The organism is Hymenobacter edaphi (assembly GCF_003258365.1).
Classification (GTDB): domain Bacteria; phylum Bacteroidota; class Bacteroidia; order Cytophagales; family Hymenobacteraceae; genus Solirubrum; species Solirubrum edaphi.
Genome location: NZ_QHKM01000012.1, coordinates 56,482 through 100,122 on the forward strand (window position 1 = coordinate 56,482; position 43,641 = coordinate 100,122).

The following is a 43,641-nucleotide window of genomic DNA, read 5'->3' on the forward strand; positions in this document are numbered from 1 at the left end:
ATTCCTGAATGGGCGCCAGGCGGTCGGCTACGGGTATGTTCATGGTCGTTGGGGGGCGTGGTTCTGGGTGCCGGGGCACAGCGTGTATTCAGGTTGTTATGTCGAGATGTGACGTGCTGAGGCCTGAGGATGAGGTTTTTATTGCGTGTCGTTCAGTAAGTCTCTCCCTTTCGGTACAGGCCCAGCACCCGCACGCTCTCCGCCACTTCGTTCAGCTCGGCCAGGGCGCGCTCGAAATCCTCGGGCGCGTCGAATTCCAGGTCGGCGTGGAAGAAGTACTCCCACATGGTGCCGGGCCGCGGAAACGACTGCAGCTTGCTGAGGTTGATGCCGTGGGCCGCCACCCGCGTGAGTACCTCGGCCAGCGCCCCGCGCCGGTGGGCGGTGTGGAAGTACAGCGAGGCCTTGCTGGCGCCCTCGGCCGGCGCGGCATCGGCGGCGCGCTGCACCACCAGAAAGCGCGTGTAGTTGTCGGCGGCGGAGTGAATGTCGGCGGCCACGATATCCAGCCCAAACAGCCGGGCGGCCAGCTCGCCGGCTACGGCGGCCACGCCCGTCAGGCCTTGCTCCCGGATGCGCTGGGCGCTCAGGGCCGTGTCCTCCGTCTCGACGAGGCGCCAGTGCGGGTGCTGGCCAAGGAAGCCGGTGCACTGCTGCAGGGCCATGGGGTGGGAGTGAACCTCGCGCAGGGCGGCCAGCGTCTGGCCGGGCAGGGCCATCAGGTGCTGGCGGATCTGCAGGTACACTTCGCCAGTGATGCGCAGCTCGGCTTGCTGCAGCAGGCGGTAGTTGGGCAGAATGCTCCCGGCAATGGAGTTTTCAATGGCCATCAGTCCGGCCCCGGCCTCGCCCTGCGCCACCTGCCGCAGCACCTCGGCGAAGGTGGCGCAGGGGCGCACGGCGCCGAGCTGGGGCCCGAAGTAGTGGCCGGCGGCAATCTGGTGGAAGCTGCCGGCGAAGCCCTGAATGGCAACGGAATGCGTCATGCGAACGGAAATAAAAAAGGGCCTCCGCGCTGCGGGGCCCTTGGGGTGCTGGTCGAGAAAACTGCCTCAGACTGCGCAATAGGGGCCCCGCTGCTGCCGGTAGAAGCAGTAATAGCAGCCAAAAAAGAAGCAGGCGGAGCGGAGCATGAGCGGGTTGAAGTCGGGCGAAAAAAAAGCGCCTCCGGGGCAGGAGGCGCTTGTAAAGTCAGGGTTGATGCTGCTACAAAGAGGCCTCGCTGCTACGCGTGAGCGTAGTAGAAGTAGTAGCTAAAAAAGTACTGGGCCTTGGAAGTCAGCATGGGGGTATTCGATGCGAATAAGCCAAAGATGGAGAAGCCCGGCGAGGAATGCAAGCTTTTTTTCGGGCCAATGGATTAACCGGCTGTCAATACCCGCAGCCCAGAGCCGCTACGGCAAGAACTGCAACGGCGCCTGTTTCCGGCCGGCCCACACACGCAGCGACCCGCCAGAAGCGGGCCGTTGCGGAGGTGAGTGAATGGTGAGTGAGCATGAGGCGGGCGGCGGGCTTACCCGCGCCCGGTGAGGCGGCGAGGCAAGGCGCGCAGCTGGCTCCACCAAGTGCGCGGCGAGTACCAAGGACCGGGGTAGCGTGTGATGACGACTTCGCCCATCCAAAGGGTCTCCATTTTCAGTTCGAGGTGCAACGGACGCCCGTCGTACTGGGACAGGCGACGGTACTGCGTCTGGTAGCCAATCGAGGCTATTACCAGCGTCGCCGAATCTGAAAGCGGCAACTGTCCCTCAAAGCGGCCGTCCAGGCCTGTGCTGACCCCGTATTTGGTACCCCGCAATAACACTGTCACCCCCGGCAGCCCCTCCCCACTAGCTTGGTCGATTACCCGGCCCGAAATACGGCCCGCTGCCCTGGCGGCCGGCCTTGACTCCTCTGGCGTAACTACTGGGGCGTCCGGAGTGGTTCCGGCTGGCGCCAAATTGGTGGCTGGCAGCTGCTGGGTGGCCGCCCGGCTCCCGCCCGCCGGTACCGGCCCGCCCGAATGACTGCCGCGCAGCTCCTGGCTGCGGGCGGCCGTGGGCAGCAGGCCCCCGAGCGCAGCGGCGGCCAGCACCCAGGCCCGCCAGCGCGGAGCAGCCGCCGGCGCATGCACCAGCGCCCGGTCAAGCTGCTCCGCCCGGAACCGACCGCACACCCTGCCGCCGGCGGCCTGCCGCAGCTGGGCCAGAATTTCGGCGTCGGTGCGCTGGGTGAAGTCGGTGACGGTGTGCTGGCAGGCGGCACAGTGGCGGCCCTGGGCGGTCGGCGTCATGGCCTCCCACGCCTCCCCGCAGGGCCGCGGAATCTGCACGTGTATCGTGGCACGAGTCATAAAACGAATGGAATGGTACGCGTTAGGGGTTTCGGGTTTTCCAGGCTTCAGAGCCGTGCGAACCGCAGGCCGACGTGGCACCGGGCCTTCTCACGTCAGGTATTGGCTGACGGTAGTCGAGCTGCGGTTCGCTTTGCTCTGAATGGTCTTGTTTCGGGTTTCCTCGGCTAGCGGCGGCCGTAGGCGCCGGGCGTGAGGCTGGCGGCGGTTTCCATCAGGCGGATGCACTCGGCGCGGTAGCCGTCGTCGTCCTTGCCGCGGGCGGTGCGGGCCAGCTCCACGGTATTCTGCCAGGTGGCCTCGCCGCGCCGCTCCGACTGGCGCAGCAGCAGGCTCATTTGAGCCACGGCCGCCGCCCAGCGCAGGTTGTTGGAGGCCCCGGCCAGCGCGGCGGGGGCGGCAGCGGGCAGCGCCCGGCTGAGCAGGCTGCTCGTCCGGCCCTGGGGCTGCTTGTAGCGCATTTTTACCGTCAATAACTCGGTGGCCGCGGCTCCGGCGGTTGTCGGCGGGGCGGGCTGGTACTTCAGCCCATCCACCACCGGCGGGGCACCCACGGGCACCACTTCGTACAGGGCCGTCACCTGCTGGCCGGCGCCCAGCTCGCCCGCGTCCTTCTGGTCGTTGTTGAAGTCTTCGTCGGCCAGCAGGCGGTTTTCGTAGCCGATGAGGCGGTAGGCCTGCACCTGGGCGGGGTTGAATTCCACCTGCAGCTTCACGTCCTTGGCCAGGGTGAACAAGGTGCCGCCGAACTGCTGCACCAGCACCCGCCGGGCCTCGCCGAGCTGGTCGATGTAGGCGTAGTTGCCGTTGCCCTTGTCGGCCAGGCGCTCCATCTTGCTGTCCTGCAGGTTGCCGGTGCCGAAGCCGAGCACCGACAAGAACACGCCCGATTCCCGCTCCTGCGTGATGAGGTGCTCCATGGCGTCGTCGGAGGATTCGCCCACGTTGAAGTCGCCGTCGGAGCACAGAATCACGCGGTTGTTGCCCTCCTTATTATAGTGCTGCCGGGCCGTGGCGTAAGCCAGGCGCAATCCTTCCCCGCCGGCCGTCGAGCCGCCGGCCTCCAGCCGGTCCAGCGCCGCCACGATGTCGCCCTTGCGGGTGCCGGGCGTGGGCGGCAGCACCACCCCGGCGGCCCCGGCATACACCACCAATGATACCTGGTCCTGCGGGCGCAGCTGCTGCACCAGCTGCTTCAGGCCGGCCTTCACCAGCGGCAGCTTGTCCTCGCTCTGCATCGAGCCCGACACGTCGATGAGGAACACCAGGTTGGCCGCCGGCAGATTTTCCACCGGCACGGTGCGCGCCTGCAGCCCGATGAGCACCAGCTGGTGGGCGGGAGCCCAGGGGCAGCGGGCCTGCTCCAGGTGCAGGGCGGCCGGGGCCTCGGCGGCGGGCTGGGGGTAGTCGTAGCGGAAGTAATTCACCAGCTCCTCGGTGCGCACCGCGTCGGCGGGCGGCAGCTGGGCCTGCTCGGTGAGGTAACGGCGCACGTTGGAGTAGCTGGCCGCGTCCACGTCGATACTGAAAGTGCTCAGCGGGGCCTTGCTCACCGGCTGAAACGGGTTTTCGGTCTGGTGGGCGTAAGCTTCGCCCTCGGTGCGGCGCCGGGCTTTTTCTTCCTTGCTGAAGTAGGCCGGGCCCGCAGCCCGTTTGGCTTTGCTCGGCGCCATAGAGCGGTTGCCCCGAACCCGGACGCCGGCCACGCGGCCCGCCAGCCCGTAACCCGTCACCACGCATTCACTCAGAGCCTTGGCGTCGGCAGACAGAGCTACGTTCAATGCCTGGCCGCCGCGGGCTGGTTGCTCCTGGGTGAGGTAGCCCACGCTGGAAAACTGCAGCGTGACTTTGCGCGCCCCCGGGGTGAGCAGCAGGCTGTAGCGGCCGTCGTGGCTGGTGCTGACGCCGTTCGTCGTGCCCTTCACGAGCACCGTCACGCCGGGAATGCCCTGGCCGCTGGCCCGGTCCGTCACCCGCCCGCGGACGGTGAGCGAATCCACGACGGCCGATTCGGGCCGCACGCCCAGGGGCGTTTGCGCCGTAGCCGAGTGAACGTAAGCGCTGCTGAGGGCGGCAGCGAGTAAGGAGCAACATAAAACGGTGCGCATCGAGCCAGGCAGTTAGAAGGTGATAGATGCCTGGTTGATGCGGGCCCCGGCGGGATTCCACAAGCGGGGGTAAAAAAGATGCGGCGCCGGGTAAATTTTACCCGGCGCCGCATCTTTTTTACCCGAGGCCGGGTGGATTTTACCCGACCGCGCATCTTATTTACCCGAGCTTGGGGGAATTTTACCCAACGTCGCGTCTTTTTTATCCGAGTTCGGGTGAGTTTTACCCGATGCCGCGTCTTCACTACCCGATGTCAGGTAAAAAAGACGCACCGGGGCGTGCCGGGAATCGGTAGTCGGGTAAATGCTACCCAACGCCGCCTCTTTTCACCCAGCTGCTGCTCCGACCTTGGTGATGGAGTTGGAAGGCTGCCTGCCCCGGCTCCGTATCTTTAGCATTCCGTTTCTGCGCCCGATGTTTTCCCTGTTTCGCCGCCCCAAGACGCCCGCCGCCGCCGCGCCGCCCACCGAGGCGGAGCTGCTGGCGCGCTACCGGGCCGACGGCGACGTGCAGGACCTCGGCCGGCTCTACGAGCCCTACTTCCACCTCGTCTACGGCGTGTGCCTGCGCTACCTGCGCGCCGAGGACGACGCCAAGGACGCGGTCATGCAGATTTTCGAGAAGCTCATCGTCGATTTGCGCCGCCACGAGGTGCAGAACCTGAGCAGCTGGCTGCACACCACCGCCCGCAACTACTGCCTGATGGAGCTGCGCCGCCGCAAATCAGCCCCCGATACCGTGGAATTTGGCCTGCCGGGCGCCCCGGGTGTGGAATCCGAAGCGGCCCTGCATCTGGTAAGCGACGATGACGACGACTTTCCCACCGAGGAGCACTTGCAGCAGCTGGAAGCGGCCCTGGCCCGCCTCCCGCCGGAGCAGCACCGCTGCCTCGAACTATTCTACCGCCAGCAGCTCTCGTACCAGGAAATTGCCGCCGCCACCGGCTACGACCTCAAACAGGTGAAAAGCTTCCTGCAAAACGGGAAGCGCAACCTCAAACTCTCCCTTGCCAGCCATGTCGCCCGCTGATCCGCACTTTCAGGCTCCCGCGCCCGCCGCCGCGCACCTCTCCGCAGCCCTGCTGCGGCAGTACGCGGCCGGTACCCTCGGTGCCGCCGAGCGCCGGCAGGTGGAGCACCATACGCTGAGCTGTGCCCTCTGCGCCGATGCCCTCGACGGCTACGCGCAGGCGGCGCCCGCGGCCGTCACGCCCGCCGCCCTGGCCGAACTGCAGCAGCGCCTGCACGCCCGTGTAGCTGCCGAGCCGGCCGCCACCCGCGGCGGAGCCTGGTGGCTGGCCGCCGCCGCCGCGGTGGCCCTGCTGCTGACCTTCGTCGGCCTGTGGCAGTGGCCGGCGTCTGCCCCGCCGGCGCCCGTGGCCGTTCGCCAGCGCACCGCCGCGCCCGCCGCCGAGCCGGCAATAGCCGCCGCTCCCGCCCCCATCACACCCGCCGCGCCCGTCCCGCCGGCCGTACAGCCCGAAACGGCGGCGCCTGCGGCCGCCCCGGCGGCCCCGCGGCGGCGGCAGGTTCGGCCGCGGCCGGCCCTGGCGGCCCGCCCGGTCGCCCCGAAAACGGCCCTCGGGCCGCGCAGTACGATGCCCCCCGTCGCCAGCGCCGCGGCCGATAGCAGCCAGCAGGCGGGCATGGTGGCCGCTGCCCCCGTCCCCCCGGCAGCCGCCCCAGCGCCGGCCGCCGAAGTGGCCGCAGATGCCCCGGCCAAATCCATCAGCATGGCCCGGATGGCTACCGCCGCCCCGACGGACACCGCTCCCGCATTTCGGGAGGAAGCGGGCAAGCGCAAGGCCGAACTGCCGCCCGCGCCCGCGCTGGCCCCGTTTCCGGTGGGCGGCTACCCCGCCCTGCGTACTTACCTGCGCCGCGAGCAGCAGCGCCCCGAAACCGGCATCGGAGGCCAACATCATTCCGACGGCATCGTCAAGCTCAAGTTCATGGTCGCGGCCGATGGCACGGTGCACGACATTCAGGTGGTGCGCGGCATCAACGCCGAGTACGACGAGGAAGCAATTCGTCTGATCTGCGAGGGCCCCGCCTGGCGCCCGGCCATCGTCAACGGCCGCCGCGCCGCCCAGGCCGTGCGCCTCGACGTGCCCTTCCACTAAGCCCAATCAAACGCGGCGGCCCGGCGTGGCAGCTCCCGCAGGAGCCCCGCGCCGGGCCGCCGTGTTCGTCGGGCCAGGGTGGACGGTGCTTGGAACGAGTGTTGTGCTGCTTTTCCGGGGCGTCATGCTCCGCATGACGTTCATGCTGCTTGCTGGCCACACGGTCTAAGCTGGCTTAGCCGCTGTAGCCGCCGCCGTTTTCGGGCGAGGTGGCGCTGCCGCTGGGGTGGGGCGCTTCCGCTGCGGCCGGACTGACGGCGTGGGTCGGCTCCCAGCGGTGCATCACCTCAAAGGAAATCTTGGCGGTGATGCGGTATTCCACGATTTTATTGTCGCGCACCCGGCAGCTCTGGTCCTTGATGTAGATGGATTTGATGCCCTGCACGGTGGTGCTGGCTTCGGTCAGGGCTCGTTGCAGGGCATCTTCAAAGCTCTTGTCAGACGAGGCCAGCACTTCGATGACTTTCTTGATGGTGCTCATGGGGACGGTCAGTTAGCGGTAGAACAATCAAGCGACGGGGCGCGGAGCCCCGTCGGGCCTATACGCAAAACCACCTGGCCGCGTCGTCGCTGCCTTGTAGCGCGGGCTTCAGCCCGCGTCCGCCCGGACGATACCGTTTTAGCGGACGCGGGCTGAAGCCCGCGCTACAAGTCTGGTTATGTACTTGTAAGTAATTGCTGATTACCAATACCTTCAATAATGATAAATGAGTTTACAAGTTGAATAACTTGCTTTAAGAATCATTTGGTAAACATATTTACATAGTATCATTAATGCGTTGTCGCGTCCGTTCTGGCGGCTCATAAACCTTGGCTTTTGTTGCCGGGCACCGCCCCTGCTTCGGCCCCGGGTGCTACCTTTGCCGCGCCTAATTCCCATCGTTTCACCGAGTCTGTTCGCCTGATGCAATTCCGCACCGAAAAAGACACCATGGGCACCGTGCAGGTCCCCGCCGACGCCTACTGGGGCGCCCAAACCCAACGCTCCATCGAGAACTTCCAGATTGCGCAGGACATCAACCGGATGCCCAAGGAAATCATCCGCGCCTTCGCTTACCTGAAGAAAGCCGCCGCGCTGACCAACCGCGACGCGGGCATCATGCCGGCCGAGAAGGCCGAGCTGATCGGCCGCGTGGCCGACGAAATCCTCGCCGGCCAGCTCGACGACCAGTTTCCGCTGGTGGTGTGGCAGACGGGCTCGGGCACGCAGTCGAACATGAACGTGAACGAGGTCATTGCCTACCGCGGCCACGTGCTGCAGGGCGGCAGCCTGCTCGACGAGAAAAAGGCCCTGGCCCCGAACGACGACGTGAACAAGTCGCAGTCGTCGAACGACACCTTTCCCACGGCCATGCACATCGCGGCCTACAAGATTCTGGTGGAAGTGACCATGCCCGGCATCGAGCAGCTGCGCGACACCTTGGCTGCCAAATCCAAGGAATTCATGCACGTGGTCAAAATCGGGCGCACGCACCTGATGGACGCCACCCCGCTGACGGTGGGGCAGGAGTTCAGCGGCTACGTGTCGCAGCTCGACCACGGCCTGCGCGCCATCAAGAACACCTTGGCCCACCTGTCGGAGCTGGCCCTGGGCGGCACCGCCGTGGGCACGGGCATCAACACGCCGGCCGGCTACTCGGAGAACGTGGCCAAGCACATTGCCGAGCTGACCGGCCTGCCCTTCGTCACGGCCGAAAACAAGTTTGAGGCCCTGGCCGCCCACGACGCCATCGTGGAAGCCCACGGCGCGCTCAAGACGGTGGCCGCCTCGCTGATGAAAATTGCCAACGACGTGCGCCTGCTGGCGTCGGGCCCGCGCGCCGGCATCGGCGAGCTGTTCATCCCCGACAACGAGCCCGGCTCCAGCATCATGCCCGGCAAGGTGAACCCGACGCAGTGCGAAGCCATGACGATGGTGGCCGCCCAGGTGATGGGCAACGACGTGGCCATCAACATCGGCGGCATGAACGGGCACTTCGAGCTGAACGTGTTCAAGCCCGTGATGATCTACAACTTCCTGCATTCGGCCCGCCTGATCGGCGACGTGTGCGTGTCGTTCAACGACAAGTGCGCCGTGGGCATCCGCCCCATCGAGGAAAACATTGCCAAGCACGTCAATTCGTCCTTGATGCTGGTGACGGCGCTGAACCCGCACATCGGCTACTACAAGGCCGCCGAAATTGCGCAGACGGCCCACCGCGAAGGCAGTACCCTGAAAGAAACCGCCCTGAAGCTGGGCTACCTCACCGAGGAACAGTTCAACGAATGGCTGCGCCCGGAGGACATGGTGGGCGAATTGCCCCGCTAAATAAAAATTAGTCCCGTGCGTTGGAACGCCGCAGCCTTCCCAGGTTGCGGCGTTTCTCTTATCCGGACAAACTATCCGCGGTATCTTCCCGTTTCGGGAATCGTTCTGCGTGCCTCATACCTTCATGCTTAAGCTTTACGAAACACATCATTTACGCATCAGCTACGAGCCGCGCCTGCGGCTGCTGGAGGTGCTCTGGCTAACCGACGTGGCCACGCCCGCCGAATTCCGGGAAGGCTACTGGCAGGCTCTGCTGCTGGCCGAGCGGCACCAGACGCGCGCCTGGCTGTCGGATTTCCGCTCCGTGCCCACGCCGCCGGAGGAGGAAGTACAGTGGCTGACCCAGCACTGGTATCCGCGCTACGTGCAGCTCAAGCTCGATAAAGTGGCCATTATCAAGCCCCTTAGCCCCGGCGCGCAGCAGGCCCTGGCCCGCATCGTGCAGCTGGCCAACGAGGCCGGCCACACCAACCGCCCCGACGCGCACTACTTCGACGACCCGGCCGCCGCCCGCGCCTGGATTGAGCAGCCGTTTACCCGGGGGCAGCTGCCGCCGGCCGGCTGAAACCGCGCGGGCACTTTCGGGCGGGTGCGCGTCGTTAAGCGCCTGACGCGTAGGTTTGCGTGTCAGAATTGGTGACAGATGAGCGGATGAGTAGCTGAGCAGATGAAGCTGCCGGCCCATCCCGTTATCTGCTCATCGGCTCAGCTACTCATCTTTTGCCCGTGCGCTACTTCTTCCCGCTGCTGTTGCTCTTGTCCATGCTGGCCTCCGTGCTGCTGCCCGGCTGCGAACCGAAGGAGGAGTTGGTTACCACCGATGGCAGCGCCCGGCTGGCGTTTTCGGCCGACACGGTGAAGTTCGACACCGTGTTTGTGCAGACGCGCACCGTGAGCAAGCGCCTGTGGGTGTACAACCGCAACAAGCAGGCGGTGCGCGTCGACGAAATCCGGCTGACCGGGCCCTACGGGCAGCCCTACAAGCTCATCATCGACGGTGACTCGGGCGCGGCGCGGCAAAACGTGCTCATTCGGGGCCGGGACAGCCTGCTGGTGCTGGTGAAGGCCACGCTGAACGTCAACGCCCAGCCCGACAACCGGCCCTTCCTGACGGAAGACCAGCTGCTGTTTCGTACCAACGGCAACGAGCAACGGGTGAAGCTGCTGGCTTTCGGGCAGAACGCCTACTTCCACTTCAGCGAGCAGCTGCCCTGCAACACCGTGTGGCGCAACGACAAGCCCCACGTCATCTACGGCGGCGTGCTGGTGGGCCCCGGCTGCACGCTCACCATCGAGGAGGGCACGCGCGTGTACTGCCACGCGGGCGCCGGCGTGGTGGTGCAGGGCCGGCTGCTGATCAACCCCACGCTGCAGCCCACCGACGAGGTGAAGCCCGAGGACCGGCGCCTCGTACGCTTTCAGGGCGACCGGCTGGAAGGCTTCTACAGCGACATTCCCGGCCAGTGGGCCGGCATTCAGTTCGACCCCGGCAGCAGCCGGCAGAGCGTGGTGCGCTTCTGCGAAATCAAGAATTCCTCGTTCGGCCTGCTGGTGTACAACCCCGACGCGCAGACGCCCTTCCCGAAGGTGACGGTGGAAAACGCCGTATTCCGCAATATTTCCGGCGCGGGCCTGACCTTCGCCAGCGGCGGCCAGAGCTTCGACGGCGGCGGCATCCTGAGCTTCTCGGGCGACTTTGACGTGCGCAACTCCCTCTTTACCAACTGTGGCGAGTACGCGCTGGGCGGCTTTCAGGGCGGTAGCTACAACCTGCAGTACTGCACCTTCGCCAACTACACTCCGCAGTTTCAGCGCAAAACCGCCTCGCTCACCTTCTCCGACGGCCTGCCGGTGCGCGTGCCCCCGCGCCAGATCAGCCCGGTTATCAGCCTGGAAAACTGCATCGTGTGGGGCTCCATTGTCGACGAGCTGTTCTTCAACAACAGCAGCCGCTACCTGGCGCAGATCAGCGTGAAAAACAGCGTGCTGCGCACCCAGGAGTACCTCGGCGCGGCCGACAGCGGCGGCAAGCCCGGCCTGGCCCGCGCGGGCAACCTGCTCAACACCGACCCCAAGTTCCGACGTACCCCCGAAACCGCCTCGGGGCGCTACGACTACCGCCTCGACACCCTCTCGCCGGCCAGCAACCGCGCCGTGCCCCTGCCGCTGCTCCCGCGCGACCTGCGCAACCTCAGCCGCAGCAGCTCCGCGCCCGACCCCGGCGCCTACGAGCGGGTGAATCCCTAACGGGTGAGATGGTGAGGTGGTGAACTGGTGAGTGCCGCTCTGCTTGCGCGAAATGCGCGGTGCCGGCCGCCCAAACATCAAACTCACCAATTCACCATTTCACTATCTCACCGCATGATCTGCGCTCAGAAACGACTGCGCCTGCCGGCCCTGCGCCGCGGCTTCCACCTCATCACCGACCTGGTGACGGCCGAGCTGCCCGAGCTGGAACAGGTGCGGGTGGGCACGCTGCACGTGTTCATTCAGCACACCTCGGCCAGCCTTTCCATCAACGAAAACGCCGACCCGACGGTGCGCCACGACTTCGAGCAGTTCTTCAACCGCACGGCGCCCGAAAACGCCCCCTACTTCCGCCACACCCTGGAAGGCCCCGACGACATGCCGGCCCACCTGAAAGCCGCCATGCTCGGCAGCAGCGTGACGATACCGGTAACGAATGGCGAGCTGGCCCTGGGTACCTGGCAGGGCATTTACCTCGGGGAGCACCGCAACGACGGCGGCCGCCGCTGGCTGGTGCTGACCTTGCTGGGCGCGTAGCTGCCGTACCGCTACCGTTGCCGCGTGTGCCACGGCCGCAGCCAGAGCAACAGGCTCAGCGCAAGCGCGCCGAACAGCCAGCGCAGGGCCCCGTCGGGGGAGAACATGCCCCAGCTGGAGGGCAGGTAGTCACGGTGCCAGCCGCTGAGAATGATAACTGAGCGCTCCAGCACCGGCAGCAGCACCCACGCTACCGCATACCCAAACGACCACCGCCAGCTGCGGCGTGGCCGGGGCCACCAGAAGCATTGACTGCCAATACGCGGCAGCAGCAAGCTCCAGTAAGCCCACCAATAAGGTCCCGTTGCCCGATTGACGAAGGCGTACTGCTCAAACTCCACCTGGCTGTACCAGGCCACAAACAACTCGTAGCTCCAGCCCAAGAGGTTTAGCAGGCCCGCCGCTGCGGTCAGGAGGTTGAGGCCCGGCAGCAGTCGTTTATCGGACGCCGGCCGCCAAAGACTGCACAGGCCGATCAGGCCCAGCAGGGTTGGGTAGTAGTCAAGGACGTAATACGCCCCCGCCACCAGCCACTGCAGCCTTGTTGGGTCTGCCATAGCGGCGGATTACCGCAGCACCCGCCCGCGGGCCACGTAGCGCGTGGTATCGAAACCCACGAGCTTCTGCTGGCCCAGCACCTGGTAGCTGCTGAGCGTACCGTCTGCCGCGAAGCGCAGGCGCAGCTGCTTGCCGGAAAAGAACAGCGGATTCTCCTGGTCGACGGTGGCGCGCAGCTCCCGCACCGTCGGGCCGGCCTGCAGCACGGTCATTTCGGTCACGGGGTGGTCCACGTCGGGCAGGCGGCGGAAGGTGCGGCGCGTGAGGCCGGCCGAGTCGGTGGTCTGCATCTGGTAGGCGCCGCGCAGGGCGGGCTTGTTGATATCGGCCTGGTAGAACAGCTGCAGCTCGTGGGCCCAGTCGGGCCGGGCCAGCGTCTGGGTTTCGGGGGTGCTGCCGCGCAGGCTCACGCGCTTCTCCAGGCCCGGGTGCTGGGCCTGCAGCCGCTGTACCTGCGCGTCGAGCAGGCCCTGGGTGTCGAAGTAGCCGGCGGGGCGGCGGGCCGGGCGCTCATCGGCCCCCGACGAGCAAGCGGCGCCAACCCCGCCGATGAGCAGGATTAGCGCCGCCTGGGCTGCCCGGTAGGGGCGGAGCTTACGCATTGCGCGGGCGCAGCAGCGATTCGCCGGTCATGTCGGCGGGCTGCGGCAGTCCCATCAAAGCCAGCACGGTGGGCGCGATGTCGCCCAGCTTGCCGTCGGCCAGCTTGCCCTGGTAGTCGTTGTCGGCCAGGATGCAGGGCACCAGGTTGGTAGTGTGGGCCGTGTTGGGCGTGCCGTCCTCGTTGATCATCATGTCGGCGTTGCCGTGGTCGGCAATGATGATGCTGGCGTAGCCGGCCGCCAGCGCCGCCGAAACGACGTCATTGGCGCACTGGTCCACGGTTTCCACGGCCTTCACGGCCGCTTCGAACACGCCGGTGTGGCCCACCATGTCGGGGTTGGCGAAGTTCAGCACCACAAAGTCGGCGGAGCGCTGCTGCAGCTCGGGCACCAGCGCGTCGCGCAGCTCGTAGGCGCTCATTTCGGGCTGCAGGTCGTAGGTAGCCACCTTGGGCGAGGCGCGCAGGATGCGGCTTTCGCCCTCGAACTCGGCTTCGCGGCCGCCCGAGAAGAAGAACGTCACGTGCGGGTACTTCTCCGTCTCGGCAATGCGGATCTGCTTTTTGCCGTGTTCGGCCAGCACCTGCCCGAGCGTATGCTCCAGGTTGTCCTTGTCGAAAATCGGCTGCACGCCCACGAACGTCGCGTCGTAGTTCGTCATCGTGAGGTAGTGCAGGTTCAGCCGGTGCATGTTGAAGGCGTGGAAATCCTGCTGGGTCAGCGCCTGCGTGATTTCGCGGCCGCGGTCGGTGCGGAAGTTGAAGCAGATGACCACGTCGCCGTCCTTGATGGTGGCCAGCGGCTGGTCGTCGGAGCCGATTTTGAGCAGCGGCTTGAGGAATTCGTCGGTCACGCCCGCCTTATAGGAGTCGAGCATGGCCCCGATGAGGTTGTTGCAGCGCTGGCCCTTGCCGTTGACCAGCAGGTCGTAGGCCACCTGCACCCGCTCCCAGCGGTTGTCGCGGTCCATGGCGTAGTAGCGCCCCACGATGGAGGCGATTTTGCCGCTGGCCCCGTGCTGCAGGTGCTGCTCCAGGTCGTTGACGTAGCGCACGCCGGCCTTGGGGTCGGTGTCGCGGCCGTCGGTGAAGGCGTGGATGAACACGCGGTGCACGTCCTCGTCGTGGGCGAGGGTGCAAAGGGCCTTCAGGTGGTCGATGTGCGAGTGCACGCCGCCATCGGAGAGCAGGCCCATCAGGTGCAGGTTTTTGTCGGTATTCTGGCGCAGGTACTCAAAGGCCTGCTTCAGGGCGGGCATGGCGGCCAGCTTCCGCTCTCGCACGGCCTTGTTGATGCGCACCAGATCCTGGTACACCACGCGGCCGGCGCCGAGGTTCATGTGGCCGACTTCCGAATTGCCCATCTGCCCCTCGGGCAACCCCACGGCTTCGCCGGAGGCCTGGAGGCGGCTGTGGGGAAAGCGCTGAAAGAGGGAATCCACGAAAGGCGTCTTGGCGGCGGCAATAGCCGACACGGCCGGATTGGTGCCCAAACCCCACCCATCAAGGATTACCAACAGTACCGGTTTATTCATGTCCGCAAAGATAGGCGCTGGCGTGCTGCGAAACCGTACCGATTCACTATTTTGGACGCAGCCGCGCCGAACCAACGATTTGCCTCCCGCGTAAGCAGTTGGCACAATTTTCGCTCACGCCGCGCTGCAATCCCCCGCTTACCATGAAACGATACCTACTCCGTGCGCTGACGGTGCTGTGCCTGGCTTTGCTGAGCCCCGCCGTGTATGCCCAGAACGATACGTTCGGGGCGGTGCGCTCGGCCATTCAGAACGGTTCGTCGCGGGCTGTTTCCCAGTACTTTGGCGGTACGGTGGAAATCGGCTTCGACGGCGAAAAGCAGAGCTACAGCGCCACCCAGGCCGAGTTCGTGCTGAAGGATTTTTTCGCCAAGAACTCCCCGGCTACGTTCGAGATGGTGCACCAGGGCTCCTCCAACGAAGGCATCAAGTACGCCATCGGGCGGTACTTGGGCAAGAGTGGCAGCTACCGCGTCTTCATCAAGCTCAAGCCCGTGCAGGGCGGTCAGCAAATCGACGAAATCGGTTTTACCCGCGAATAGATGAAGTGAACTGCTACTTTCTTCCCTGATTTTACCTCCTTCCGCTGGGTCAGGTCCCGACTGCTAAGTCGGGGCCTTTCCTTATTTTTGCACCTGTGCAAAACCCGCCCTACCTCACGCCCGACGCGCTGCGCGCCTTTATTCACTCGGCCCTGGCCGAAGACGTGGGCGACGGCGACCATTCGTCGCTGGCTGGCGTGCCGGCCGAGGCCCGCAACCGGGCCCGCCTGCTGGTGAAGGACGAGGGCGTGCTGGCCGGCGTGGCGCTGGCCGAGCTGATTTTCCGCGAAGTCGACCCCGCGCTGCAGGTGACGGTGCAGCTGCCCGACGGCAGCCGCGTGAAGCACGGCGACGTGGCCCTGACGGTGGAAGGCCCGGCCCGCAGCATCCTCACGGCCGAGCGGCTGGTGCTCAACTGCATGCAGCGCATGAGCGGCATTGCCACCAAAACGGCCTACCTGACCTCGCTCATTGCCGGCACCCCGGCCAGGCTGCTCGACACGCGCAAGACCACGCCGGGCTTCCGCCTCTGCGAGAAATGGGCCGTGCTCATCGGCGGCGGCGTGAACCACCGCTTCGGCCTCTTCGACATGATCATGCTCAAGGACAACCACGTGGACTACGCCGGCGGCATTCGGCCCGCCATCGAAGCCACGCACGCGTACCTGAAGCAGCTGGGCCGGCCGCTGCCCATCGTGGTGGAGACGCGCACGCTGAGTGAGGTGGAGCAGGTAGTGGAAGTCGGCGGCATCGACCGCATCATGCTCGACAACATGAAGCCCGACACCATGCGTGAGGCCCTTGCCATCGTGGCCGGCCGCTTCCCCACGGAAGCCTCGGGCGGCATCACCGAGCAAACCATCCGCGCGGTGGCCGAAACCGGCGTCGACTACATCTCAGTGGGCGCCCTCACGCACTCCGCCGACATCCTGGACTTGAGCCTGAAAGCGTTTTAAATTGTCAAATTGTTGAATGGCTAAATTGTTGTCGATGAACGACTAACAATTTAACAATGCGGCCATTTAACCATTCATAACAAACATGCAACCACCCATTCCCCGCGGGGGCGGCGCGGGCCGCCAGTTCGTCCAGCAGCCGCAGCAGCCTTCACCGCTGGCCATCCGCACCAAGAAGTACCAGCTCGACAAGGAGACCTACACCCGCATGGCCCTCACGCAGGTCTGGAAAAAGGACTGGTGGCAGGCCGCCATTCCGCTGGTGGTGCTGGCGTTGCCGGCCATCTTCAGCTTTTCGTGGTGGTGGATAGCGGCGGCCGTGCTCGTGACGGTGCTCTACGTGCTGCTGCGCTCGGCCCAGGTGACGGGCATCACCCAGCTGGAGCAGGGCAAGGTGCTGTTTGAGCGCCTGAGCTACGAGTTCGACCCGCGCTACATCGCCCTGCGCGCCAACGACAAGGACCAGCCCCGCGGCATGACTTGGGACATGATCGAGACGGTGAAGCGCACCAAGGACGCCTACGTGCTCTACCTGAAGCAGCCCGACGCGTCCGAGCAGGTATCGGGCTGGCGCCTGTGGCTGGCCAAGCTGATGTGGGTGCCGGTGTTCATTCACCTGCCGCTGCGCATTTTCCCGGCGTCCAAGGACCTGACCATGTTTGAAAACCTGCTGCGCCGCAAAAACCTGCTGCCCGCCAACGCGCCCAGCGCCGCCGAGGCCCCGAAAGCTGCCTAAGCCGCGGTTTTGTCCGTACTTCGCATTCCGAGAACCTTCTTCGCCTTCCTTATATGACCTCCAACAAACTCGTTCTGGGCCTGGCCGCCGTGGCTACGCTGGCCCTGGCTTCGTGCAGCGCTGAGCCCTCCGACTGGCGCGGCGACAAGAAAGTATCCGTGGACTCGGTACCCCCGGGCACCCGCGACACCGAGTACTTCGACCACGCCACCGACGCGCCCAGCCAGCATAAGGGCGGCGCCGTGGCCGAGCCCATCAGCCAGAACCACGACGCCCCGCAAACCCTGGACGCCGCCGCCGGCAAGCACGACGTGATGTCGGCCGAGCAGACTACCTCGGCCAATGCCGAAGAGGCCGCCGCCGAAAACACCGCCACCGAGCACGACCTGGGCGACAAGCCCGGCGAAGTGCAGAAGGAAAACTAAGCTTCCCCGTCCCGGTTGTTCCGACGCCCCGGCGCAGGGCTGGCCGACATGCGCCAGCTGCTGCGCCGGGGCGTCGGCGTCGGCGGGCGGTAGCAGCCGATTTTCCGCTTACTTGCGCCCCTGCCTATTGCCTGCCCCCTATGCATCCCACCTCCTATGCCCAGTCCGCGGAGTGGTTCAGCACGTGGTTTGACTCGCCGTACTACCACCTGCTCTACCAGGACCGCAACCACGACGAGGCGCGCTACTTTCTCGACAACCTGCTGCGCCACCTGCACCCCAAGCCCAAGGAACGGCTGCTGGACCTGGCCTGCGGCCGGGGCCGCCACGCCGTGTACCTGAACGAGCAGGGCTTCGACGTGACGGGCATCGACCTCTCGGCCGAAAACATCGACGCGGCGCGGGCGGCCGAGAACGAGCGGCTGCACTTCCACGTGCACGACATGCGGGCGCCCTTGCCCTACGGCCCGTTCGATTTCGTGCTGAACTTGTTTACCTCCTTCGGGTACTTCGACGAGGAAGCCGAAAACGTGGTGGCCCTGCGCAACGCCGTCGATACCATGCACTACGGGGGCAAGCTGGTCATCGACTTCATGAACACCGAGCGGACGGTGCGCGAGCTGGTGGCCCACGAAACCAAGCACGTGGAGGGCATCACCTTCGAACTGCACCGCCACCTCGACCGCGACTTCGTGGTGAAGGACATCCGCTTCGTGGACCGCGAGGGGCAGCCCCAACATTTTCAGGAACGCGTGCGCGCTTTGAGCGTAGACCGGTTCCGCGAGTACTTCTACCTGGCCGGGCTGCGGCTGGGCGAGGTGCTGGGCGACTACGACCTGCGCCCCTACGTGCAGGCCGAAAGCCCGCGCATGATTTTCATCCTCAAGAAATAAGCCCGCCGCCGGTGCCCCAGGGCGCCGCGGGCGGGCCGCTTACCCGTAATGCTCGTAGCCCTTCTGCTGCTGTTTGTGACGGTGCTCGGCGCCGGCTGGCTCACGCGCTTCGTCCCGACGGCCCACACCACCTGGCTGCGGCCCCTGCTGGCCTTCAGCGGGGCCTACCTGGTCACGCTCACGCTTACCCACCTGCTGCCCGAGGCGCTGGAGTTGGATACCGATAGCCACCGCGTGGGCTACTTCGTGCTGGCCGGCTTTTTCGGACAGTTGGTGCTGGAGCTGTTTTCGCAGGGCGTGGAGCATGGCCATCAGCACGTGCACGCCGAGCACGCCCACGCGGGCGTGCCCTTTCTGCTGCTCGGCTCGCTCACGCTGCACGGCTTCATGGAAGGGAGCATTCTGGTGCAAAGCCCCGGCGGCGAAGTGCCCGGCGGCTTCTACGCGGTGCTCACCGGCGTGGCCCTGCACCACATTCCGGCCGCGTTTGCTCTGATGGCGGTGCTGGTCACGCGCCTGGGCTCGTTCAACAAAGCCCTGCCCTGGCTGACGATATTCGCCGCCGCCGCGCCGCTGGGCGTACTTTTCAGCTACTACCAGGGCCTCGACCCGCTGCAGCAGGGCGGCTGGTACCCGGCGCTGCTGGGCCTGGTGAGCGGCAACTTCCTGCACGTGTCGACCACCATTCTCTTCGAAGTCAGCCCCGAGCATAAAATCAACGTGCGCAAGCTGCTGGCCACGGTGCTGGGCGCCGGGCTGGCCCTGCTGGTGAACGGGCATTAAGTGCAACGTAATGCTACTCTTCGGCTTAGCACTACAATTTCCGGATTGGAAAGGAAAGTCTAAGCACTCAGGTAAGCGTTGCCGTGTGGGAACCCGCAGCCTGAGCGTGTAGCCCACCGTTTCTTGTTTGAAATCGGAGGTTTAAGCCTATTTAACCGGGTTGCCAAACGATTAATAAGCGCCGCCGCGTTGGCCAAGAAAGATCCAGCGCTGCTGGCTGAAACCGCCGCTTCAAGGGCACCCCAGCCAGTCGGCAGTTAGTGGGGCCGCCGAACCACAGCAGCCTTATCGTAGTACGAGTACGGATGAGCGGCAATTTCCCTACCTTACTAAACTACCATTCTGTCTGTACGGCCTGCGCGGGTAGCTGCTCCAATGTATCCTCGATGGAGTGTGTCCGGGGCTGGCTTGCAACGGTATGGCCTCGCCCATGACTTCGTCGCGTAATCAGTTTCGCGTAGCGGCTACCTCGGCCGAGCTGGCGCAGTTCCGGCAACAGGCCTGGCGCCTGTACCAGCCCGTGGCGCCGGTGGCCGTCGAGGCCTTCGGGCACCCGTGGCAGCTGAGGCCGGGCCTGACCTTCACGCCCTTCGCCAACGCGGTGCGCTGTACGGCCCACTGCGCCTTCTGCTCCGAGGAGCTGCAACGCTACGACGGGCACCAGCTCACGGCCAAGCGCCTCATCGACGACTACCCGGCCTATTTTGCCCGGCTGCAAGCGGTGTTGCGGCCGTTTCGGGGCCTGCCGCTGGGCCTGAGCTTATCGGGACTCGAAGCCACGGCGGAGCCGCAGTGGCTGCGCGAGCTGCTGGCCAGCCTGGGCGCGGCGGAGGCCGAAGGCAGCGTGTTCGACGAGAAAGTGCTGTATACCAACGGCAGCGGCTTCGTGCTCAGCCCCGACCTGGCCCCGGCCCTGCAGGATTTCGGCCTGACCCGGCTGGAACTTTCGCGCTGCCACGACGACGAGGCGGTGAACCAGCAGATCATGCGCTTCAACCGCAACCAGCCCATGCGCCACAACGCCGTGTACGCGGCCACGGTGCGCACGCTGCACCAGCACCTGGCCGTCAAAAACTCCTGCATTCTGACCCGCGCCGGTATTGCCTCGCTGCCCGACGTGGAACGGTACCTGGCCTGGGCCGCCGGCCTGGGCGTGCGCCGGGTGGTGTTTCGGGAGCTGAGCCGGCTGGAAGGCAGCTACCTGCCCAACCGCTTTACCGAGTGGATTGAGGCCGAGCGGGTGCCCATCGAGCCGCTGCTGGCGGCCGTGGTGCCCACGCTGGAGGAGCCGCGGCCGGGCTGGCAGTACGCGGGCAGCACCTTTGGTTACTATTACTACAACGAGCATTACCGCTGGCAGGGCACCGACGTCATCTTCGAAACCAGCAGCTACCCCGCCCTGCAAGCGGCCAACGCCACCGGGGTGCTGCAGAAGCTGATTCTGCACTCTGACGGCACGCTGGCCGGCGACTGGGACCCCGACAGCCACGTGCTCAGCCGCCTCGACGCCCCGGCCGCCGCGCCCCGGCCATGACGGCCGCCCACGAGCAGCTCTACCTGCGCACGCTCCGCGCCCTATCGGCCGCCGGCGTGCCGTTCGTAGGGCTGGGCACGTTCGCCCTGCGCCGGCAGTGCCCGCAGCTGCCGCGCCGCCTCGTCGCCGACTGCGACCTGCAGCTCCCGCCCGATGTGGCCGTGCTCAACCACTTGACAGAGCTGCTGCAAGCCGCTGGCTGGCAGGTGACGCTCTGGGAAGTCCCAGTTCAGCTACCACTCGCTGCGGCAGCGCTGGCGGGCAAGTACTACCTGCGCGCCCGCCGGGCCGGCGCCGTGCTCGACTGCACCTACGAGCATGATTCCCTAAGCTGGCCGGCATTCCAGGCCAATAGCCATTATCACGAAGGGCTGCCCCTGATGCGCACCGCCGCCATCCTACAGCAGAAAGCCCAGATCGGCCGTCCGCGCGACTTAGCCCTGCTCGACTGGTGGCGACAAACTATTGGCCCGCTCCCCGAATTGGGCGACCCGGGCTAGGCCGTGCAGACAGCAAGCATGACCGTTTTGATGTTTTCAGGTACAACCGAGGCACCTCAGCAGCAATGCCCGGGTGTTACTCCGCATCGGTAGCCGGGTGGCGGCGCACCCAGGCTTCCAGCTGCGCCGCCCGGGCCGATTGGCGCGTCAGCTCGTACTGCAGCTGCACCAGGCGGCGGCGCATGGCCAAGACCAGGTCGATGCCTTCGGGGGCGAGGTGCAGCTCGTGGTGCAGGCGGGCGAGGCGGGCCAGGTGGTCGGCTTCGTCTTCGATGAGGGGCTCGGCGGCTTCGGGTTGCAGGCGCAGCCAGCCCAGGTCGGCCAGCTCGTGCAGCACGGTTTCGGAAAGGCCGTAGGTGCTGGCGCAGTCGCGGAAGGTGAGGGTCACGTAGTGGGTCATGGCGAGTGACGAATTAGGCCGACACGGTTTCGCCGCGCAGCTGGGCCAGCTGGCGCACGAGTTCTTTTTCCTGCTCCGAAAGGTGCTGGGGCAGCTCCACCTGCAGGCGCAGGTACAGGTCGCCGTGCCGGTCGGCGTGGCCGTACACGGGGAAGCCCTTGCCGCGCAGGCGCAGGCGGGTGTTGTTGGCCGTTTCGGGCTTGAGCTTGATTTTGACGGGCCCGCCGAGCGTTTCCACCACCTGCTCGCCGCCCAGCAGGGCTTTGTAGAGGCTCACGGGCACGTCCATGGTCAGGTCGTGGCCGGTGCGCACGTAGCGGGCGTCGGGGCGCAGGCGGAAGGTGATGAGCAAGGAGCCGTTGGGCCCGCCGTGGCGGCCGGGGCCGCCCTGGTCGCGCAGCCGGATGGTCTGCCCGTCTTCCACCCCGGGCTTGATGGTCAGGCGCAGGCTCTTGCCGTTCACGTTCACGGTGCGCGGGCCGCCGTGGAAGGCTTCTTCCAGCGTCAGCTCCATTTCGGCCTGGTAGTCCTGCCCGGCGCCGGGCCGGCTGCTGCGGGCCCCGCCTCCGCCGCCCATGCCCCCGAAGATGGAGCTGAAGAAGTCGGAGAAGTCGGCGTCGCCGCCGAAGCCGCCCCCGCCACCAAAGCCGCCGAAGCCCCCGGCGCCGCCCTGCCCGGCGTACTGCGACCAGTCGAAGCCGCCCTGCCCGCCGAAGCCGCCGCGCCCGCCGCCCTGCTGGTAGCGCTGCCAGTCGGCGCCCAGCTGGTCGTACTTCTGGCGCTTGTCGTCGTCCGACAGCACTTCGTTGGCCTCGTTGACTTCCTTGAACTTCCGCTCGGCCTCCGGGTCGTTGGGGTTCACGTCGGGGTGGTACTGGCGGGCCAGCTTGCGGTATGCCTTCTTGATCTGGTCCTTGGTGGCCGATTTCTCGACGCCCAGCACCTTGTAGTAGTCCTTGTAGTCCATGGCAGAGGGGAATTCTGAATTCTGAATGTCGAATTCTGAATTTGGGAAGCCACTCCCGGCGGCTCAACCCGAAAGAAACAGCCCCCATTCAGAATTCATAATTCAACATTCAGAATTACTTCTTCAGCGGGTCGTGGCCCCAGTTCATCAGCGAGTAGCGCCAGCGCGAGGTTGCCACGTCTTTCTGGTCGTGCGGGCCCTGGGCCAGGTGGCGGCTCACGTAGCTGTGCACCTTGTGCATGTGGGCTTCGTCGTCGGCCGTTAGCTCGGCTTTTTTCTTGTGCAGTATTTCCACGATGCGCAACCCGGAGTGATGGCCGATGCTTTCCCCGTCGCCGCTGTCCTGTCCGACGGATTTGGATTCTTCCGTCTTCAGCCATTTGTCGAGCTCGGTCGCGGTCATGTTCACGTCCGTCTTGAATTGGTGATAAATGTCGTCTGATGGTTTCGTAGCCATGATTTTGCAACTGAGGGGTGAACGAAATCAGGAGTTGGTCCGTTAGTGGCGAAAATGTGGCAGCACGGCCGGTGGTTGTACTTGACCGATATTGCCGATTTGCCGTATCTTTCATCTCTTTCCCTTTTACCACCCATTCTCCCATGAAGTTTTCTTCGACTCTCCTGACCCTGGGCCTGCTCACGTTGGGCATTGCTGCCCAAGCCCAAACGCGCCCCGCGCCGCGTAAAGCTGCCGTGCCGCAGCGCCCCGTGATGAAGAATGCCGGCGTAAAGGACGGCTTCATGATGCAGGACGGGAAAGTGATGCACACCGAAAACGGCCACACCATGCCCGTAGGAGCCCTGACGACGCTGCCCAGCGGCGTGAAGGTGCAGCCCGACGGCGTGGTTATCATGGCCGACGGCAGCACCGCGCAATTGCAGAACGGGGACTACATGTCGCCGAGCGGCCGCCTGCTGACCATGCGCATGAAAGCCGAGCAGGATAGCCTGGCCAAGGCCGCTATGCTCGACCCCAAAGGCAAAAACAAAAAGAAGAAAGGCAAGTAGGCCTTGCCCGCTGCCCAACCCCAAAAGCCCGTGACTATGCCGTCACGGGCTTTTTTGCGTCTAAGCGCGGGCATTGGACCCGCCCCGGCGGCTTAGCCGAAGGTGTAATCCTGCAAAATGACGCGGGCTTCCTCGTCGTCCTTGGCTTCTACCACCTCATCGATGACGAACTGGATTTCCGTTTCCGACCAGGTTTGCTGCTCGGCGGCTTTCACGAACTGGGCCAGCGTCACGAAGCGGCTGGTGGTGGCCGGCGGCATGGTCCATTTTACTTTCTTGCGGATGCGCATGGGGAGAGGGAAAGAAGGTCGGAATCAGCGGCCGCTGCCCTTGCGCACCACTTTGAGCTTGACGGGCGCCACGCCGGCCTTATCGACGCCGATTTTGCGGGCGGCGCTCTTCGAGAGGTCGATGATGCGGCCCTTCACGTGCGGCCCCCGGTCGTTCACGGTGACTTTGACGGAGCGGCCGTTCTGGGCATTGGTCACGCGCACCACCGTGCCGAAGGGTAGCGTGTTGTGGGCGGCTGTGCGCTTGCCGGGGCGGTAGGGCACGCCGCTGGCCGTTTTGCGGCCGTCGAACTTGTCGGCGTAGTAGGAGGCTTTGCCGGTTTCGGTGTAGGCCCCGCCGGCGCAGCTGCCCAGCAAGAGCAGGCTCAGCAGGCCGGGCAGGCGGCGGAATGGCAACGAATTCATAGGCAGAACGAAGGAAGGGCGCCGCTACCGGCGCGAAGCGGCCGACGCGGCTTTGCGCGGCGGAATGCGCAGGGCCAGCAGGTTGGCGTAGCTGCCCTGGTATACGTTGAAGTCGACGTGGCCGCGGATGCCGGGAATGTAGGCCTCGTCGGAGTGCTGCCAGATAATCCACTTCTCGCGGGCCAAGGCGGGCTTTTCCACCTCGTAGTGCGCCAGCCAGAGCGGGTAGTCATCGAAGTGCCCGGCGAGGTAGCGGCGGTAGAAGCTGTAGTTAGAGTACACGATGGGCCGCACGCCGTAGTGACGCTCCACCAGCCGCAGCCAGGTGCCGATGTTCTGGCGCATCACGGCCACGTCGTGAAATTCGGGGGCTTCCACGTCGAGCACGGGCGGCAGGTCGCCGGGGCCGAGGTCGGCGGTGCGGGTAAAGAGGTTGGCCTGCTGGGTGCCGTCGTAGTTGGGCTGAAAGAAGTGGTAGGCGCCGCGGCAGATGCCCGCCTGCTTGGCCCCGCGCCAGTTGCGGGCGAAGCGCCGGTCGCGCAGGCTCACGCCCTCCGTGGCCTTGATGAAGGCAAAGCGCACCCGGTGCCGCGCCACCTCTTCCCAGTCGATGCGGCCCTGGTACGACGACACGTCGATGCCGTGCACCGAGTAGCCGTCGAGCAGCGGGGTTTTTTCCCGGCCCGTGAGGTAGTCGGCCGAGAGCGTGGCCCAGGTGCGGCGCACGTAGCGGTGTAGCTGCCGCCGGTAGTGCCCGTAAAACAGCCCCGTGCCCAGCGCCAGCAGCAGCAGCGTCGCCAGTGCGGTGCGCCGCCAGCCGCCCCGACCCGCGCGGCGCGGGGCCGGACGGCGGGTAGCAGCAGCAGAAACACGGCGGACGCGCGGCATAGGTGGGCAAGGGTGGGCGAAGAGCGAAGATAACGTCAAGATGCTGCTTGCTGGTGCCCGCCACGGTGCCGGGCTGCGGCCAAACTGGTAATTTCAGGCCCTCACCACCCCGCTGCTATGGCTGCCGACGTCCGTTCCGAAGTTTCCGGCCCCCGGGCCTTTCTGCTTGGTTTAGTGGGCTTCGCGGCCTTCGAAACCGCCGTGTACTACCTGCTGCGCTGGGCCACTTCGGGCCTGGGCGAGCAAAACCAGTTTCAGGCCGAAAATACTATCGTGCGCAACTGGGTGAAGACCACCGCCTTCCTGCTCGGGCACCTGACGCTGGTTATCATCGCCGTGCTGCTGCTGAGCAACCAGCTGCCCCGCCGCTACCGCAGCCAGATCATGCCGTGGTTTCTGCTGTCGTTGCTGGTGATGTTCCTGCTGCTCTGGCCGTTGTTTGAATAGACGAGTGGATTTCGGCTGAGCGGATGCGTAGGCCGTCTTTGCGTTGGCTCATCTGTCCTGCCGAAACCCACTCATTACAAAACAAAAAAGCCACTGCGGGCGAGGCAGTGGCGGTGAAACCATGGGGTGTCGGTCGGTCCCGACGGTATGAGCGGAGCGGGCAAGGCCCGCCGGAGAAGCCTAGCGGCGGCGAATGTTGATTTCGCGGTGGTTGGTGTTCGGGTCCTGGTACGGAATGCGCACGCGCAGCTCGCGGCCCTCGTGCACGGCATCGATGCGGGTCAGGTCCAGCTCGACGGGCAGCTCGAAGCTCTGCACGAACAGCGGGGCGACCAGCTGATCGTCGGCCGCGGGACGGTACTCGGCGAATACGTCCAGCCGGTTATTGTTCAGTACCACGTGGAACGTCTCGGGGCGCACGCTCGGAGCCGACACCCGGATGACCACGCCCTGTTCGCGCTTATGCACGCGCACCTGCGGCTGCGTCACTCCGCCGCCCAACGTGTTGAGCAGGTCGAGTTGGGGAGCAATGTTGTGCAGGAATTCTTGGCTGATGAGTTTCATGGCGGTGGTCCTTGTTCTGTCTGTCGATGGGTGGATTTGCAAACTGCGTACCAACCTGTTTTGTCGGCATGCCGACTACTTGTCTTGCCATATTGGCGGTAAATTCCGGTTTGCGGCGCTACCGAACGTGCCAGTCTGGCCGATTTGGCGCTGGCCGGGCGGTAGCGGCGCTCCGGTTACTATAACCACGAAACGGCGAAAAAGCCTCCCCGCGTGAGCAGAAAGACTTTTATAAGGCTGTGGAGCGAGACTTATTCCAGCGTCACCCGGTGAAGCTCGGTCAGCGCCCCAAGGCGGACGCGCACCAGGTACACACCGGCCGGCAGCGCTCCAAGGTTGATGTCGCCGGCGGGGCTTAGCTCGCAGCGGCGCAGCTCCCGCCCGGCGGCATCGAGCACGGTGGCCTGGCGCACCTGGCCGGCAAAGGCCGGGTGCAGGGCTAGGCGCAGCGGCCCGGTGGTCGGATTGGGGTAGGCCCCGCCCGACAGCAGCACCCGCGCCCGGGTGCCGTTCAGGCGGGTGTAGGTGAAGGTGGTTTTGGGCCGGATATCGTTCAGGGAGCTGGGCCCGTTGGAGGTAGGCGAGAGGTTGGTGGTGAACGGGGCCAGGGCGGCAAAGCCCAGGATCTTATCGGGCACCAGGTACTGCACCCACAGGAACGAGCCGGTGGCGGGCATGCCGGTGCCGGTGGCGCTCATGTTCCAGTCCGTGAATACTTCCAGCGACTGGCCGGTGTAGGTAAACGGCGAGGTCAGCGGAAAGCTGATCAGGCCAATGGTGGCTGGCACCAGGTAGCCAGCGTTGTTGTAGGCTTCGGTGGCGTCGAGCGTCAGCGCGCCGAAGCTGGCATCGGTGGTGTAGGTGGTGAGGCCGGAGTTTTTCAGCAGAATGCGGAAAGTGCCGGGCCGGTTGCTGGCGCCGCCGGTGGTTTTCTCCCAGGCAATGTCGGTAATCCGGTCCCCGCTGCGCAAGCCCGCCAGGCCAAGCTCGGGCCCGTCGAACACGTAGGCGAACTGGCTGGCCAAGTAGGTGCTGGAAGCCGAGGAGCGGTAAATCGGGCCGCCGTTGGTGCTGGCCAGCGAAGTGGGCGTGCCGGTGAGCACGGTGGCCGTGAGCTGGGCGTGGGCCGGGGCCGCGCCCAGCAGCAGCCCGGTGCCCAGCGCAAGCCGGACCAGAGGGGTAAAGCAATGCTTCATAGCAGCAAAGGAGAGCAGACGAGCGAATAACCGCCCCAACAACCGGCCCCGCAGCCGTCGGGCGGCTGCGGGGCCGGGGCAAATATCGGCAGCGGAGTGCTTACCCGCGCCGTTCGGAGCCGGCCCCGTCGTCGGGGTGCCCGTCGCCGTAGTGCTCCGACGGGGCGTGGGCGCTGGTCCAGGTGGGGCCCGGGCTGCCGGGCTGCCCGCTCACGCCTGGGCTGGCGGCGGCGTTGTGGCTGGCCATGGCGGCGTTGCTGTGGACCGGCTGGGCTTCGCGGGCGGCCGGGCGCTGGCTGCTGCCGGGGCCGCTTTCCACCGCAATGGCCGTGGCCGCCGGGTGCGCCGGCCCGCCGGCGGCCGGCTGGGCGCCGCGCACCTGAATCTGGTGGCGCAGGGTTTTCTGCTGGTCTTTCGGCACCGAGATGCGCAGCACGCCGTCCTCAAACTGCGCGTCGATGCCCTGGGCGCTGGCCACGTCGGGCAGCTGGAACGAGCGGTGAAACGAGCCGTACTGGCTTTCGAGCAGGTGGTAGCGGCGGCCGTGGCGTTCCTGTTGCAGGCGCCGCTCGCCCGAAATGCTCAGGCGCCCGTGCTGAAACTCGACCTTGATGTCGTCGCGCTTCAGCCCGGGCAGCGCGGCCTCGATTTCGTAGCTCTGCTCCGTTTCGTAGGCGTCGACGTGGGGCACGAAGGCGTTGAGCTGCCCGCGCGAGTTCATGGAGTCGTTGAAAAAGCGGTCCATCATTGCCGAGAAACTCTGCGGCATCAGGTCGCCGAACGCGTCGGAATACCGTTGGATAGCCATGGCAGGGGTGAGTTTAAGGGTTGAAAATGAGTGGAGTACGGTAACCTGTACATACTGCCGCCCCGCCCGGCAGGTTGCACAATGTTGGGCGTAAGTAGCTTGTGGTCAGACTAAATAGCCGCCAAAAGCAAAGCCGGCCGCCGCAGGGTCTGCGGCGGCCGGCTACACGGCTGCGGGAGCAGCAAAGAAGCTAGCCCGGCAGCTGAAAGTGCGGGTTCTGAATGACGCCCAGCAGGTTGCCGAACGGGTCGAGCACGCAGCCCACGTAGATGCCGCCGCCCACTTCGTGCACGGCTTCGTGGGGCTGGGCGCCCAGCTCCAGCAGGCGGGTGTAGGCGGCGGCCGCATCGGGCACGCCCCAGTAGGTGACGGGGCCGCCCGGCCCGGTGCCCGGGCTGTCGGGGTCGAGGCCCAGCTCGTAGCCGCCCACGTTGAAGCCTACATAAAACGGCTCGTCGAAATAGGGCGGCTGGCCCAGAACCTGGGCGTACCACTGGCGGGCACGGGCCAGGTCTCGGACGGGGTACACAATGGTGCGTAAGCCTTGGAACATGCGTAGGGCAAAACAGTGAATAACCAGCCGGCAAATAGCGCTGCCACGCATCGATAAGCAAGCTCCCGCCGCCCCAGTTTGGGAATGCCCGGCGCATTCGTGCTACCTCCGTTCGACCGGCTACGTACTTTTAGGCCCGTTCCCGCCCGTTCCCGCCCATTGCACCCATGTCTACGCCCGATTTCCTCCAGATTGATTACCGCCCCGACCTCGACGTGCTGGTGGGCCGCTGGCAGCGCGCCGTCGGGGAAGGCGAGCTGTACGCCAGCTACCCCGCCCTGCTGGAAGTGGCCCGCGCCCACCGCTGCCATTACTGGCTGCTCGATGCCCGCCGGCGGCTTAATCTGGAAGTGGCCATTACGCCCTGGCTGCTCAACGACTTTCTGCCCCGGCTCGGGCAGCACCTGCCGGGCCGCGTGTACCTGGCCTACCTGGTGGCCCCCGTGCAGCTGACCGATGCCGTGCCGGCCGACAAAAAGATTCCGCCGCTGGTGTACTTCGAGGGCAAAGCCAGCCTGATGCAACGCTTCACCAGCGAAGCCGAGGCCCTGGCCTGGCTGCAACGACAGCAGGAACCGGCCGACTAAATAGCTAAATTTATTAGCAATAAGTTGTTTAAAAATTTAGTATTGCCGTATTTGCATGTTCACCAGCTGACCTTACCGCTATGGCCGCCGAACCGCGCAAAGCTGCCCTGGGCTTCATCTTCGTCACGCTGCTCATCGATGTAATCGGGTTTGGCATCATCATTCCGGTGGTTCCCAAGCTGATCCAACAACTCACCGGCGGCAATATCAGCGACGCGGCCCGCTACGGCGGCTGGCTGGTGTTTGCCTTCGCCATCATGCAGTTCCTGTTTTCGCCGGTGCTCGGCAACCTCAGCGACCGGTACGGCCGGCGGCCGGTGCTGTTGTTTTCGCTGTTTGGCTTCGGGCTCGACTACCTGCTGCTGGTGGTGGCGCCCAGCATCGGCTGGCTGTTCATTGGGCGGCTGCTGGCGGGCGTCACCGGGGCCAGCATGACCACCGCCACCGCCTACATTGCCGACGTGAGTCCGCCGGAAAAGCGGGCGCAGAACTTCGGCATGGTGGGCGCCGCGTTTGGTCTGGGCTTCATTATCGGGCCGGCCATCGGTGGGCTGCTCAGCCGCTGGGCGCCGCAGATCCTGGGCGGGCTCGGGCAGCTGACGGGCGTGGTGCTCGATGCGGCTCAGTGGGGGCCGCGGGTGCCGTTTATGGTGGCGGCCCTGCTCACGTTCGTCAACTGGCTGTACGGCTTCTTCGTGCTCCCCGAGTCGCTCGACGCGGCGCACCGCCGGCCCTTCGAGCTGCGCCGGGCCAATCCCGTTGGCTCGCTGCGGCAGCTGCAGCGCTACCCGGTCATCTTCGGGCTGGTCAGCTCGCTGATCTTTATTTACGTGGCCGCCCACGCCACGCAGAGCACCTGGGCGTACTTCACCATGGAGAAGTTTGGCTGGAACGAGGCCTGGGTGGGCGGCTCCCTGGCCGTCATCGGGGCGCTGGTAGCGCTGGTGCAGGGCCTGCTGATTCGCTACATCAACCCGCGCCTGGGCTCGGAGCGCTCGGTGTACGTGGGCATGCTGCTCTACGCGCTGGGTTTTCTACTCTTTGCCTTTGCCTCGCAGGGCTGGATGATGTTCCTGTTTTCGGTGCCGTATTGCCTGGGCGGCATTGCCGGCCCCGCCATTCAGGGGCTGATTTCGGCCCAAGTGCCGCCCAATGAGCAGGGCGAGCTGCAGGGCGGGCTGACCAGTCTGGTCAGCGCCACGTCCATCGTGGGCCCGCCGTTAATGACCAACCTGTTTTCATACTTCACCGGTCCGAAAGCCCCGGTGTACTTTCCGGGCGCGCCGTTTTTGCTGGCCGCAGTGCTCACCGTCATCAGCGCCTGGCTGGCCGCCCGCTCCCTGCGCGGCTCGGCGCACCTGCACCGGCCGCAGCAAACGCCCGTGCCCGAGCAGGCGCTGGCGGAGTAACTTTGCCCCGGCGGCCGGCTACGGCGCTCCTTTCCGTTTCGCTTATGCTCCTCGTTCGCCCCGCTACGGCCGCTGATCTGCCCGCCATCCTGGATATCGTACGGCGGGTGGTGCCGCTGATGCAGGCCGCCGGCAATTTTCAGTGGGAAGCCGATTATCCCAACGAAGCCGTGTTTCGGCAGGATATCGACCGGGCGCAGCTGTGGGTGGCCGAGGCCGATGGGGCCGTGGCCGGCGCGGCGGCCCTCACCACCGACCAGGACCCCGAGTACGCTCAGGCCGATTGGGACCCGGCGGAACCGGCCATCGTCACGCACCGCCTGGCCGTGGACCCGGCGGTGCAGGGCCGGGGCGTGGCGGCGGCCCTGCTGGAGCAGGCCGAGCGGCTGGCCACCGAGCGCGGGCTGAACTCCCTGCGCGTGGATACCAACTCGGAAAACCACGCCACGCAGCGCCTGTTTCCGAAGCTGGGCTACCGTTTCGCGGGCGAAATCACGCTGGCCTTCCGGCCGGGCCTGCGGTTCTTCTGTTACGAAAAGCGGCTGGCTTAGCGCCGGTTACAGCTGCTCGAATGGCAGATCCAGGCAAACCGCGGCCAGCGCCGTTGGGGCATCAGCGCCCAGCCGGTACAGGCAGTCGTCGCAGCCGGCGCCGTAGAAGCGGCCCTGGCTGTCCATGAGCAGCAGCAGGTCGTCGCCGTAGGCTACGCCCAGCACGGCCAGGCCCGGCAGGTGCAGCCGCCGGCTCAACGCTTCGTGCGCGGCCGGAAAGTAGGGAATCTGGGCGGCCAGTGCTGGTTCGAACTGCAGGTTGCTGACGCTGCCATCGTGGCGCAGGAAGCGTAGGTGCAGGCCGCCGAACTCGCGCAGAAACTTCTCGGCCGCGCCAAACCACGCGCCGCCCGATGAAGTGTTGGCGGTGCTGTAGGGCTGCGTACTCACCGTGCGCCCTTCGTGCCAGCCCGCTTCGCGCAGGATGTGTCTTACTTCATCGGAAAACCCAGACATCCCAGTGCTTATAGAGGGAGTACAAATTTATCCGAAAAAAACAAAGTAGAAAGCGGGCGCTCCGATAAAATGTGCCGTGCGTGATAAGCGCTATGCTGCTGGCACAAACCGGGTTAGCCGCGCACTCGGGCCGTGGTGGCCTCGGCCGGCTGCGCTGCCCAGTTGAGAGCAGCTGCAACGTACTCACCGGCGTCGCCGGGCTGCTGCTCATCGGATAGCACTTGCGCCGCCGCATTCCCGAGCCCGGCAGGCGAAGCCCGGGGGCTTAGCGCAGCCACGCGCGGCCGGCGGCCAGCAGGCGGGCCAGGTAGGAGGGCGCGGGCCCGGCCGCCGGGGGCGCGGCGGCCGTCGGGCTGGCGGGGGGCGGGGTGGCCCGAGCCGCAGCCGGGGCCGGACGGCTCGCCCGGACGGTGGCCTTGGCCGGGCGCTTGCGGCGGGCCCCAGCGGCGGCGGGGCGGGTGGGTTTGCTGCGCCGGGCCAGTACCGGCGGCAGGGCCGGCGTGCGGAACTCCAGCACCGGGTTGCCGTCGAGGGCGTAGACGGGATGCTCGCCGCTGAGGGCGTTCTGCCGGTATTCCATTACGCGGGCAAAATAGGTGCGGCCGGGCTCCAGGTCGCGCACGGTCACGGCGCTGTCGGGGCCGGCGGCCACCACGGCGCCCGCGCCCAGCGTGGCCCCGCGCCCGAAGCCGGCGTCGGCCACGTAGTTGGTGCCGTCTTCGGGCAAAGCCGTCAGCGGGGTTTTTTCCTGCAGCACCAGCAGGCGGCCGGTGCCGTTGCCGTTGTGCCAGCTCAGGCGGGCGGTAGTGGGGCCCAGCAGGCGGGCCTGCAGGCGGGCCGCATTTTGCTCGGGGGCGAAGAGGTCGTAGGCGGGCCAGCGGCCGTCGGCGGCGCGCAGGCAGTCCCAGCCCAGTTCCTCCAGGTCGTGCCAGAAGCGGTTGGGCAGGGCGCGGCCGTTCAGCAGAATGGCCCAGGTATAGCCCGCGGCGGTGCGCACCACGCAGCTGGCCGTGCCGTCGAGCGAGCCGGTGTGCCACCAGGTGCTGCGGTCCTTGTTGACGAGCCAGCCCTTGGCGTAGCGGCGGTTGGGCTCGTCCGAAGTCGTCATGGTGTCGATGGTGGCGGCCGTCAGCAGGTCGGGGCGGGTGGCCGAGCCGTCGACGGCCAGCACCAAGCGCACCAGGTCGCGGGCCGAAAACAGCCAGCCGCCGTGGGCGTGCATGGCCTCCAGGTTCCAGGCGCCGTAGGGCATGGGCACCTTCTGCCCGGTGCCGTAGCACGACTCGCGGCTGGTTTTGCTGAAATACTCGGCCTCGCGCTCCAGCTTGTCGGCCAGCAGGTTGCGGCCCAGGTGTGCCTCCCGCACGCCGGCCGGCGCGAAAAGGTGCTGCTGCACCCAGCCGGCGTAGGATTGCCCCGTCACCTGCTCGATGATTTTGCCCAGGATGAGGTAGCCCATGTTGGAATAGGCGAAGCGGCTGCCGGGCGTGAAGTTCAGCCCGCGGCTGAGCACGAAGCGCACCAGCACCGAGTCGGCCACCGGGTTGCTGGCCTGCATGGCCTTGGCCACGTACAGCGGGAAATCGATGGGGTCGGAGCTGCTCAGGTCGTCGACGCCGGCGTTGCGGTTCCAGCCGCCGGTGTGCTCCAGTAGCTGGCGCACCGTGATGCTGTAGATGCGCGGATCCTGAATGACGTCGTTGTAGTAAGTGCCGCGCAGGTAGCCTTCGGGCCCGAACACGCGGTGATTAAGCGTGAGCAGCCCGTCTTCGGCCAGTTTCATGACGGCCAGTGCCGTCACCGGCTTCGAAACGCTGGCCACGCGCAGCAGGTGGGCAGGCTGCATGGGCTCGGTGCGGGCCAGGTTGGCGTAGCCGAAGCCCCGCTCGTACACCAGGCGGCCGTCCTTGCTGATGGCCACCGAGGCCCCCGGAATGTCCCAGCGTTGCAGAAACGCCTGCACCACCGCGTCGCAGGGTGCCAGGGCCGGTTCGGCCACGCCCGTTTGCGCCTGCGCCGACAGCACCGTCAGCACCAACCCCACTACCAAAGTAAACCACTGCTTCACGCTGCCGACTTGTAGATAAAGCTCTGCCTGCGCCCGGTTCTGCGCAAAACGCAGGTAGGACGATTCTACAAGTTTACCAGATTGTTGGAAGAAAATGGTAATATTATTAGGCAAATAAATTGTTATTTTTCTAGTCGGCTCCGCTAAATGGCCTGTTTGGGGCTCATGGGCAGGCTAATGGGCGTTAGGGTGTTGCCGGGGTGTGTCGAACTGAATTGCTGGAAATTGTGTTTTTTGGCGAGGCGCTACGGTACCCGGCCCGGTTTTACGGGCCGGGCCGCCGGCCGAATTTATCTACTACTGCGCGGGCCCGGCCCGCGCCGGCTAAGAGGGCATATGGGGCAGCAATCCATTTTCTTCCATAACACCGCGGGGCGTCTGCACGACGATGCGCGCGGTTTTCTGCGGATAACGTGGCACCCCAACGCGCCCGACGAGGCCGCCCGCCGGGAGTTGCTGGAGCAAGCCCTGGCGTGGCTGGAGCGCTACGGGCACGGCCGCATCCTGGCCGATCAGCGCTTTGTGATGCCTTTTTCCGCCGCCGAGCAGCAGTGGATTCAGGAGCACTGGACGCCGCGGGCCGTGCAGGCCGGCTACCGTCGCCGGGCCGTGCTGTCGGCCCACGACATGGGCGCCCGGCTTTCCGCCGCCGCCATCATCATGCCCATGCGCGAGCAGATCAGCTACTGCTACTTCGACAACGAGCACGAAGCTGTGGCCTGGCTGCTGGCATAGTCAGGTCGGAGGCGTGGTAAGCGCGGCGGCCCGGCTGGCTCCATCGAGCCGGCCGGGCCGCCGCGTTCGGGTTTAAGGATTGCCTAGCCGCGCCACTGGCCAAACTTGCCGGCCTGGTAGTCCTGGTAGGCCTGCTGAATTTCGGCGTTGGTGTTCATCACGAAGGGGCCGTAGGCGACGATGGGCTCGTTGAAAGGCCGGGCGTGGCCCAGTAGCAGCACCGCGTCGCTCTGGGCTTCGAGGTGCAGGTCGTCGCCGTCGTGGTTGAGCTCGATCAGGTGCAGGGCTTCGGTGGGCTGGTCCTGCACGCGCAACTGCCCGCGCACCACGTAGCAGAAAATGGTGTGGTCGGCCGGAATGGTCAGCGCCAGCCGGCCCCCGGCCCGGAAGTACACCGTGGCCAGGGCAATGTCGGCCAGGGGCTGCACGGCGCCCGCGGTGCCGGCCCACTCGCCTGCTATGGCCTGCAGGCTCACGCGGCCTTCGTCGAGGCTGATGCGGGGTATTTCGGGCTCCTGCAGGCCCACGTAGCGCGGCTCGGTCATCTTGTGCCGGGCGGGCAGGTTCACCCACAGCTGCAGAATTTCGAGCGGGCCGCCCGTGCGCTTGAATTCCGGCGACGACACCTCGGCGTGAATCAGCCCGCGGCCGGCCGTCATCCACTGAATGCCGCCGGCGTTGATGATGCTCTGGTGCCCGCCGGTGTCTTCGTGCATGATGTCGCCGGCCAGGATGAAGGTGACGGTTTCGAAGCCGCGGTGCGGGTGCGGGCCGAAGGGCAGGCCCCGGTTGCCCGGCTTGTAGGTTTGCGGGCCGTGGTGGTTCAGAAACAGAAACGGGTCGAGGTGCTCGACGGAACGCGTGGGCAGGGCCCGGTACGTGACGAGGTCGTCGATGGGGGCACTGACGGCGCGGTGCTGCTGCTTGATGGTGCGCATGAGCAGGAAGGACAGGTGGGATGGGAGCCGGCCGCCCGTACGGGGGCGCCGGAGCTACTGTCCAATACCAGCCGACCGGGAATAAGTTGCGGGCAGGGCGTGCCCGGCAGGTAACCACCCCCTGGGTCCCGCCGACCGGCGTGCGGCTTTCGTGCGGCTTTACCGCTGCGCCAGGGCCAGGTAGGCCGAGGGCTGACCGCCGGCCGGCTCCGGCACCTGCGCCGCCAGCAGGGGCTGCAGCTCGCGGGCCAGCAGCTGGCTGTAGTGCGGAATGCCGCGGCTGTTCAGGTGCGTCGCGTCGCGCCAGTAGCGCATGGCCGTCAGGGCGGGCGGGGCGGCGGTGGCGGCGTAGTTCAGGTAGGGCACGCCCGCGCGCCGCAGCAGCGAATCAACCACCCCGGCCGACTCGCGCACGTGGGGCGGCACCCGGTAATAAGGCGTCGTGAAGCAGATGAGCCGCACCTGCTGCTGCCGGCACAGCGTCACAAAATCGTGCAGGTAGCGCAGGTGCCCGCGGTTGAGGCGGTACTGCTCCGCGGCCAAGTAGCGGGTGCTGTAGAGGGTATTGATGCTGTCCTGGGCGGTGGGTGGGTAGGGGTCGAAGCCCTGCGAGGGGGCGGCGCCCTGGCGCTGCAGGTAGTGGTTTTTCGCCAGCCCGAACAGGCGCCCGTTGTGGCGGTACAGCGCCAGGCCGTGCTTGAGCGGCTCCCACCGCGACAGTTCCTGGCTGTACTGCGTCACCAGCGGGGCCTGGCCGTAGTAGTGGCGCAGGTTGCGGATGTCGGCCGGAAAGCTGGGCCGGATGTACTCGTCGAGGTCGATGTGGAGCAGGATGGTTTGGGGCAGCCGGCCGCGCTCGGCCAGCAGGCTCAGCAGCCCCGACTGAAAAATCTGGCTGGTGCCGGGGTGGGCCAAGCTGAAGGCTTCCACCGGCAGGCTGTCGGGGTTCACGTCGAGTGAGGCGCGCGAATTGCCCATCAGCACCAGCGCGGGCGGGGCCGGCCGGGCAAAGTAGTGGTTTAGAATCCCGCCCTTCTGCCCCACGTAGGTGCGGGCGTAAACGTGGTCGAGCAAATGGGCGCCGCCGCGGTCGATGAGCAGGAGCAGGCCTGCAAACAGCGCGAAAAACAAGGCAAAGCGTTTCATAGCGGCTGGCGGCTTAGAACTGGAAGTAAATGAACTGCTCGCCCGTCGACACCCCAAAGCAGATAATGAGCAGGGTGAGGGCCAGCGAGAAGGCCAGGGGGCGCGTCCAGGTGCGGTGGGGCATGATGGCCTCGGTGTTGCGCCCGCGCAGGTAGCCGTACTCCACCAGCAGCAGCAGCCCCAGGCCCAGCAGCAGCGGCCCGGCCGTGCCCGGCTCCCAGGCCAGCGAGGTGCCCGGGACCTGCTCCACGATGTGGCGCACGATGAACAGAGCCTGCTCGAACGACTGGGCGCGGAAAAACACCCAGGTGAGGCAAATCAGGTGAAACGTGAGGCCGATACGCAGCAGCTTCGACCACCAGGGCAGCTGCTCGGTGGCTTCCACGCGCACGCCCAACAGCTTTTCCACGCTCAGATACAGCCCATTGAGGAAGCCCCAGATGACGAAGTTCCAGGAGGCGCCGTGCCAGAGGCCGCCCAGCAGCATGGTCAGCATCAGGTTGCGGTAGGTCAGCCACCGGCCCAGGCGGCTGCCCCCCAGCGAGATGTAGAGGTAGTCGCGCAGCCAGGTGGAGAGCGAGATGTGCCAGCGCCGCCAGAATTCGGTGACCGACTTGGCAAAGTAGGGCATGCGGAAGTTTTCCATCAGCCGGAAGCCCATCACCTGCGCCGAGCCCAGGGCAATGTCGGAGTAGCCCGAAAAGTCGCAGTAGATCTGCACCGCGAAGGCGTAGGTGGCCAGCAGCAACGACCAGCTCGAATGCACCTCGTAGTGGTTGTAGACGGAATTGACGTACTCGGCCATCACGTCGCCTACCACCACTTTTTTGAAAATGCCCCAGAGCATGCGCTGCAGCCCGATAAGCGTCTGGGTGAAATCGAAGCGCTTCACCTCGTGAAACTGCGGCAGCACGTTCTGCGGCCGCTCGATGGGGCCGGCCACCAGCTGCGGGTAAAACATCACGTAGAGCGCGTACAGCCCCAGGTGGCGCTCGGCCCGGAAGTTGCCGCGGTACACCTCAATGGTGTAGCTCATGGCCTGAAACGTGTGAAACGACAGCCCGATGGGTAGTATAATGCTCAGGTAGGGCAGCGCGTGGTGCGTGATGTGCAGCGAGTCGAGCAGGTCGTTGACGTTGTCGATGAAGAAGTTGTAGTACTTGAACACGGCCAGCACGCCCAGGTTGGCCACCAGGCTCAGCACCAGAAACTGCTTGCGCCGCCGGCCCTGCGCCTGCTCGATCTGAATGCCCGCCACGTAGTCGATGGCAATGGTGAAGAGCAGGATGAGCAGGTAAACCGGGATGAAGGCCATGTAGAAGCCGCAGCTGGCCACCAGCAGGTGAATCCAGCGAAACCGGTGGGGCAGGGCCCAGTACACCACCGTGACCACGACGAAGAAGACGAGGAACTCGACGGAATTGAAAAGCATGGGGAAGAAGGAGGAGGTTGGTGGAGGGCAACAGCCGGCCCGGCGCCCCTTGGGAAGGCGCAGCTGGCAGACTGGGAAAAGAAGCACCGCAGGGGCTCCGACTGGGTGGCGCCGGTCGGACGGGCTGTTTGCTGCTCGGCACCAGCAGCCAAATCAACCCGGGCCTGTCACGGGGGCGTAAGTGGCGGCTGAGTTTGAAGTGCGCGTATCATCGTCGTCGACTGTGAATAGCAACGGCTAATATAGTTTATGTAAAGTTAATTCAAAATATAGTACAAATATTCTGCTTGTTTTAATCTGATTTTAATTCAATGAATGGAGGAGACACTTGCCAAGCGTTGTCGAATGCGAGGCATAAGCTAACCCGGCGGGCTAATTGGCTGTTGAAAAGGCCATGCCGGTTTGACTTGCGAAATACGCAGTCGGTATGGTACTCACCCCGGCACTTACTTGTATGGATATGGCTCACCTGTTCACGCCGCTTACGTTGCGCGGTGTCACCCTCAAAAACCGTATTGTCGTTTCGCCCATGTGCATGTACTCGGCCGAAGACGGCTTCGCCAACGACTGGCACCTGGTGCACCTGGGCAGCCGGGCCGTGGGCGGGGCCGCGCTGGTCATTCAGGAGGCTACCGCCGTGGCGCCCGAGGGCCGCATCACCCCCGACGACCTGGGCATCTGGCAGGACGAGCACCTGCCGTTTCTGCGGCGCATCACCGCGTTTATCGAGGCCCAGGGCGCGGTGCCGGGCATTCAGCTGGCCCACGCCGGCCGCAAAGCCAGCCACCGCAGCCCCTGGCAGGGCGGCACCGAAGTAGCGCCGGCCGAGGGCGGCTGGCCCACCGTGGCCCCCAGCGCCCTGGCGTTTGTTCCCGCCGAAACCGCACCGCAGGCCCTCGATCAGGCCGGTATCGACAAGGTCATTGCCGATTTTCGGGCCGCCACCGCCCGGGCCCTGGCGGCCGGCTACCGGGTTATCGAAATCCACGCCGCCCACGGCTACCTGCTGCACGAATTCCTCTCGCCGCTGAGCAACCAGCGCACCGACGCCTACGGCGGCTCCTTCGACAACCGCACGCGCCTGCTGCGGCAGGTAGTGGAAGCCGTGCGCGCCGAGCTGCCGGCCGAACTGCCGCTGCTGGTGCGCCTCTCGGCCACCGACTGGGTGGCGGGCGGCTGGTCGGCCGACGATTCGGTGGCCCTGGCGCGCGTGCTCCAGGGCCTCGGCGTCGACCTCATCGACTGCTCCACCGGCGGCAACGTGGCCCAGGCCCCGATTCCGGTCGGGCCCGGCTACCAGGTGGAGTTTGCGGCCCGCATCCGCCGGGAAACCGGTCTGCCCACCGGCGCCGTGGGCCTCATCACCGATGCCCGGCAGGCCGAGCACATCGTTGCCACGGGCCAGGCCGACGTGGTGCTGCTGGCCCGTGAGCTGCTGCGCGACCCGTATTTCCCGCTGCACGCCGCCCACGAGCTGGGCACCGAGCTGCCCTGGCCCAAGCAGTACGAGCGGGGCCGGCCGCGGCGGAAGTAGCGCGTGCTTGAGCCCGCGTGCGGGTGGACGATTCTCGCGGAACAGCCTGCAGGTACATTACCATCTGACGGCCGTGGGTTGAAGCCCCTGCTACATTTGCTTGCCGAACTGAAAAGGACCAGCCAAGCCCGGCAGTGTCGCCGAAATTCCCGTATTTCTGGCGACGGCCGGCCCGGCCCAGTCTTTTCCCCCTATGGCCCTGTTTTACTCCCTGATGAAACCACCCGTGCAGCTGGCGCTGCGCGTGTTTTTCCGGCGTCTCGAAATTCGCCACCCCGAGCGCCTGCAGGAGCCGGGGCCGCTGCTGGTGGCCGCCAACCACCCCAACACCCTTATGGACCCGCTGCTGGTGGCCGCCAACCGTCGGCGCAGCCAGCTGTTCTTTCTGGCCAAGAGCACGTTTTTTCAGAACCCGTTGTCGCGCTGGTTTTTCGAGCGCTCCAACTGCATCCCGGTGTACCGCCGCCAGGACGCCGAGTCGGGCGCAGCCGGTGTGTCGCCCGAGGAGCTGGCCGCCCTCAATGAAAAGGCCTTCGGCCGCAGCTACGACCACCTCGACCGCGGCGGCCTGCTGATGATTTTTCCGGAGGGCACCAGCATTTCGGAGCGGCGGCTGCGGCCACTCAAGACCGGGGCCGCCCGCATTGCCCTCGGCGCCGAGGCCCGCCGCGACTTTCAGCTCGGCGTGCGCATTCTGCCCATCGGCCTGAACTACTCCGCGCCTACCCGCTTCCGCTCCGACGTGCTGATCTACCCCGCCCGCCCCATCGTGGTGGCCGACTACGCCGAGCAGTACCGCCAAGACCCCGAAGCTGCCGCCGACGCCCTCACCGAGGAGCTGCGCCGTCGCCTCGAAGCGCACCTCGTCGTCACCCGCGACGACGCCGAGGACGCCCTGGTGCGGCAGGTGGAGGATACCTTCGGCGAGTACCTGGTGCCCGAGCACGACGAAGGCAGCCCCTACGAGGAGTTTCGCCTCACGCGCACCCTGCTGCAGGCCGTGGCCTGGTTTGAGCGCCACGACCCTGCGCACCTGGCCGAGCTGCATCAGCAGGTCGATCAGTACACCCGCAGCCTGCGCCAACTGCGCCTTTCCGACGAAGCCCTGCAGCGTAGCGGCGCCGGCCGTGGCCGCCTGGAGCGCGGCCTGCTCACTACCCTGAAAGTGCTGCTGGGCTTCCCGCTCTACCTCTTCGGGGTGGTCAATAACTACGTGCCCTACATCATTCCGTCGGTGGTAGCCCGCCGCGCCACCAAGGACGTGGAGTTCGTGGCGCCGCTGATGATGGTGACGGGCATGTTCTCCTTCGGCCTTTTCTATCCGCTGCAGATCTGGCTGGTACAGCGCCTCGCCCACAACGGCTGGCTGACCTTGCTCTACGCCCTGAGTCTGCCCCTCACCGGCTTTTACGCCCTGCACTACTGGGACCAGCTCACCCAGCGGCTGCAGCGCCTGCGCCTGCTGCGGCTTTTCGGCCAGCAGCCCGCCGCGGTGGAAGCCCTGCTGCGTCAGCGCCGCACCATTCTGCAGCTGCTCGCCGACGCCCGCGACGCCTACGCGGCCGCCCAGGCCCGTCGGTAGCCGCTACCGGCGCGGCTACCGACAGCAGTAGCGGGGCTGCCGGTAATCTGCAACATGCCTGCGTTCAGACGGCCGCACCCACCGGTTCTGGCAATTTGCGCTTATTTGTTGCGGAGTTTATTACTGCTTTGCGCCTTATGTCCCGTTTCCGCCCCGCCATTCCCCGTATCCTGTTCAGCGCTGCCTTCGTGGCCACGGCCCTGACCACCACGGCTCAGCCCACGCTCAAAGGAGCGCAGCTGCCACCCACCTGGGCCAAGGACGTGGTATGGTACCAGATTTTTGTGGAGCGCTTCGCCAACGGCGACCCGAAAAACGACCCCACGCCCGCCACCATGGCTCCCTCGTTTCAGGCCCCGCCCGGCTGGCGCATCACGCCCTGGGCCCACAACTGGTACGAGCCCGAGCCCTGGGCCAAACAAGCCAAGCTCAGCTGGGGCGACGAGCTGGGCCTGCGCCGCTACGGCGGCGACCTGCAGGGCGTGCTCAACAAGCTCGATTACTTAAAGGAGCTGGGCGTGTCGGCGCTCTACATAAACCCCATTAACGACGCGCCCTCGCTCCACAAGTACGACCCGCGCAGCTACCACCACGTCGACATCACCTTCGGCCCCGACCCCGCCGGCGACCAGCGCATCATTGCCGCCGAAAACCCCAACGACCCCAAAACCTGGCAGTGGACCAGCGCCGACAAGCTGTTCCTGAAGCTTATCGACGAGGCCCACCGCCGCCGGATGAAAGTCGTGCTCGATTACTCCTGGAACCACACGGGCACTCAGTTCTGGGCCTGGCAGGACATCCTGAAGCAGCAGCAAGCCTCGCCCTTCGCCGATTGGTACCAGATTACCACCTTCGATAACCCCGCCACGCCCGCCAGCGAATTCGCCTACCAAGGCTGGGCCAACCTGGCCAGTCTGCCCGAAATCCGCAAAGTCGATGTGCCCGTGCCGCGCCAGCCCGGCGGCCACCCTTACGAGGGCAACGTCAACGCCGGCGCCAAGCAACATATATATAGTGTGAGCAAACGCTGGCTGCTGCCCGACGGCGACGCCAGCCGGGGCGTCGACGGTTACCGCCTCGATGTAGCCGACCAGATTCCAATGGGCTTCTGGCGCGACTACCGCTCCTATATAAAGAGTCTGAAGCCCGAGGCCTACCTCGTCGGCGAAATCTGGTGGGAGGAGTGGCCCGATAAGCTGATGAACCCGGTGCCCTACACCAGCGGCGACATCTTCGATGCCGTCATGTTCTACCAGGTCTACCGCCCCGCCCGCCAGTTCTTCGCCAACGTCGCCGAGCCCCTCGATGCCCCGCAGTTCGTGCAGGCGCTGCAGGCCGAGTGGAACCGCCTGCCCGAGCCCACGCGCTACGCCATGATGAACGTCAACGCCACCCACGACGCCCCGCGCCTGCTCACCGACTTCTACAACGCCAATAAGTACAAGTACCAGGCCACCCCCCGCGACAACCCCGCCTACAAAACCGGCAAGCCCGACGCCGACACCTATAAGAGAGTGCGCCTCTACCTGATGCACCAATTCACCAGCATCGGTGCCCCCCACATCTGGAATGGCGACGAGCTGGGCATGTGGGGCGCCGACGACCCCGACTGCCGCAAGCCCCTCATGTGGCCCAATCTCTCGTTCGAGTCCGAAACCCGCACCAACTACCAGCCCGGCCCCACCGACCCCGTCGCCTACAACGCCGAGCACCACCACTTCTACCAGCAGCTGGCCCGCCTCCGCCGCGAGCATCCCGTGCTGCGCACCGGCCGCCTGGAGTTCCTCACCGCCACCGGTAAGCAGCTCGCCTACCGCCGCTCCGACGGAAAAAGCCAGATCATGGTCCTCTTCAATCTCGAATCAACGCCGCAGACGTTTAAGCTTCCCGGCAACAGCAAGCGGACCACTCTGCTGGGCGACGGAAAACTAACTGCTACCGGTGCCACCCTGCCCGCCATGAGCGGCCTGATTCTTCGGCAATAAGCAGCATAACGGAATAAGCCGTAGGAGACGAATGGACTCCTGCGGCTTATTTCACTACGGCCTCCCACTTGGTAAGCAGTTACTCCTATCCTATATAGAGTGGCCTAACACCATACTGCACCGCCTTGCTAACAGTATCCATTAGGCAAGACTCACTCGTCAGCAAAGCCCGCAACTTTTTTTTAGCCCCTCCAACGTCGTTGTAGGTCCTGATTGTTAGGCAACTGCCATCGGCATATTCCTGACAGAAACCCTCTGGCTCTCCCCAAATGACGAGCAGGGCTTGCGCGCGACAAATCATCCTGCTACTTTTGCACTCCCAATCAGACGGAATGGGGCAAGCACAACCGAAAAACAGCATCTAAATTTTATTTTAGAATGTTTGTAGATCGAAAAAGCTTCTTACCTTTGCACCCCGCTTCAGAAGGAGGCAGAAAGCAGCGTAAGTCAACAAAGAAAGTTTGAAAAAATTTTCCTTGAAGCTTGCGGCGAAAGAAAAGCTTCTTACCTTTGCACCCCGCTTCAGAAGGAGGCAGAAAGCAAAGAGAATCGAAGAAGCAAACAGAAAGAAAATTTCTTCGAAAGCTTGCAAAACGAATAAAGATTCTTACCTTTGCAACCCCGAGCGGAACGACGCTCGGTAAGTACAGGAAAGAAGAGGTTGTAATAACAACCACACGGCTGATTCAGATGGAATTAGCATACGTTCTTTGAAAGACTGGAAAGACAAATAGGTAAGACTTGCTCTGCTTCGGCAGAGCAACGAGCAGCGTACAAGAATAAAGCTCGTCAATACGGGTCGGATCAGCACTCGACATCGGCTCTGCTTCGGCAGATGCTAAGAATTTTTTACAATGGAGAGTTTGATCCTGGCTCAGGATGAACGCTAGCGGCAGGCCTAATACATGCAAGTCGAACGGTGGTAGCAATACCATAGTGGCGCACGGGTGCGTAACGCGTAGGCAATCTGCCTA

General features: G+C 65.4%; 46 protein-coding genes and 1 rRNA gene (1 of these 47 only partly in view). 24 read left to right on the forward strand and 23 right to left on the reverse strand.

Annotated elements, in window-relative coordinates:
• The 4 genes from DLM85_RS22765 to DLM85_RS22780 form a co-directional block, all read right to left on the reverse strand.
• On the reverse strand, positions 1-43 hold the 5' portion of the coding sequence (locus tag DLM85_RS22765; RefSeq protein WP_111480490.1) for a pyridoxal phosphate-dependent aminotransferase. Its footprint begins 1,181 nt before the window's first position; only the first 43 of its 1,224 coding nucleotides appear in the window; its start codon is at positions 41-43; its stop codon lies beyond the left edge, outside the window.
• Between the two features lie 109 nt (positions 44-152).
• Positions 153-986, reverse strand: a complete 834-nt coding sequence (locus DLM85_RS22770) for a prephenate dehydratase (RefSeq protein ID WP_111480491.1) — start codon at positions 984-986, stop codon at positions 153-155.
• A gap of 527 nt (positions 987-1,513) precedes the next feature.
• The gene (locus tag DLM85_RS22775; RefSeq protein ID WP_111480492.1) at positions 1,514-2,332 is read right to left on the reverse strand and encodes a carboxypeptidase-like regulatory domain-containing protein; all 819 of its coding nucleotides are present in this window, start codon (positions 2,330-2,332) and stop codon (positions 1,514-1,516) included.
• 167 nt (positions 2,333-2,499) lie between these two features.
• Positions 2,500-4,440 (reverse strand): vWA domain-containing protein, encoded by a 1,941-nt coding sequence (locus tag DLM85_RS22780; protein WP_111480493.1) that lies wholly within the window; start codon positions 4,438-4,440, stop codon positions 2,500-2,502.
• A gap of 415 nt (positions 4,441-4,855) precedes the next feature.
• Here DLM85_RS22780 and DLM85_RS22785 point away from each other — a divergent pair, with 415 nt between their 5' ends.
• Both DLM85_RS22785 and DLM85_RS22790 read left to right on the forward strand, forming a co-directional pair.
• The gene (locus DLM85_RS22785) at positions 4,856-5,470 is read left to right on the forward strand and encodes an RNA polymerase sigma factor (RefSeq protein WP_111480534.1); all 615 of its coding nucleotides are present in this window, start codon (positions 4,856-4,858) and stop codon (positions 5,468-5,470) included.
• A complete protein-coding gene (locus DLM85_RS22790) occupies positions 5,457-6,563 on the forward strand; it encodes an energy transducer TonB (protein WP_111480494.1) in 1,107 nt (368 codons plus the stop codon). The genes DLM85_RS22785 and DLM85_RS22790 overlap by 14 nt, the downstream gene beginning before the upstream one ends.
• A 175-nt stretch (positions 6,564-6,738) precedes the next feature.
• On the opposite strand, the gene DLM85_RS22795 is transcribed toward DLM85_RS22790, so the two are convergent.
• On the reverse strand, positions 6,739-7,044 hold the full coding sequence (locus DLM85_RS22795; protein ID WP_111480495.1) for a dodecin family protein: 306 nt from the start codon (positions 7,042-7,044) through the stop codon (positions 6,739-6,741).
• Positions 7,045-7,467: 423 nt separating this feature from the next.
• On the opposite strand from DLM85_RS22795, the gene fumC reads away from it, so the two are divergent.
• The 4 genes from fumC to DLM85_RS22815 all read left to right on the forward strand — a co-directional run bounded on the left by fumC (position 7,468) and on the right by DLM85_RS22815 (position 11,655).
• Positions 7,468-8,871 (forward strand): class II fumarate hydratase, encoded by a 1,404-nt coding sequence (gene fumC / locus DLM85_RS22800; protein ID WP_111480496.1) that lies wholly within the window; start codon positions 7,468-7,470, stop codon positions 8,869-8,871.
• Positions 8,872-8,995: 124 nt separating this feature from the next.
• Complete coding sequence (locus DLM85_RS22805; RefSeq protein ID WP_111480497.1) at positions 8,996-9,436, forward strand: hypothetical protein; 441 nt, start codon at positions 8,996-8,998, stop codon at positions 9,434-9,436.
• Positions 9,437-9,597: 161 nt separating this feature from the next.
• Positions 9,598-11,118: a hypothetical protein gene (locus DLM85_RS22810; RefSeq protein WP_133257216.1), complete on the forward strand. Its 1,521-nt coding sequence runs from the start codon at positions 9,598-9,600 to the stop codon at positions 11,116-11,118.
• Positions 11,119-11,232: 114 nt separating this feature from the next.
• Positions 11,233-11,655, forward strand: coding sequence for a secondary thiamine-phosphate synthase enzyme YjbQ (locus DLM85_RS22815; protein ID WP_111480499.1), 423 nt, complete (start codon positions 11,233-11,235; stop codon positions 11,653-11,655).
• A gap of 11 nt (positions 11,656-11,666) precedes the next feature.
• On the opposite strand, the gene DLM85_RS22820 is transcribed toward DLM85_RS22815, so the two are convergent.
• From DLM85_RS22820 to gpmI, 3 genes are read right to left on the reverse strand one after another with little or no spacing between them, the layout of a single operon-like run.
• Entirely contained in the window at positions 11,667-12,212 is a 546-nt protein-coding gene (locus DLM85_RS22820; protein ID WP_111480500.1) for a hypothetical protein, read from the reverse strand.
• Between the two features lie 9 nt (positions 12,213-12,221).
• The gene (locus DLM85_RS22825; RefSeq protein ID WP_111480501.1) at positions 12,222-12,815 is read right to left on the reverse strand and encodes a hypothetical protein; all 594 of its coding nucleotides are present in this window, start codon (positions 12,813-12,815) and stop codon (positions 12,222-12,224) included.
• A complete protein-coding gene (gene gpmI / locus DLM85_RS22830) occupies positions 12,808-14,349 on the reverse strand; it encodes a 2,3-bisphosphoglycerate-independent phosphoglycerate mutase (RefSeq protein WP_111480502.1) in 1,542 nt (513 codons plus the stop codon). The genes DLM85_RS22825 and gpmI overlap by 8 nt, the downstream gene beginning before the upstream one ends.
• A gap of 143 nt (positions 14,350-14,492) precedes the next feature.
• Between gpmI and DLM85_RS22835 the strand changes: the two genes are divergently transcribed.
• The 8 genes from DLM85_RS22835 (at position 14,493) to DLM85_RS22870 (ending at position 20,718) form a co-directional block, all read left to right on the forward strand.
• Entirely contained in the window at positions 14,493-14,891 is a 399-nt protein-coding gene (locus DLM85_RS22835) for a DUF4783 domain-containing protein (protein ID WP_111480503.1), read from the forward strand.
• 95 nt (positions 14,892-14,986) lie between these two features.
• Entirely contained in the window at positions 14,987-15,847 is an 861-nt protein-coding gene (gene nadC / locus DLM85_RS22840; RefSeq protein ID WP_111480504.1) for a carboxylating nicotinate-nucleotide diphosphorylase, read from the forward strand.
• 85 nt (positions 15,848-15,932) lie between these two features.
• Positions 15,933-16,583: a hypothetical protein gene (locus tag DLM85_RS22845; RefSeq protein ID WP_111480505.1), complete on the forward strand. Its 651-nt coding sequence runs from the start codon at positions 15,933-15,935 to the stop codon at positions 16,581-16,583.
• 53 nt (positions 16,584-16,636) lie between these two features.
• Positions 16,637-17,008, forward strand: coding sequence for a hypothetical protein (locus tag DLM85_RS22850; protein WP_111480506.1), 372 nt, complete (start codon positions 16,637-16,639; stop codon positions 17,006-17,008).
• A gap of 140 nt (positions 17,009-17,148) precedes the next feature.
• On the forward strand, positions 17,149-17,901 hold the full coding sequence (locus DLM85_RS22855; protein WP_111480507.1) for a class I SAM-dependent methyltransferase: 753 nt from the start codon (positions 17,149-17,151) through the stop codon (positions 17,899-17,901).
• 48 nt (positions 17,902-17,949) lie between these two features.
• On the forward strand, positions 17,950-18,684 hold the full coding sequence (locus DLM85_RS22860; RefSeq protein WP_111480508.1) for a ZIP family metal transporter: 735 nt from the start codon (positions 17,950-17,952) through the stop codon (positions 18,682-18,684).
• A 430-nt stretch (positions 18,685-19,114) separates the two neighbouring features.
• Positions 19,115-20,218 carry a hypothetical protein gene (locus tag DLM85_RS22865; RefSeq protein ID WP_207891090.1) on the forward strand — a complete coding sequence of 368 codons (1,104 nt, stop codon included), beginning with the start codon at positions 19,115-19,117 and terminating at the stop codon, positions 20,216-20,218.
• Positions 20,215-20,718, forward strand: coding sequence for a hypothetical protein (locus tag DLM85_RS22870; protein WP_111480510.1), 504 nt, complete (start codon positions 20,215-20,217; stop codon positions 20,716-20,718). The genes DLM85_RS22865 and DLM85_RS22870 overlap by 4 nt, the downstream gene beginning before the upstream one ends.
• Before the next feature lie 76 nt (positions 20,719-20,794).
• Here DLM85_RS22870 and DLM85_RS22875 read toward each other — a convergent pair whose 3' ends face one another.
• The 3 genes from DLM85_RS22875 to DLM85_RS22885 form a co-directional block, all read right to left on the reverse strand.
• Positions 20,795-21,118 (reverse strand): chaperone modulator CbpM, encoded by a 324-nt coding sequence (locus tag DLM85_RS22875; RefSeq protein WP_111480511.1) that lies wholly within the window; start codon positions 21,116-21,118, stop codon positions 20,795-20,797.
• 13 nt (positions 21,119-21,131) lie between these two features.
• Complete coding sequence (locus tag DLM85_RS22880) at positions 21,132-22,085, reverse strand: DnaJ C-terminal domain-containing protein (RefSeq protein ID WP_111480512.1); 954 nt, start codon at positions 22,083-22,085, stop codon at positions 21,132-21,134.
• 115 nt (positions 22,086-22,200) lie between these two features.
• Positions 22,201-22,542 carry a DUF3140 domain-containing protein gene (locus DLM85_RS22885; protein ID WP_111480513.1) on the reverse strand — a complete coding sequence of 114 codons (342 nt, stop codon included), beginning with the start codon at positions 22,540-22,542 and terminating at the stop codon, positions 22,201-22,203.
• Positions 22,543-22,685: 143 nt separating this feature from the next.
• Here DLM85_RS22885 and DLM85_RS22890 point away from each other — a divergent pair, with 143 nt between their 5' ends.
• The gene (locus tag DLM85_RS22890) at positions 22,686-23,093 is read left to right on the forward strand and encodes a DUF6799 domain-containing protein (RefSeq protein ID WP_111480514.1); all 408 of its coding nucleotides are present in this window, start codon (positions 22,686-22,688) and stop codon (positions 23,091-23,093) included.
• A gap of 92 nt (positions 23,094-23,185) precedes the next feature.
• Here the strand turns inward: DLM85_RS22890 and DLM85_RS22895 are convergent, their stop codons facing one another.
• Genes DLM85_RS22895 through DLM85_RS22905 form a run of 3 tightly spaced genes read right to left on the reverse strand, consistent with a single transcriptional unit; the run spans position 23,186 to position 24,676 of the window.
• Positions 23,186-23,383 carry a hypothetical protein gene (locus DLM85_RS22895; RefSeq protein ID WP_111480515.1) on the reverse strand — a complete coding sequence of 66 codons (198 nt, stop codon included), beginning with the start codon at positions 23,381-23,383 and terminating at the stop codon, positions 23,186-23,188.
• 24 nt (positions 23,384-23,407) lie between these two features.
• The gene (locus DLM85_RS22900; protein ID WP_111480516.1) at positions 23,408-23,788 is read right to left on the reverse strand and encodes a septal ring lytic transglycosylase RlpA family protein; all 381 of its coding nucleotides are present in this window, start codon (positions 23,786-23,788) and stop codon (positions 23,408-23,410) included.
• Positions 23,789-23,812: 24 nt separating this feature from the next.
• The gene (locus DLM85_RS22905) at positions 23,813-24,676 is read right to left on the reverse strand and encodes a glycoside hydrolase family 25 protein (RefSeq protein ID WP_111480517.1); all 864 of its coding nucleotides are present in this window, start codon (positions 24,674-24,676) and stop codon (positions 23,813-23,815) included.
• Positions 24,677-24,793: 117 nt separating this feature from the next.
• Here DLM85_RS22905 and DLM85_RS22910 point away from each other — a divergent pair, with 117 nt between their 5' ends.
• Positions 24,794-25,123, forward strand: a complete 330-nt coding sequence (locus DLM85_RS22910; protein ID WP_111480518.1) for a hypothetical protein — start codon at positions 24,794-24,796, stop codon at positions 25,121-25,123.
• Positions 25,124-25,303: 180 nt separating this feature from the next.
• Here DLM85_RS22910 and DLM85_RS22915 read toward each other — a convergent pair whose 3' ends face one another.
• The 4 genes from DLM85_RS22915 to DLM85_RS22930 form a co-directional block, all read right to left on the reverse strand.
• Complete coding sequence (locus tag DLM85_RS22915) at positions 25,304-25,687, reverse strand: Hsp20/alpha crystallin family protein (protein ID WP_111480519.1); 384 nt, start codon at positions 25,685-25,687, stop codon at positions 25,304-25,306.
• A 251-nt stretch (positions 25,688-25,938) separates the two neighbouring features.
• Complete coding sequence (locus DLM85_RS22920) at positions 25,939-26,883, reverse strand: T9SS type A sorting domain-containing protein (protein WP_111480520.1); 945 nt, start codon at positions 26,881-26,883, stop codon at positions 25,939-25,941.
• A 100-nt stretch (positions 26,884-26,983) separates the two neighbouring features.
• Entirely contained in the window at positions 26,984-27,691 is a 708-nt protein-coding gene (locus DLM85_RS22925) for an Hsp20/alpha crystallin family protein (RefSeq protein WP_111480521.1), read from the reverse strand.
• A gap of 190 nt (positions 27,692-27,881) precedes the next feature.
• A complete protein-coding gene (locus DLM85_RS22930) occupies positions 27,882-28,244 on the reverse strand; it encodes a VOC family protein (RefSeq protein WP_111480522.1) in 363 nt (120 codons plus the stop codon).
• A 167-nt stretch (positions 28,245-28,411) separates the two neighbouring features.
• Between DLM85_RS22930 and DLM85_RS22935 the strand changes: the two genes are divergently transcribed.
• From DLM85_RS22935 to DLM85_RS22945, 3 genes are all read left to right on the forward strand, one after another.
• Positions 28,412-28,831, forward strand: a complete 420-nt coding sequence (locus tag DLM85_RS22935; protein WP_111480523.1) for a hypothetical protein — start codon at positions 28,412-28,414, stop codon at positions 28,829-28,831.
• An 80-nt stretch (positions 28,832-28,911) separates the two neighbouring features.
• Entirely contained in the window at positions 28,912-30,240 is a 1,329-nt protein-coding gene (locus tag DLM85_RS22940; protein WP_111480524.1) for a TCR/Tet family MFS transporter, read from the forward strand.
• A 44-nt stretch (positions 30,241-30,284) separates the two neighbouring features.
• Positions 30,285-30,791, forward strand: a complete 507-nt coding sequence (locus DLM85_RS22945; RefSeq protein ID WP_111480525.1) for a GNAT family N-acetyltransferase — start codon at positions 30,285-30,287, stop codon at positions 30,789-30,791.
• Positions 30,792-30,797: 6 nt separating this feature from the next.
• Here DLM85_RS22945 and DLM85_RS22950 read toward each other — a convergent pair whose 3' ends face one another.
• Together DLM85_RS22950 and DLM85_RS22955 are read right to left on the reverse strand one after the other, a co-directional pair.
• Positions 30,798-31,247 carry an SUKH-3 domain-containing protein gene (locus tag DLM85_RS22950; protein WP_111480526.1) on the reverse strand — a complete coding sequence of 150 codons (450 nt, stop codon included), beginning with the start codon at positions 31,245-31,247 and terminating at the stop codon, positions 30,798-30,800.
• A 265-nt stretch (positions 31,248-31,512) separates the two neighbouring features.
• Positions 31,513-33,315 carry a serine hydrolase gene (locus DLM85_RS22955; RefSeq protein ID WP_165822267.1) on the reverse strand — a complete coding sequence of 601 codons (1,803 nt, stop codon included), beginning with the start codon at positions 33,313-33,315 and terminating at the stop codon, positions 31,513-31,515.
• Between the two features lie 336 nt (positions 33,316-33,651).
• Here DLM85_RS22955 and DLM85_RS22960 point away from each other — a divergent pair, with 336 nt between their 5' ends.
• Positions 33,652-34,050, forward strand: coding sequence for an STAS/SEC14 domain-containing protein (locus tag DLM85_RS22960; protein WP_111480528.1), 399 nt, complete (start codon positions 33,652-33,654; stop codon positions 34,048-34,050).
• Positions 34,051-34,133: 83 nt separating this feature from the next.
• On the opposite strand, the gene DLM85_RS22965 is transcribed toward DLM85_RS22960, so the two are convergent.
• From DLM85_RS22965 to DLM85_RS22975, 3 genes are all read right to left on the reverse strand, one after another.
• Entirely contained in the window at positions 34,134-34,988 is an 855-nt protein-coding gene (locus DLM85_RS22965) for a pirin family protein (protein WP_111480529.1), read from the reverse strand.
• 159 nt (positions 34,989-35,147) lie between these two features.
• Entirely contained in the window at positions 35,148-36,134 is a 987-nt protein-coding gene (locus DLM85_RS22970; protein WP_111480530.1) for a hypothetical protein, read from the reverse strand.
• Between the two features lie 13 nt (positions 36,135-36,147).
• Entirely contained in the window at positions 36,148-37,566 is a 1,419-nt protein-coding gene (locus DLM85_RS22975) for an MBOAT family O-acyltransferase (RefSeq protein WP_111480531.1), read from the reverse strand.
• Between the two features lie 460 nt (positions 37,567-38,026).
• Here DLM85_RS22975 and DLM85_RS22980 point away from each other — a divergent pair, with 460 nt between their 5' ends.
• From DLM85_RS22980 to DLM85_RS22995, 4 genes are all read left to right on the forward strand, one after another.
• A complete protein-coding gene (locus tag DLM85_RS22980; RefSeq protein WP_111480535.1) occupies positions 38,027-39,100 on the forward strand; it encodes an NADH:flavin oxidoreductase/NADH oxidase in 1,074 nt (357 codons plus the stop codon).
• A gap of 193 nt (positions 39,101-39,293) precedes the next feature.
• Entirely contained in the window at positions 39,294-40,682 is a 1,389-nt protein-coding gene (locus DLM85_RS22985; RefSeq protein ID WP_111480532.1) for a lysophospholipid acyltransferase family protein, read from the forward strand.
• 137 nt (positions 40,683-40,819) lie between these two features.
• Entirely contained in the window at positions 40,820-42,667 is a 1,848-nt protein-coding gene (locus DLM85_RS22990; protein WP_111480533.1) for a glycoside hydrolase family 13 protein, read from the forward strand.
• Between the two features lie 851 nt (positions 42,668-43,518).
• Positions 43,519-43,641, forward strand: a 16S ribosomal RNA gene (locus DLM85_RS22995); the annotation flags it as partial.

What these genes read in the sequence shown, in the direction of transcription:
- DLM85_RS22770 (WP_111480491.1), bottom strand. Translation starts at nt 986, where the DNA reads ATGACGCATTCCGTTGCCATTCAGGGCTTCGCCGGCAGCTTCCACCAG.
- DLM85_RS22775 (WP_111480492.1), bottom strand. Translation starts at nt 2,332, where the DNA reads ATGACTCGTGCCACGATACACGTGCAGATTCCGCGGCCCTGCGGGGAG.
- DLM85_RS22780 (WP_111480493.1), bottom strand. Translation starts at nt 4,440, where the DNA reads ATGCGCACCGTTTTATGTTGCTCCTTACTCGCTGCCGCCCTCAGCAGC.
- DLM85_RS22785 (WP_111480534.1), top strand. Translation starts at nt 4,856, where the DNA reads ATGTTTTCCCTGTTTCGCCGCCCCAAGACGCCCGCCGCCGCCGCGCCG.
- DLM85_RS22790 (WP_111480494.1), top strand. Translation starts at nt 5,457, where the DNA reads ATGTCGCCCGCTGATCCGCACTTTCAGGCTCCCGCGCCCGCCGCCGCG.
- DLM85_RS22795 (WP_111480495.1), bottom strand. Translation starts at nt 7,044, where the DNA reads ATGAGCACCATCAAGAAAGTCATCGAAGTGCTGGCCTCGTCTGACAAG.
- fumC (WP_111480496.1), top strand. Translation starts at nt 7,468, where the DNA reads ATGCAATTCCGCACCGAAAAAGACACCATGGGCACCGTGCAGGTCCCC.
- DLM85_RS22805 (WP_111480497.1), top strand. Translation starts at nt 8,996, where the DNA reads ATGCTTAAGCTTTACGAAACACATCATTTACGCATCAGCTACGAGCCG.
- DLM85_RS22815 (WP_111480499.1), top strand. Translation starts at nt 11,233, where the DNA reads ATGATCTGCGCTCAGAAACGACTGCGCCTGCCGGCCCTGCGCCGCGGC.
- DLM85_RS22820 (WP_111480500.1), bottom strand. Translation starts at nt 12,212, where the DNA reads ATGGCAGACCCAACAAGGCTGCAGTGGCTGGTGGCGGGGGCGTATTAC.
- DLM85_RS22825 (WP_111480501.1), bottom strand. Translation starts at nt 12,815, where the DNA reads ATGCGTAAGCTCCGCCCCTACCGGGCAGCCCAGGCGGCGCTAATCCTG.
- gpmI (WP_111480502.1), bottom strand. Translation starts at nt 14,349, where the DNA reads ATGAATAAACCGGTACTGTTGGTAATCCTTGATGGGTGGGGTTTGGGC.
- DLM85_RS22835 (WP_111480503.1), top strand. Translation starts at nt 14,493, where the DNA reads ATGAAACGATACCTACTCCGTGCGCTGACGGTGCTGTGCCTGGCTTTG.
- DLM85_RS22845 (WP_111480505.1), top strand. Translation starts at nt 15,933, where the DNA reads ATGCAACCACCCATTCCCCGCGGGGGCGGCGCGGGCCGCCAGTTCGTC.
- DLM85_RS22850 (WP_111480506.1), top strand. Translation starts at nt 16,637, where the DNA reads ATGACCTCCAACAAACTCGTTCTGGGCCTGGCCGCCGTGGCTACGCTG.
- DLM85_RS22855 (WP_111480507.1), top strand. Translation starts at nt 17,149, where the DNA reads ATGCATCCCACCTCCTATGCCCAGTCCGCGGAGTGGTTCAGCACGTGG.
- DLM85_RS22860 (WP_111480508.1), top strand. Translation starts at nt 17,950, where the DNA reads ATGCTCGTAGCCCTTCTGCTGCTGTTTGTGACGGTGCTCGGCGCCGGC.
- DLM85_RS22865 (WP_207891090.1), top strand. Translation starts at nt 19,115, where the DNA reads ATGACTTCGTCGCGTAATCAGTTTCGCGTAGCGGCTACCTCGGCCGAG.
- DLM85_RS22870 (WP_111480510.1), top strand. Translation starts at nt 20,215, where the DNA reads ATGACGGCCGCCCACGAGCAGCTCTACCTGCGCACGCTCCGCGCCCTA.
- DLM85_RS22875 (WP_111480511.1), bottom strand. Translation starts at nt 21,118, where the DNA reads ATGACCCACTACGTGACCCTCACCTTCCGCGACTGCGCCAGCACCTAC.
- DLM85_RS22880 (WP_111480512.1), bottom strand. Translation starts at nt 22,085, where the DNA reads ATGGACTACAAGGACTACTACAAGGTGCTGGGCGTCGAGAAATCGGCC.
- DLM85_RS22885 (WP_111480513.1), bottom strand. Translation starts at nt 22,542, where the DNA reads ATGGCTACGAAACCATCAGACGACATTTATCACCAATTCAAGACGGAC.
- DLM85_RS22890 (WP_111480514.1), top strand. Translation starts at nt 22,686, where the DNA reads ATGAAGTTTTCTTCGACTCTCCTGACCCTGGGCCTGCTCACGTTGGGC.
- DLM85_RS22895 (WP_111480515.1), bottom strand. Translation starts at nt 23,383, where the DNA reads ATGCGCATCCGCAAGAAAGTAAAATGGACCATGCCGCCGGCCACCACC.
- DLM85_RS22900 (WP_111480516.1), bottom strand. Translation starts at nt 23,788, where the DNA reads ATGAATTCGTTGCCATTCCGCCGCCTGCCCGGCCTGCTGAGCCTGCTC.
- DLM85_RS22905 (WP_111480517.1), bottom strand. Translation starts at nt 24,676, where the DNA reads ATGCCGCGCGTCCGCCGTGTTTCTGCTGCTGCTACCCGCCGTCCGGCC.
- DLM85_RS22910 (WP_111480518.1), top strand. Translation starts at nt 24,794, where the DNA reads ATGGCTGCCGACGTCCGTTCCGAAGTTTCCGGCCCCCGGGCCTTTCTG.
- DLM85_RS22915 (WP_111480519.1), bottom strand. Translation starts at nt 25,687, where the DNA reads ATGAAACTCATCAGCCAAGAATTCCTGCACAACATTGCTCCCCAACTC.
- DLM85_RS22920 (WP_111480520.1), bottom strand. Translation starts at nt 26,883, where the DNA reads ATGAAGCATTGCTTTACCCCTCTGGTCCGGCTTGCGCTGGGCACCGGG.
- DLM85_RS22925 (WP_111480521.1), bottom strand. Translation starts at nt 27,691, where the DNA reads ATGGCTATCCAACGGTATTCCGACGCGTTCGGCGACCTGATGCCGCAG.
- DLM85_RS22930 (WP_111480522.1), bottom strand. Translation starts at nt 28,244, where the DNA reads ATGTTCCAAGGCTTACGCACCATTGTGTACCCCGTCCGAGACCTGGCC.
- DLM85_RS22935 (WP_111480523.1), top strand. Translation starts at nt 28,412, where the DNA reads ATGTCTACGCCCGATTTCCTCCAGATTGATTACCGCCCCGACCTCGAC.
- DLM85_RS22940 (WP_111480524.1), top strand. Translation starts at nt 28,912, where the DNA reads ATGGCCGCCGAACCGCGCAAAGCTGCCCTGGGCTTCATCTTCGTCACG.
- DLM85_RS22945 (WP_111480525.1), top strand. Translation starts at nt 30,285, where the DNA reads ATGCTCCTCGTTCGCCCCGCTACGGCCGCTGATCTGCCCGCCATCCTG.
- DLM85_RS22950 (WP_111480526.1), bottom strand. Translation starts at nt 31,247, where the DNA reads ATGTCTGGGTTTTCCGATGAAGTAAGACACATCCTGCGCGAAGCGGGC.
- DLM85_RS22960 (WP_111480528.1), top strand. Translation starts at nt 33,652, where the DNA reads ATGGGGCAGCAATCCATTTTCTTCCATAACACCGCGGGGCGTCTGCAC.
- DLM85_RS22965 (WP_111480529.1), bottom strand. Translation starts at nt 34,988, where the DNA reads ATGCGCACCATCAAGCAGCAGCACCGCGCCGTCAGTGCCCCCATCGAC.
- DLM85_RS22970 (WP_111480530.1), bottom strand. Translation starts at nt 36,134, where the DNA reads ATGAAACGCTTTGCCTTGTTTTTCGCGCTGTTTGCAGGCCTGCTCCTG.
- DLM85_RS22975 (WP_111480531.1), bottom strand. Translation starts at nt 37,566, where the DNA reads ATGCTTTTCAATTCCGTCGAGTTCCTCGTCTTCTTCGTCGTGGTCACG.
- DLM85_RS22980 (WP_111480535.1), top strand. Translation starts at nt 38,027, where the DNA reads ATGGCTCACCTGTTCACGCCGCTTACGTTGCGCGGTGTCACCCTCAAA.
- DLM85_RS22985 (WP_111480532.1), top strand. Translation starts at nt 39,294, where the DNA reads ATGGCCCTGTTTTACTCCCTGATGAAACCACCCGTGCAGCTGGCGCTG.
- DLM85_RS22990 (WP_111480533.1), top strand. Translation starts at nt 40,820, where the DNA reads ATGTCCCGTTTCCGCCCCGCCATTCCCCGTATCCTGTTCAGCGCTGCC.